This is a genomic window from Kitasatospora aureofaciens (assembly GCF_001188955.3).
Classification (GTDB): Bacteria; Actinomycetota; Actinomycetes; order Streptomycetales; family Streptomycetaceae; genus Kitasatospora; species Kitasatospora aureofaciens.
Window position 1 is genome coordinate 461374 of sequence record NZ_JPRF03000021.1, and the last position, 55912, is coordinate 517285.

At 70.7% G+C, this 55912-nt stretch carries 56 protein-coding genes, 7 pseudogenes and 1 riboswitch (1 of these 64 cut by a window edge); of the genes and pseudogenes, 36 read left to right on the top strand and 27 right to left on the bottom strand.

Annotation, left to right across the window (positions count from 1 at the left end; all coding sequences use genetic code 11):
* Together HS99_RS14700 and HS99_RS14705 are read right to left on the bottom strand one after the other, a co-directional pair.
* On the bottom strand, positions 1-1240 hold the 5' portion of the coding sequence (locus HS99_RS14700) for a M48 family metallopeptidase (RefSeq protein WP_046385428.1). The gene continues 110 nt to the left of window position 1, outside the view; 1240 of the gene's 1350 nt are visible here — the first part of the coding sequence; the start codon lies at positions 1238-1240; its stop codon lies off the left edge, out of view.
* Positions 1241-2820: 1580 nt separating this feature from the next.
* On the bottom strand, positions 2821-3345 hold the full coding sequence (locus tag HS99_RS14705) for a hypothetical protein (protein WP_050366207.1): 525 nt from the start codon (positions 3343-3345) through the stop codon (positions 2821-2823).
* A 46-nt stretch (positions 3346-3391) separates the two neighbouring features.
* Between HS99_RS14705 and HS99_RS14710 the strand changes: the two genes are divergently transcribed.
* From HS99_RS14710 to HS99_RS14720, 3 genes and pseudogenes are all read left to right on the top strand, one after another.
* Positions 3392-3985 (top strand): hypothetical protein, encoded by a 594-nt coding sequence (locus HS99_RS14710; RefSeq protein ID WP_030555126.1) that lies wholly within the window; start codon positions 3392-3394, stop codon positions 3983-3985.
* A 49-nt stretch (positions 3986-4034) separates the two neighbouring features.
* A pseudogene (locus HS99_RS14715) lies at positions 4035-4356 on the top strand (hypothetical protein); the annotation flags it as partial.
* A gap of 413 nt (positions 4357-4769) precedes the next feature.
* Positions 4770-5189 carry a hypothetical protein gene (locus HS99_RS14720; protein WP_030555124.1) on the top strand — a complete coding sequence of 140 codons (420 nt, stop codon included), beginning with the start codon at positions 4770-4772 and terminating at the stop codon, positions 5187-5189.
* A gap of 111 nt (positions 5190-5300) precedes the next feature.
* Here the strand turns inward: HS99_RS14720 and HS99_RS14725 are convergent, their stop codons facing one another.
* Positions 5301-5918 (bottom strand): TetR/AcrR family transcriptional regulator, encoded by a 618-nt coding sequence (locus HS99_RS14725; protein WP_030555122.1) that lies wholly within the window; start codon positions 5916-5918, stop codon positions 5301-5303.
* A gap of 132 nt (positions 5919-6050) precedes the next feature.
* Here HS99_RS14725 and HS99_RS14730 point away from each other — a divergent pair, with 132 nt between their 5' ends.
* Together HS99_RS14730 and HS99_RS48400 are read left to right on the top strand one after the other, a co-directional pair.
* Positions 6051-6983 carry an alpha/beta hydrolase family protein gene (locus HS99_RS14730; protein WP_030555120.1) on the top strand — a complete coding sequence of 311 codons (933 nt, stop codon included), beginning with the start codon at positions 6051-6053 and terminating at the stop codon, positions 6981-6983.
* Between the two features lie 40 nt (positions 6984-7023).
* Positions 7024-7683, top strand: a complete 660-nt coding sequence (locus HS99_RS48400; RefSeq protein WP_030555118.1) for a hypothetical protein — start codon at positions 7024-7026, stop codon at positions 7681-7683.
* Between the two features lie 422 nt (positions 7684-8105).
* Here HS99_RS48400 and HS99_RS46625 read toward each other — a convergent pair.
* Together HS99_RS46625 and HS99_RS14740 are read right to left on the bottom strand one after the other, a co-directional pair.
* Positions 8106-8445, bottom strand: a pseudogene (locus HS99_RS46625) (transposase); the annotation flags it as partial.
* Between the two features lie 41 nt (positions 8446-8486).
* Entirely contained in the window at positions 8487-8906 is a 420-nt protein-coding gene (locus HS99_RS14740) for a hypothetical protein (RefSeq protein ID WP_030555116.1), read from the bottom strand.
* A gap of 298 nt (positions 8907-9204) precedes the next feature.
* On the opposite strand from HS99_RS14740, the gene HS99_RS46630 reads away from it, so the two are divergent.
* The 3 genes from HS99_RS46630 (at position 9205) to HS99_RS14750 (ending at position 11280) form a co-directional block, all read left to right on the top strand.
* Positions 9205-9588: an NUDIX hydrolase gene (locus HS99_RS46630; protein WP_050366280.1), complete on the top strand. Its 384-nt coding sequence runs from the start codon at positions 9205-9207 to the stop codon at positions 9586-9588.
* On the top strand, positions 9561-9716 hold the full coding sequence (locus tag HS99_RS44865) for a hypothetical protein (protein ID WP_157881747.1): 156 nt from the start codon (positions 9561-9563) through the stop codon (positions 9714-9716). Before HS99_RS46630 ends, HS99_RS44865 begins: the two co-directional genes overlap by 28 nt.
* 1030 nt (positions 9717-10746) lie before the next feature.
* The gene (locus HS99_RS14750) at positions 10747-11280 is read left to right on the top strand and encodes a hypothetical protein (RefSeq protein WP_046385388.1); all 534 of its coding nucleotides are present in this window, start codon (positions 10747-10749) and stop codon (positions 11278-11280) included.
* Between the two features lie 531 nt (positions 11281-11811).
* Here the strand turns inward: HS99_RS14750 and HS99_RS14755 are convergent.
* On the bottom strand, positions 11812-12603 hold the full coding sequence (locus HS99_RS14755) for a maleylpyruvate isomerase family mycothiol-dependent enzyme (protein ID WP_030555110.1): 792 nt from the start codon (positions 12601-12603) through the stop codon (positions 11812-11814).
* Between the two features lie 114 nt (positions 12604-12717).
* Between HS99_RS14755 and HS99_RS14760 the strand changes: the two are divergent.
* The 4 genes and pseudogenes from HS99_RS14760 to HS99_RS14775 all read left to right on the top strand — a co-directional run.
* Positions 12718-13158 (top strand): annotated as a pseudogene (locus HS99_RS14760) (alpha/beta fold hydrolase); the annotation flags it as partial.
* 216 nt (positions 13159-13374) lie between these two features.
* On the top strand, positions 13375-13566 hold the full coding sequence (locus HS99_RS44060; RefSeq protein ID WP_141763725.1) for a hypothetical protein: 192 nt from the start codon (positions 13375-13377) through the stop codon (positions 13564-13566).
* 402 nt (positions 13567-13968) lie between these two features.
* Positions 13969-14439 (top strand): VOC family protein, encoded by a 471-nt coding sequence (locus tag HS99_RS14770; protein WP_030555105.1) that lies wholly within the window; start codon positions 13969-13971, stop codon positions 14437-14439.
* A gap of 271 nt (positions 14440-14710) precedes the next feature.
* Positions 14711-15064: a hypothetical protein gene (locus HS99_RS14775; RefSeq protein ID WP_030555103.1), complete on the top strand. Its 354-nt coding sequence runs from the start codon at positions 14711-14713 to the stop codon at positions 15062-15064.
* 266 nt (positions 15065-15330) lie between these two features.
* Here the strand turns inward: HS99_RS14775 and HS99_RS44870 are convergent, their stop codons facing one another.
* A complete protein-coding gene (locus HS99_RS44870; RefSeq protein ID WP_157881746.1) occupies positions 15331-15501 on the bottom strand; it encodes a hypothetical protein in 171 nt (56 codons plus the stop codon).
* 258 nt (positions 15502-15759) lie between these two features.
* Here HS99_RS44870 and HS99_RS14780 point away from each other — a divergent pair, with 258 nt between their 5' ends.
* Positions 15760-16158, top strand: coding sequence for a hypothetical protein (locus tag HS99_RS14780; RefSeq protein ID WP_030555101.1), 399 nt, complete (start codon positions 15760-15762; stop codon positions 16156-16158).
* 103 nt (positions 16159-16261) lie between these two features.
* Here HS99_RS14780 and HS99_RS14785 read toward each other — a convergent pair whose 3' ends face one another.
* Complete coding sequence (locus HS99_RS14785; RefSeq protein ID WP_141763726.1) at positions 16262-16618, bottom strand: hypothetical protein; 357 nt, start codon at positions 16616-16618, stop codon at positions 16262-16264.
* Between the two features lie 350 nt (positions 16619-16968).
* Here HS99_RS14785 and HS99_RS44875 point away from each other — a divergent pair, with 350 nt between their 5' ends.
* The 3 genes from HS99_RS44875 (at position 16969) to HS99_RS14795 (ending at position 20363) form a co-directional block, all read left to right on the top strand.
* On the top strand, positions 16969-19044 hold the full coding sequence (locus tag HS99_RS44875; RefSeq protein ID WP_078939061.1) for a hypothetical protein: 2076 nt from the start codon (positions 16969-16971) through the stop codon (positions 19042-19044).
* A 200-nt stretch (positions 19045-19244) separates the two neighbouring features.
* Complete coding sequence (locus HS99_RS47790; protein WP_267885567.1) at positions 19245-19373, top strand: hypothetical protein; 129 nt, start codon at positions 19245-19247, stop codon at positions 19371-19373.
* A gap of 543 nt (positions 19374-19916) precedes the next feature.
* Positions 19917-20363 carry a hypothetical protein gene (locus tag HS99_RS14795; RefSeq protein WP_030555095.1) on the top strand — a complete coding sequence of 149 codons (447 nt, stop codon included), beginning with the start codon at positions 19917-19919 and terminating at the stop codon, positions 20361-20363.
* Positions 20364-20443: 80 nt separating this feature from the next.
* Here the strand turns inward: HS99_RS14795 and HS99_RS14800 are convergent, their stop codons facing one another.
* The gene (locus tag HS99_RS14800; protein ID WP_078938426.1) at positions 20444-21154 is read right to left on the bottom strand and encodes a DUF1062 domain-containing protein; all 711 of its coding nucleotides are present in this window, start codon (positions 21152-21154) and stop codon (positions 20444-20446) included.
* 174 nt (positions 21155-21328) lie between these two features.
* Between HS99_RS14800 and HS99_RS44065 the strand changes: the two genes are divergently transcribed.
* Positions 21329-21550 carry a hypothetical protein gene (locus HS99_RS44065; RefSeq protein ID WP_141763727.1) on the top strand — a complete coding sequence of 74 codons (222 nt, stop codon included), beginning with the start codon at positions 21329-21331 and terminating at the stop codon, positions 21548-21550.
* The gene (locus HS99_RS14805; RefSeq protein WP_030555091.1) at positions 21547-21990 is read left to right on the top strand and encodes an MFS transporter; all 444 of its coding nucleotides are present in this window, start codon (positions 21547-21549) and stop codon (positions 21988-21990) included. The genes HS99_RS44065 and HS99_RS14805 overlap by 4 nt, the downstream gene beginning before the upstream one ends.
* A 285-nt stretch (positions 21991-22275) precedes the next feature.
* Here the strand turns inward: HS99_RS14805 and HS99_RS48405 are convergent, their stop codons facing one another.
* A complete protein-coding gene (locus tag HS99_RS48405) occupies positions 22276-22731 on the bottom strand; it encodes an alpha/beta fold hydrolase (RefSeq protein WP_347337775.1) in 456 nt (151 codons plus the stop codon).
* Between the two features lie 265 nt (positions 22732-22996).
* Positions 22997-23731: an SDR family oxidoreductase gene (locus HS99_RS14815; RefSeq protein WP_030555087.1), complete on the bottom strand. Its 735-nt coding sequence runs from the start codon at positions 23729-23731 to the stop codon at positions 22997-22999.
* A 70-nt stretch (positions 23732-23801) separates the two neighbouring features.
* Between HS99_RS14815 and HS99_RS14820 the strand changes: the two genes are divergently transcribed.
* Together HS99_RS14820 and HS99_RS14825 are read left to right on the top strand one after the other, a co-directional pair.
* Positions 23802-24749, top strand: a complete 948-nt coding sequence (locus HS99_RS14820) for a LysR family transcriptional regulator (RefSeq protein WP_030555085.1) — start codon at positions 23802-23804, stop codon at positions 24747-24749.
* Positions 24750-24753: 4 nt separating this feature from the next.
* Positions 24754-25929 (top strand): alpha/beta hydrolase, encoded by a 1176-nt coding sequence (locus HS99_RS14825; RefSeq protein WP_063737853.1) that lies wholly within the window; start codon positions 24754-24756, stop codon positions 25927-25929.
* Here the strand turns inward: HS99_RS14825 and HS99_RS14830 are convergent.
* Together HS99_RS14830 and HS99_RS14835 are read right to left on the bottom strand one after the other, a co-directional pair.
* Entirely contained in the window at positions 25824-27242 is a 1419-nt protein-coding gene (locus tag HS99_RS14830) for an FAD-dependent monooxygenase (RefSeq protein WP_078938428.1), read from the bottom strand. The two genes, HS99_RS14825 and HS99_RS14830, sit on opposite strands and share 106 nt — an antisense overlap.
* Positions 27239-27874 (bottom strand): PadR family transcriptional regulator, encoded by a 636-nt coding sequence (locus tag HS99_RS14835; RefSeq protein WP_030555077.1) that lies wholly within the window; start codon positions 27872-27874, stop codon positions 27239-27241. Before HS99_RS14835 ends, HS99_RS14830 begins: the two co-directional genes overlap by 4 nt.
* 269 nt (positions 27875-28143) lie before the next feature.
* Between HS99_RS14835 and HS99_RS46635 the strand changes: the two genes are divergently transcribed.
* Positions 28144-28419, top strand: a complete 276-nt coding sequence (locus HS99_RS46635) for a helix-turn-helix domain-containing protein (RefSeq protein ID WP_232543234.1) — start codon at positions 28144-28146, stop codon at positions 28417-28419.
* A 438-nt stretch (positions 28420-28857) separates the two neighbouring features.
* Positions 28858-29424, top strand: a complete 567-nt coding sequence (locus HS99_RS14845; RefSeq protein ID WP_030555075.1) for a Uma2 family endonuclease — start codon at positions 28858-28860, stop codon at positions 29422-29424.
* A 1078-nt stretch (positions 29425-30502) separates the two neighbouring features.
* On the opposite strand, the gene HS99_RS14850 is transcribed toward HS99_RS14845, so the two are convergent.
* Together HS99_RS14850 and HS99_RS44880 are read right to left on the bottom strand one after the other, a co-directional pair.
* Entirely contained in the window at positions 30503-30871 is a 369-nt protein-coding gene (locus HS99_RS14850; protein WP_030555073.1) for a hypothetical protein, read from the bottom strand.
* 334 nt (positions 30872-31205) lie between these two features.
* Positions 31206-31373 carry a hypothetical protein gene (locus tag HS99_RS44880; RefSeq protein WP_157881751.1) on the bottom strand — a complete coding sequence of 56 codons (168 nt, stop codon included), beginning with the start codon at positions 31371-31373 and terminating at the stop codon, positions 31206-31208.
* 383 nt (positions 31374-31756) lie between these two features.
* Between HS99_RS44880 and HS99_RS14860 the strand changes: the two genes are divergently transcribed.
* Entirely contained in the window at positions 31757-32077 is a 321-nt protein-coding gene (locus HS99_RS14860) for a hypothetical protein (RefSeq protein ID WP_043481035.1), read from the top strand.
* A 1037-nt stretch (positions 32078-33114) separates the two neighbouring features.
* On the opposite strand, the gene HS99_RS14865 is transcribed toward HS99_RS14860, so the two are convergent.
* Positions 33115-35235, bottom strand: coding sequence for an FAD-dependent monooxygenase (locus HS99_RS14865; protein ID WP_050366189.1), 2121 nt, complete (start codon positions 35233-35235; stop codon positions 33115-33117).
* Positions 35236-35314: 79 nt separating this feature from the next.
* On the opposite strand from HS99_RS14865, the gene HS99_RS14870 reads away from it, so the two are divergent.
* Positions 35315-35857, top strand: coding sequence for a CGNR zinc finger domain-containing protein (locus HS99_RS14870; RefSeq protein ID WP_043481032.1), 543 nt, complete (start codon positions 35315-35317; stop codon positions 35855-35857).
* Between the two features lie 51 nt (positions 35858-35908).
* Here HS99_RS14870 and HS99_RS41180 read toward each other — a convergent pair.
* Both HS99_RS41180 and HS99_RS14875 read right to left on the bottom strand, forming a co-directional pair.
* A pseudogene (locus HS99_RS41180) lies at positions 35909-36157 on the bottom strand (glycoside hydrolase family 15 protein); the annotation flags it as partial.
* A 79-nt stretch (positions 36158-36236) separates the two neighbouring features.
* A complete protein-coding gene (locus HS99_RS14875; RefSeq protein ID WP_232543233.1) occupies positions 36237-36974 on the bottom strand; it encodes a helix-turn-helix transcriptional regulator in 738 nt (245 codons plus the stop codon).
* A gap of 3 nt (positions 36975-36977) precedes the next feature.
* On the opposite strand from HS99_RS14875, the gene HS99_RS14880 reads away from it, so the two are divergent.
* On the top strand, positions 36978-37364 hold the full coding sequence (locus tag HS99_RS14880) for a DoxX-related protein (protein WP_050366212.1): 387 nt from the start codon (positions 36978-36980) through the stop codon (positions 37362-37364).
* Between the two features lie 168 nt (positions 37365-37532).
* Here HS99_RS14880 and HS99_RS45860 read toward each other — a convergent pair.
* The 4 genes and pseudogenes from HS99_RS45860 to HS99_RS14900 form a co-directional block, all read right to left on the bottom strand.
* Positions 37533-37631, bottom strand: a pseudogene (locus HS99_RS45860) (transposase); the annotation flags it as partial.
* A gap of 377 nt (positions 37632-38008) precedes the next feature.
* The gene (locus HS99_RS14885; RefSeq protein WP_030558371.1) at positions 38009-38326 is read right to left on the bottom strand and encodes a YwqG family protein; all 318 of its coding nucleotides are present in this window, start codon (positions 38324-38326) and stop codon (positions 38009-38011) included.
* Between the two features lie 763 nt (positions 38327-39089).
* Complete coding sequence (locus HS99_RS14890) at positions 39090-40484, bottom strand: HEAT repeat domain-containing protein (RefSeq protein WP_338074292.1); 1395 nt, start codon at positions 40482-40484, stop codon at positions 39090-39092.
* A gap of 490 nt (positions 40485-40974) precedes the next feature.
* Entirely contained in the window at positions 40975-41367 is a 393-nt protein-coding gene (locus tag HS99_RS14900) for a peptidoglycan-binding domain-containing protein (RefSeq protein ID WP_030558375.1), read from the bottom strand.
* A 273-nt stretch (positions 41368-41640) separates the two neighbouring features.
* Here HS99_RS14900 and HS99_RS14905 point away from each other — a divergent pair, with 273 nt between their 5' ends.
* The 4 genes from HS99_RS14905 (at position 41641) to HS99_RS48415 (ending at position 45528) form a co-directional block, all read left to right on the top strand.
* Positions 41641-42498, top strand: coding sequence for a hypothetical protein (locus tag HS99_RS14905; RefSeq protein ID WP_063737854.1), 858 nt, complete (start codon positions 41641-41643; stop codon positions 42496-42498).
* Positions 42499-42550: 52 nt separating this feature from the next.
* Positions 42551-43633: a peptidoglycan-binding protein gene (locus tag HS99_RS14910; RefSeq protein ID WP_030556529.1), complete on the top strand. Its 1083-nt coding sequence runs from the start codon at positions 42551-42553 to the stop codon at positions 43631-43633.
* 658 nt (positions 43634-44291) lie between these two features.
* Entirely contained in the window at positions 44292-44981 is a 690-nt protein-coding gene (locus tag HS99_RS48410) for a hypothetical protein (RefSeq protein ID WP_141763728.1), read from the top strand.
* Positions 44982-45015: 34 nt separating this feature from the next.
* Positions 45016-45528 carry a hypothetical protein gene (locus HS99_RS48415; RefSeq protein ID WP_050366217.1) on the top strand — a complete coding sequence of 171 codons (513 nt, stop codon included), beginning with the start codon at positions 45016-45018 and terminating at the stop codon, positions 45526-45528.
* A gap of 33 nt (positions 45529-45561) precedes the next feature.
* Here the strand turns inward: HS99_RS48415 and HS99_RS14930 are convergent, their stop codons facing one another.
* Both HS99_RS14930 and HS99_RS46650 read right to left on the bottom strand, forming a co-directional pair.
* Positions 45562-46104 carry a CbrC family protein gene (locus HS99_RS14930; protein WP_030556523.1) on the bottom strand — a complete coding sequence of 181 codons (543 nt, stop codon included), beginning with the start codon at positions 46102-46104 and terminating at the stop codon, positions 45562-45564.
* Between the two features lie 15 nt (positions 46105-46119).
* Positions 46120-46553 (bottom strand): annotated as a pseudogene (locus tag HS99_RS46650) (NF041680 family putative transposase); the annotation flags it as partial.
* Positions 46554-46640: 87 nt separating this feature from the next.
* Between HS99_RS46650 and HS99_RS41210 the strand changes: the two are divergent.
* Positions 46641-48095 (top strand): RICIN domain-containing protein, encoded by a 1455-nt coding sequence (locus HS99_RS41210; protein WP_158876581.1) that lies wholly within the window; start codon positions 46641-46643, stop codon positions 48093-48095.
* A 591-nt stretch (positions 48096-48686) separates the two neighbouring features.
* Positions 48687-48855: riboswitch (cyclic di-AMP (ydaO/yuaA leader) on the top strand.
* A 2-nt stretch (positions 48856-48857) separates the two neighbouring features.
* A complete protein-coding gene (locus HS99_RS14945; RefSeq protein ID WP_050366215.1) occupies positions 48858-49784 on the top strand; it encodes a CAP domain-containing protein in 927 nt (308 codons plus the stop codon).
* 221 nt (positions 49785-50005) lie between these two features.
* Here the strand turns inward: HS99_RS14945 and HS99_RS47795 are convergent, their stop codons facing one another.
* The 3 genes and pseudogenes from HS99_RS47795 to HS99_RS14955 all read right to left on the bottom strand — a co-directional run bounded on the left by HS99_RS47795 (position 50006) and on the right by HS99_RS14955 (position 52945).
* Positions 50006-50140, bottom strand: a complete 135-nt coding sequence (locus tag HS99_RS47795) for a hypothetical protein (RefSeq protein ID WP_267885578.1) — start codon at positions 50138-50140, stop codon at positions 50006-50008.
* 468 nt (positions 50141-50608) lie between these two features.
* Positions 50609-51742, bottom strand: a pseudogene (locus HS99_RS14950) (IS701 family transposase); the annotation flags it as partial.
* 696 nt (positions 51743-52438) lie between these two features.
* On the bottom strand, positions 52439-52945 hold the full coding sequence (locus HS99_RS14955; protein WP_030556514.1) for an ArsI/CadI family heavy metal resistance metalloenzyme: 507 nt from the start codon (positions 52943-52945) through the stop codon (positions 52439-52441).
* An 89-nt stretch (positions 52946-53034) separates the two neighbouring features.
* On the opposite strand from HS99_RS14955, the gene HS99_RS14960 reads away from it, so the two are divergent.
* The 5 genes from HS99_RS14960 (at position 53035) to HS99_RS14980 (ending at position 55455) form a co-directional block, all read left to right on the top strand.
* Positions 53035-53427 carry an ArsR/SmtB family transcription factor gene (locus HS99_RS14960; RefSeq protein ID WP_030556512.1) on the top strand — a complete coding sequence of 131 codons (393 nt, stop codon included), beginning with the start codon at positions 53035-53037 and terminating at the stop codon, positions 53425-53427.
* Positions 53424-54176 (top strand): aquaporin, encoded by a 753-nt coding sequence (locus HS99_RS14965; RefSeq protein ID WP_030556510.1) that lies wholly within the window; start codon positions 53424-53426, stop codon positions 54174-54176. The genes HS99_RS14960 and HS99_RS14965 overlap by 4 nt, the downstream gene beginning before the upstream one ends.
* Before the next feature lie 37 nt (positions 54177-54213).
* A complete protein-coding gene (locus HS99_RS14970; protein ID WP_030556508.1) occupies positions 54214-54636 on the top strand; it encodes an arsenate reductase ArsC in 423 nt (140 codons plus the stop codon).
* Between the two features lie 20 nt (positions 54637-54656).
* On the top strand, positions 54657-55127 hold the full coding sequence (locus tag HS99_RS14975; protein WP_030556505.1) for a GNAT family N-acetyltransferase: 471 nt from the start codon (positions 54657-54659) through the stop codon (positions 55125-55127).
* Positions 55128-55272: 145 nt separating this feature from the next.
* Positions 55273-55455: a hypothetical protein gene (locus HS99_RS14980; RefSeq protein WP_030556503.1), complete on the top strand. Its 183-nt coding sequence runs from the start codon at positions 55273-55275 to the stop codon at positions 55453-55455.
* Positions 55456-55912 lie beyond the last annotated feature (457 nt).

A 55912-nucleotide genomic window follows, 5' to 3' on the forward strand; every position in this document is an offset into this window, starting at 1 on the left:
CGCGGGCGGCCAGGGCGATCCGCAGGTGGGTCGGCGGGTGGGAGCCGTCCACGGCGGACCGGTCACGGGCACTGAGCCGCAGCAGGCGCTCCCGCTCGACGGCGGGGACGGAGGCGAGGTGCTCGCGCACCCGCTCCCAGAGCAGGTCCGGCGCGGGTGGCGCGGGCGCGTCCTCGGTCCGGCGGCTCCGGGACCGGCCGATCCGGGGCCGTCCCCGTTCCTCGGCCCGGACTCGGTGGATCGCGGTGTCCACCGAGCCGGGCAGCAGCAGCGCCGCGAGCATGCCCCGGGCCGCCTCGCCGCCCGCTACCCGGCCGGCGAGCACGTCCGAGTGGTACTCGGCCTGCTGGCCGGCCCGGGAAGTGAGCCGGTCGAACAGCACCAGCCCCTGGTAGAGCACCCAGGCGACGCCCCGCAGCACCAGCCGGCCGAACACCGCGCCGAGCCGCACCAGCATCGAGACCTCGTCCCGGCCTGCGACCGGCCCGTCGTGGCCCGGGCGGGCCATGTCGTACCAGGCCCAGAGCGCCGAGACGGCGCTGTACAGCCAGAACGAGCGCCGGCGGTCGCCGTTGACCCGGTGGCCGAACTCGTGGCCGAGCAGGGCTGTCCGCTCCCGGTCGTCCAGTACCTCCCACAGCGGCAGGCCGATCCGCAGCACTGACCGGCGGCGCAGCCCGACCAGCCCGTACGAGGCGTTGAACTCGTCGGTGACCTGGATGACGTCCACCGGGCGGGCGCCGACCTCGGCGGCCACCCGGTCGGCCAGACCGTACAGGGCCGGCGCCCCGGCCCGGTCGAGCACGCCCACGTCCTTCGGCAGCCGGCCGAGCCGGGGCCGCAGGGTCACCGCGATCACCAGCACCACCGCGCCGACGCAGCGCTGCACGACGGTCCCGGTGATCAGCAGCCAGAGCGCCAGGGCGAAGGTGCCGACGGTGACGAGGTGGATCACCCCGGCCGCGGCGGAGGCCAGCAGCCAGTCCCGGCGGGCGGTGGGGGAGTGGCCCCCGGCGGCCTGCTCCTCGTAGAGCCGGTCGGTGCGGGCGGCCGCGGCCCGCTCGCGCCGAGTGGGCCCGGGGGCGGCGTCTTCGTCGGGAACGAGGTTCCAGTCGCAGGCCGGGCACCAGACGAGGAAGCGCGGGTCGTCGGTCAGGGGGACGGCACAGCGCGGGCACGGCGAACCGTGGACGGGCCTGTCGGCGGACGCCGCGGCGGGCGGCTCGGGGTAGGTCGACACGGTTGATCATGATGGCGGGCCGGAGCGCCGATGGGCAGAGGGGTTATTCGTATCGTGACCATGCCCGTTCCCCTTCGGGCTGCCCCTGGCCAGGACGGCGGTGAGCATCTCGGCGACGGCCGGGCTCTCCCCGACGGCCAGGTACGGTCCGCGGTGACCGTGTCGGTGGACTGCCGTCGGCTTGCGGGGTGTTCGACGGCTCGCCCGTCTTCCTCTGTCGGACCGCCTCGGCGGTCCAGGCGTGCAGGGTGTGGCGGGTCGGTTGTTCAGTGGTGGGTGTTGGTCGGCTGGGGGTTCATGGGTTGGTTGAGACGGACCGGTTCGTGGTGGGATCGGGTTCGGGGGTGGGCCTGGTTCTGGTGGTGTTGTCGACCGGGTGCCTTGGGTCGTTTGACCTGCGTGTTTTGGTGGTCGGTTGAGAGTTGCGGGATGGCGTGAGAAGTAGTGGGTTTTCCGCGGTCTGGATGAGAGCCCTGTATGCGCCGGGATGGCCGGTGTGAACCGCGCCGGGTTTGACCGAGACTTCCATAGCTCGGCGAAGGCTGGCGAGCCGGTGCGCTGCAACAGTATCGGCAGGTTGGGATATTCGGCTGTGCGGAATAGCGTCCGTGAACTCACCGCGGGGCAGCCGGGCGCCGCTGGGGCCGTGTCTTGTTCTGGCATGAATAGACTCCTCTCATCAGCGCTTACGTTCGGGTGGTGTGGCCGAGAGCAGGGGGACGTGGTGTCGACGGTCGACGTGCAGAGAGTCTGGAAGCCGTCTGTAACGGAACTATGGGCGGGACGACGCCCTCTGTGGTGGACGGTTGGCCCGACGGGGGAGCTGGCTGTTCTGCTCGTCCATCGGCAGTACCTACGCCGAAGCCGCTACGTAAAGGGGTGGGTGGGATGGGGCCCGCAGGTCCCATTCGATGGGGTGCTCGTGATTCGCCAGGCTGATGGGTCACTTCAACGTCGACCGATCAAGGACGTGCCGGTCAGGCCAAGCCACATCGCTCTTCTCCCGAAATCCCGACTCCTCATAGCAAGCGGTCGAGCGGGCAAGGAGGAGTCGGGAGCGTGGAGCCCGAACGCCGTGGTGTTTTCTCTGGAAAGTGGTGACCAAGAGACCAACTTCTGCATCGGCGACGACATCCCTGCTCTGGTGACCGATCGCGGGGGATCGATCTGGACGGCTTACGGAGACGAAGGCATCTACGGAGGGCATCCGGAGTCTGCAGCCGGTCTTGCCGGTTGGAGTGCCGAAGGTCAGGCAACCTGGGCCCCGGGAGGCCGCCTTCCTGACGTGCCTTTGGAGGGATGCACCGCTGCCACCGAGGGGGACCGGGTCTGGCTGATCTGGTATTCCGGCAGTCGGCGGGGAGGCACGTTCTTGACGCGGATCACCCCGTCGACCGGTGAGGTGACCAGTTGGCGCAGCCCCGTAGGTGACCCGGACGGGTTCGCCGTGCGCGGCCGTCGAGCAGTCCTGACCAAGCGCGTTCACAACCAGCGGTCAACCGAAGTGGTGCGAGCTGAGCTGGATGGTGAAACCTGGAGTGTGACCGAGCGGCGCAGGATTCGAGTGCCCGGACGGGTGGTCATGCGCTGCGGTCAGGGTCGTGACGGTCTCCTGTGGCTTCGCGCTGGCGACACTTGGCTTCGCATCGAAGCGTGAGAGCAGCCCTGCCGTTGGTGCAGAGAAGATCGGCCAAGTACATCCCGTTGAGCCCAGCCGTCCGCAGCTCGGCGAAGACCGGCGAGCCGGTGTGCTGCAACAGCCGGCGCGCCGGCCACCGCCGGTCCAGCACGGCATAGGTGGCCGCCGACCACGCGAACCCGGCGGCCACCCCGGTCACCGACAGATGAAACGGGACGAAGAGCCACACCAGGCCGAGAACCGCGGCCATGACCATGTGGTACTGGCCGACGTGGGCCAGACACGCGGCCCAGCCCCGGCGCGGATTCGCCCCGGCAGCCACGTCCTCCGACTTCGGCGTACTCTTGTTCGCCGCCTGGTGGTCGCTCTGCCCAAAGACGCGATCCGCGACATTGTGACCGACTGCCAGCACGGCCCAGATCGGTCCGAACGCCGCCAGCGTCGCCGGCTGCTCGATCGTCGTCATCGGGCACCCCCAGCCGCGGCCAGGCACCGTGGTCCAGAATCAGGGCATGGACGTCCCCAAGCTGCTGGAAGCAGCCTCCCTGCTGGTCCCCGAAGAGATCGCCACCGAAAACGACATCACGATCAACGACGTCTGGGACTACCTCACCCACGATGAGTGGGAAGTGGCCCTTGGGCTTCTGGAGGAACTCGGCGACGTCCACCCGCTCCCGCTCAGCTTCTGGGAGACCCTCGCCACGGCCGCCGAGCACATGCAGCTGAAGAACAGCGCGGCATGGTGCCACTGGCGCTGCTACGAAACTCGCAACGGGATCATCCGAGCTGACCTCACCCTCCGACCGGCCAGCGAGAGCCGACGGCAGATCCCCTTCTCCGGAGCTGGCGTTCTCCGGCCGATGTGGAACATCGGAAACCGAACCCCGACCGGCGAACCGACCCTCAACATCGCGGCCCTCTGGGTCGAATCCACACCCTTCCTGGGGCCCGGCGAGCGAGCCTCGGTCCGACTCGCGCCCCTCGACCCCTCGCAGTGGCGTCACCTTCAGTCCGGCCAAACGATCGCCATGCACGAGGACCGGACCGTCGCCGGAACGGCTGTCGTCCTGGAAGTCCACGCGCCTACGGCCACGCCCACCACATAAAACCTGCTGGCCGCCGCTCCCATTGGTGCAGAGAAGGTGGAGGCCGCAGATGCCGTCGGTCGTGGGGTTGCTGGAACAGCGAGAACTCGCTGTTCGCCGTCGTGTGGACGAGTTGCTGGAGGAGGCCGACGGTATCCAGGCTGAGCTGGCCGTGGCCGAGCGGGACTGGAAGGAGTGGGTCATCGCCCGCTACCGGGTCGGCGAGGTGCTGGCCCCGACCGACGGTGGTGTTGCAGACCTCGGCTCCTCGGAGGACCTGCGGGATCCGGGTGAACCGGGGATGCGGCCCGAGGCCCCGGGCGCGGCGAAGCCGAAGTCGGTGGTTGCCGATGTGGCGCTTCGGGCTGGCCTGGTCGGCATTTTCGGTGGACGGGGCTTCTCCCGGGAACGTGGCCAAGCAATCGCTCGGCACGGGTGAGCACCCGCTCCTCGATCACGATCGCCTTGCCGGGCTGGGCTCGGCTCGCGTGTTGGATCGGTGTCTCTGGAGTCAGCAGTTCTGCTGGCGGCTCACCGATGGGGCCGCCGTCCTTCCCGGTGGGCGCGCCGAGGCGACGCTCCCGCAGCTCGTGATACGTGAAGCGGGCATGGCCGCCCGCCGTCGAGCCTTGCCCACTGTGTTCTCCTGTCCCCTCGCGATATCCGCCCTATGGCGTCGTGAGGGCAGCAGGATGTTTCAAAAAAATCTTCAACGGGCCGGATCAGGCCTCCCGGGCGGGGTACTCAGGCTGAACTCGTGATGTCGGGCCACTGAGCTGCTCAGGCCCTCCCCGCGCTGTGCTCCATGGACGACGAGACCATCTGCGGCCCGACCGTCTACGCCTGGACCCAGGGCCAGGGGATCGAGCACGGCTACCTCGCCGACTACCGGGTCCTGGTCCCGGTGGTCACGGACGAGGATCTGCGCGACCTGCTCAACCTGTCCGCCGTCGCCGACCTGCGCACCCAGCGCTCGAACGAGGACCTGCTGCGCCTCGCGTTGCAGGTCGCGGTGCTGCGGGCGGTCGCGGACCTGGACCTGCGCCGCGTGATCACGTTCCACTCGCGGGTGGCCGGGGCGCGGGAGTTCGCCGCGGACCTGCTGGCGGCGGCCGCGCTGCTGAAGGACGCGGACCGGTCGGAGCGGATCTGGGCGAAGGCGATGGCCGGCACCGACCGCCTCAGGGACCGCCGCGTCTCCGACGAAGGCGAGATCCCTTGGTGACGGCTCGTCTCCGACGAGGGTGAGGTCCCTTGGGTTGGCAGGCGGATGGCCGCGGTCGGCAGGGAGACGTGCGCCTTCTCATTGCCCGCACCGGGCCGCCCGCGGTCGGCGTCAGGGCTGTTCCGGCTCCTCGCCGGTCGATGCCGGGGCGGTCCGGGCAAGGCCGGCGAGCAGCAGGTCGATCATGCGGCGGGCCTGGTAGTCGGGGAAGTTCTCCACTCCGATGCACAGGTTGCCGATGGCGAGCATGAAGTCGTAGGCCCGTACGTCGGAGCGCGTGTATCCAGCGGCGGTGGACGCCTTCAACAGCTGGTCGAGCACGGGCATCAGGCGCTCGACGAACTCGTTGTGCAGGCTCTCGAATCCCGCTTGGTCCGAGTGCAGCGCCTCGGCGAGGCCGTGCTTGGTGACCAGGAAGTCGACGAATTGGTGGACCCACTGCCGCAGGACCTCGTACGGCGTGCCGGCAGTCGGCGCCGCGTCGACGGCGGCGGCGAGCGCGTCGACCTGATGCCGGAAGACCGCCACCACCAGGTCCGCCCGGGTGGGGAAATGGCGGTAGATCGTGCCCATGCCGAGGCCCGACTCCGCGGCGATCTCCCGCACGGGGGCGTCGATCCCCATGCGGACGAAAACGGCCGCGGCCGCGTCCAGGAGCTTCTGCTCGTTGCGGCGTACGTCGGCTCGCTTACGTCCTGCAGATGCTGACGGCGTGTCGGCCGTGGACATCGTGCGCACCTCCTGCTTGAAAAGCGGAGCGACGCTCCGTATCGTGATCCGGAGCGGCGCTCCGGATTCTCATTTTGCCAGACACCGCGCAGCAGGGGCCCACTGGGCTCGTCCGAGAAAGGCATTCGTTTCGTGAGCGACAACACGTCCGCCGACGGCGGCAACGACTTCACCGCCCCGGTCATCTCCGTCAACCCGATCTCGCTGGCCGCTCCGGACCGCGGTCAGGATCTGGAGGTCCGGATCACGGCGCCGACCACCGGCGGCAACCTGCCCGTCGTCGTCTTCTCCCATGGCATGAGCCTGACCATGGACGCCTACGTACCGCTGGTCGGCTACTGGGCCGCCCGCGGGTTCATGGTCGTCCAGCCCACCCATCTCGACTCCCTCGGCCTCGCCCCCGACGACCCGCGCTCCCCGCTCATCTGGCGCATCCGTACCGCCGACCTCACGGCCGTCCTCGACCAGCTCGACACGATCGAAGCCGCTGTGCCCGGGTTGGCCGGCCGCGTCGACCACGACCGCATCGCGGTCGCCGGACACTCCTGGGGCGCACAGACCGCCAGCACCCTCGCGGGTGCACGGGTCGTAGGCGCCGACGGCCTTCCCGGTGAGAGCATGGCCGACCCCCGTGTCAGTGCCGCCGTGCTGCTGTGCCTGCCCGGCACCGGCGGCGCCGACCTGAGCCCGCTCGCCACCCAGTACTTCCCGTTCATGAACCCTGATTTCGCCGAGCTGAAGACGCCCAGCCTCATGGTCGCCGGCGACCGCGACCAGTCCCCGCTGACGGTACGCGGTCCGGACTGGTTCACCGACGGCTACCGGCTCAGCCCGGGCGCCACCGATCTGCTGACCTTGTTCGGGGCGGAACACGGACTCGGCGGCATCCAGGGAGCCAACGACACGCGCACCACCGACGAAAGCCCCGAGCGTGTCGCGCTCGTGCAGCAGGCCACTCTGGCGTACTTGCGTACCGCGCTGGGCCTCGACCAGAGCGCATGGCCCACCGCCCGTCGGGCGCTGGCCGCGGCTGATGCCCCGCTGGGAAGCATCGACTCGAAGTGACCATCCTCCTCGTGCCGACCGGCACGCCCAGTTCTGGATCATGACCGCCCCTGCGCAGGTCGCCTACGACGACATCCTGCGGGTCTGGCGTGAAGCGGACGGCATCGAACAGATCGAGCACGCCTGGCTGTTCGTCCACCTCATGCCGCTCGGCGGCTGGATCGCCGTCGAGCACCAGGGTCCCGGCAAGCCCGGCCGGGTCGTCGTGGGCACCCTGGCCGACCGCAGACCTTCGCCACCGCCGACCTCACCCTGGACGTGTTCCACCAGTCCAGCCGGCACCTGGCCGACGCCGTCCCACCCCGCACCCCTGGCCACCGCCGCCCGCACGCCCGCGGTACCGATGCCCAACCTCACCCTGGGCCAGACCACCGGCCGGACCGCACCCACCGACCGAGGCCTGGGCGACGCACACCGCGACTACGCCCTCGGCGACGGCCTGGTCCACCTCACCTGGCCCACCGCCCCGCACATCCAGGCCCTCGAACGCCGCGGCCGCCTCCTCGGCTGGACCGAGGTCGACGACGACAACAACTCCTGGATCACCCTCATCAACGGCCACCCCATCGCCGACGCCGCCGACAACCTCCCCCTACTCTCCACCAACCCCACCGACGCCCTCACCCTCCTGCGCCTGGCCGTCGAGCGAGGCCTCAGCGGCATCGCGCCCGGCTGGGTGCTCCCCCGCAGCGCAGGGTGATCCCGGCCTGGGCGAGGCTGGCCGTAATGCGCCCTAGCGAGACGGTGCGGGCCGTCTGTCCATGGGGCGTCGGGCGATCGCGGCCGCTGACAACGACGTCTGGAGGGGCTTCGGCCATCCCATCCGGTATGCGCACAGTGAACCCGCTCCTGGGGCGACGCGGGCGTGCGCCCAGCGTCACCGCCGCGACGTCGCCGACTGCGCCCGGGAGGCCGCCCACCGGGCCGTGCACCGGTGCGGATTTCGGGGCCCTTGCTCTCCACCGCACACGCGGTGGAGAGCAAGGGCCATTCCCACCCCGCGGGACCCGGCCGACTGCTACACGGTGGTGCGCCCTCCCGGCGGGAGCCAGGCGACCGAGTACATCGCGGTCGCTGAGAGCCGGTGGCGCCAGCGGCTGGCCGGGCGCAGCCTCGGCGTCAGGCGCTGGCCGCGTGCTGGTGGGCGCGGCACGATGTGGAGTCCACGCTCGTAGGCTCCAGTCGAGACAACCCTTGGCGTCTGCCTTGACCTGCAGGGAGGTCAGGATCCGGTCCCAGGCACTGTCGGCACACCAGGGGCGATGCCGGTCGTACACCGTCGTCCACGGCCCGAAACGGGGGCAGATCCCGCCATGGCACGCCGGTGCGCGCCCGGTAGGGGATCCCGTTGATCACCCGTCGCTGGCCGGCCCACCCGGCCGCCCTGCCGCCCGTTCTCCGGCAGGTGCGGCTTCAGCCGCTCCGATTCGTCCCTGCTCAGTTCTCCCGCCCTGTGACCCAGTACGACGAGCTGCGACGGTCACAAGGTCCGCCGTACAGAACCTAGCCGTTCGGGGGCTTCGGGGTCCTCGGGTCGAAGGGCGCGGTGCCGAGGGGCGGGGCCGTCGGTGGGTTCGGGGCGCTCCGAGGGCCCGGTGGTGTCCTCCGGTGCACGGAGCGGCTCCACAGGAGCAGCTTGCGGACCGTCTCGGCGACACCGGCGGCCAGGGCCGCCGCACCCATGATGATCACCAGGATCACCAGGACGTTCCGGTGCTCGCGTGCATCGGGGCACTCCACTGGCTCCGGCGTGCTGGTGATGGTCATGCCGTTCTCGTCCCTGGTCATGGTCGTGTGGATCCTGCTGTGGGACCAGAGCGACCCGCAGTCCCCGCCCTTCGCCTCGACCGGCATGCCGCCCCAGAGCAGGCCCCCCAGGAGCAGGACCGCCCCCATCACCGTCAACCGCAATGCACCCGCCATCGTTCGTCCCCCCGACGCGTCCCCGTAGCGCTCTGCTATGGGGATACCGCACGGGCCGGGCGCTGTCAGCACCACGGGAGAGAGCTCCGGCGAAACTCGTCCATCTGCAGGTCCGGACGTCGACGCGCCCGCTCAGTGCCCCTCGGGCCCTGCTTACCGTCGGCCCACTGCATGTTCAACGGTCGTCGCAGGCACCGGGGGAAAGTCCGACGAGCAGGGCGGAGACGTACCTGACCTCGGGCGGTCTGGTCGTCCGGACGACCTGGCACGAGCCCGCTTGCCCGACCTGGGCCCTGCGGTGACCGCTGGCACGGTGGCCGGGCCGGTCCGGGTGCGGGTGCGCGCGGTGCTCGTCCACGACGGCCGGGTGTGTCTGATCCGTCGCCAGCGGGAAGCCGGCCACCAGCACTTGCTGCCCGGCGGTCTGGTCGAGGACGGCGAAGACCCGATTGGCGCGCTGCGCCGGGAACTGCGCGAGGAGCTCGGCCTCGACCTGGCGGTGCTGCCCGCGCCGCCGGTGCTGCGCTTCGACCAGGAGACCGAGCGGCCGGGCGAGACCACGCCGTTCCGGCGCCGGCGCCTGGTCTTCACCGCCCACCTGCCCGCCCACCTGGTGCAGGCCGTCGCCGGCGGGCGGGCAGGTCAGTCGAGGTCTTGGACGCGGCGGTCGACGCGGCCATAGGTGCCGGCCTGCTGGCGCTGAACGACGCCGGCACGGCGTGCGACCCGAGCCTGATGGCCGAGCAGTGCCTGCAAGCCGTCCCGTACCTGGTGCTCGCGGTGGCCCTGGCGTCCGCCGACCTCGACTGAGCAACTGACCACCTGCCGGTGCGCGCCACGGGGTGAAAGCCGGAGGCCTGCGGCTCCGTCCACCCGCATGCTCGCTCGTGCCGGCCGCGGGGGCAGCCGGGCCGTGCTGGACGAGGTCTTTGATACGGGCTACGCCAGCCGGGACGGCCCGACCCGTGTCCTGCCCTGCCTGTGTCTCCTGCGCCAGCGCCACTCGCGCGGCGCTCGTCCCCTGCCGTGTGCTTTGAGGCGGGGTGCCAATACGGGGTGATGATCACCTGGTACCACTCGTGGTCGAGGATGCAGCCGGCCTTGCCACCGACCGCCGCGTCACAGCGCAGGTCGGGCCCGTAGAAGTCCCCCTCGGTGTTGAGGGGGTAGGCGCCCAGGGTCTCGCCGGACACGTGGTAAGCGGGGTGGATCTGCTCGATGCCGTCCTTGGCGACATGGGAGTCGTAGTCGACGGTCGAGCTCCCGCCCGCGTCCCTGTCCAGGATCACGGGCGCGCCGCCCCAGGCGGGCCCGCTCGTCGTGCAACCGCCGCTGCACATGGACCTGAAGGACGGCGTCCCGCCCTCGACGTTGGGCGTCATCTCGGCGGCCAGGGCGGTCCTACGTCGAAAGGGTCTCGCCCGTCGTGCGCCACCCGTGTCGAGCATGTTGTCGAACCCGGCTGGTGCGACTAGCCCGGCTTGTGACACCTACCTTCAGGGCATCCAGCTCGTCGCACTCTGCGATGTACAACACAGCGCCAGCCTCGACCAGAGCATGGAAGTTCCGGCCTTGGCGGGCGCCAGCATCCGCCGTCTTGGTATACACGCCGCGATAGTGCCGGACGCCACCGACAGCGTTGCGGCTCCCGATACCGTCCGGCAGCGAGCAGGTCTGTCCCGCATACCGAGCATGGGGTGGGGATTTGTTTCGCGAATCCTCATCAACCCCGCCAACACCCTCACCCTGCTGCGCCAGGCCTCGCCCGAAACCTCGGCACGCAGGAGGACGGGCGCGGGAGGTGCGTGCACTCGCATGGCCGGGCGGCGAGGCCGGGTGCGTGAGCATCATGAGCGAGGACCCGGTGAGCCCTGATCAGGTGTACGCGGCCTTGGTGGCGTTGAGGAGGGAACCGATTCTCGACCCGGAGCTGTGGCCGGACGGCCCTCAGCAGGATGACTTGCGCAGGCTGCTGGGTGTCCTGCTGGCCGTGGTGGAGCTGGAGATCACCGCTGCCACCCGGCTGGGAAGCGACCAGGACACGGATGTCGCCGAAGTGCTGCCCGGGTGGACCGACCAGGTGGGAGCGACTCCTGGTCTGTTCGCCAACGTGCTGGCCAACCGTCTGCAGCGCACTGTCCAGCTCATGGGACTGGACGAGGTCGAAGAAGGAGGGGAAACGTCGCCGGGCCGTATGGCGTCGTCCATGGCCGTGGTCGCCGCGGCGGACACTCTGGACGCCGATCTGAACTTCCAGTCCGGTGACATCGACGGTGTCCGGCAAGCGCTGGGCCGGGCGGAGGCGTCCGTCATCGAGATCCAGCAGAGCATGCACGACCTGCGGGTGGCCATCGGCGACGCGCAAGAGGAATGAACCCGCTCCCGGACAAACCGGTAGGACAGGGTCCCTTGACCGGCCGGCCTGGCAGAACGCATCCCCCCACGCCCGCCCTGCGGACCCGGCCCGTACTGGTCGGAAGACACCCCCTGGACCCGCCGGGAGCAACCCTGGCGGCAGCGCGGCGGGGGCACGCACAGACTGGTACAGGCCGGTCCGCGTCCGAACCCCCGAGCGGGCAGCGGACCGGCGCCCCTCATCCACGCGCCGCTTCCCAAACCACCGACAGCCCTGTCCGCCCGCTGTTGGAGCGCTGCCGGATGGCATGTCCGGCCTCGGGACTGGTAGGCCCGCGTGTTGAGGTGTCGCGTATTCAAGGCTGAGGCCAGCCGCTCATTACGTAGAGTCAGCATCCTCTGTCGCCACCGCACCGGTGCGGCCACCACTTGGGCGCTGTCCAGATAACAACCTCCTCGGCCGGTACGCGTTCTGCCGACCGCAGGAGGCCGGACGCCGGCCACTGCATGAGTCGACGACGCGACCGGGCGCCGCGTCGTCGACTACGCCTTAAGCGTTCGGGTCCCAGGCGAAGAGCCGCTCGAAGATGACCCGGTCGCCGTCGATCTTCACCGAGTCCAGCGGGGTGCGTCCGTAGAACCACAGGACCAGCTCACCGGCCGTGCCCCGGGCGGAGGCGTCGGCCGGGGCCTGGGCCTCGCCCTCGCCGGCCGCCGGAAGGCGGACGGCGCGGGCGCCGTCCGCCTCGACCGTGAAGCGCCAGGAGCGGCCCTCGGTGGCGTGGTAGTCGACGACGGCCGGCTCGTGCGGCCAGACGCCCGACCACGCGCAGCAGGTGAACAGGAAGTCCTCGACGCCGTCCAGCGCCACCTGCGCCGGCAGCGGCTGCGCGGCGCCCACGGTGAGCTGGGCGTCATAGGCGTGCACCGCGATCTCCTGAAGCTGGTGCCGGGCGACGGCACCGCTGGTCCGCGGCGACTGCGAGGCGCCCCACCACGTCCAGCACTCGGCGTCCGGGCCGACCTCCCGCAGGGTGTCCAGCAGCTCCTGCGTCGACGCGGCCAGCCAGGCCACCAACGCCTCGCGCTCCCGGGGCGCCTGCGCCTCGGCGCGCGCCGCCACGGCCTCGGCCGGCGGGGCGTCGGCCGGACCGGCCTCGACGACGGCGGCCCAGAACGGGCGGCCCGAGCCCAGGTGCCGCGCCAGGTCGAACAGCGTCCACTCAGGACAGGTCGGCACCTGCACGTCCAGGCTGGGCGCGGCGGCGATCGCGGCCCGGAAGGCCGTCGCCCGCTCGTCGATCAGTCGCAGCAGGTCAGGGAGTTCAAGATTCTTCTGCACTACGGCTGTCTATCACCGCACTCCGGCGGCCGAAAGCGAATTTCCCGGCCGCCACCCGCATCCGCCGCCTGCCGGCCTCTGAGGCTGGTGAGCTTGTCGTCGAAGGTGGCCAGATGGAAGACGTGGCATTTCGCGTTCCACCTGGTGCCCGAACTTCCTGAGACGCTGCTCGCAGGCCGTGAGCGGGAGTACGTGAGCTGGTTCCTCAAGGTCAAGGCCCTTGATCCCGGCACGTTCGACAACGCCGAGCTCGATTACTACGCGGCGGCCGTCGCCGCCGACGGCGGCCTGCGCGCGAGTCTCGCCTACTACCGGGACGCCGCCGAGTCGGCGCGCAAGAACCACCAGGCGCTCGAGCGGCGGCGCCTGACGGTGCCCGTCCTCGGGATCTCCAGCAGTCACGGCTCCGTTCCGGACATGGCGCCCTCCATCAGGCCGTGGACCGAGAACACCACCGGAGTCGTCGTGCCGGACGCCGGTCACTTCATCCCCGATGAACAGCCCGAAGCCGTCGCTGCCGCTCTGACCGACTTCATCACCGCCGACGATCGGTGAGGGCATCCTGGGCACCGCAAAGCGCCGATGCTGATCGCAGGGGACGGACGTCGCTGACCGTCCTGCTCCGGTGGTCAGCTGTCGGTGGGCCGGCGTCGGAGGCGCGCCAGCCTCGGCAGGACGGCAAGCAGTAGCAGGCTGTGTACCTTCTACCGCATTGTCAGCGCCTCGCTGCGTAAGCCCCGCGTCCTCTACGGGCTCCCGTACGGCGGGGTCGTGTGGCTCAGCGGATACGTGGTACTTCCGATCGCGGGACTCCACAAACCCATCTGGACCTACGATGCCAAGACGCTGGGTGATGATCTGACCGCCCACCTCGCCTACGGCGTCGTGCACGAGCAGCGCTTTCTGGTTGCTGAGCAGGGCTTCCGTGTTCTCGCGGCAACTGCAGTCCGCGATCCGCGGTGACGGCGTGCCGATCGTCACCGCCGAAATGACTTACCGATACGGCCCGGACCGGACCGGACCTCGGTGCCCGAATACCGCTCGCCCGGTATGACCTTGCCGCCGGACCGACCTTCCTCGTCCGCGAGGGACCGGCCGCCCGCAGCCACGACGGGTGTGCGAGGTCCGCCAGCCGTTACCCGCCTTCTGAAGGCGGGTCACAACGCGATCCTGGCCGAGCGGCCCCGGTCAGTGCCGGCGTTCGGTGACTTGCGGCGACAGCCCGCGAATCAGTCAGGAGGGTGATGCCGTGAATTATTGGCTTCTTCGAGGGAATGCTGGAGCACCGCTGAATCCCGCTCATGGCGCCGCCGCCCGCAGGCCTCGTCGTCAACGGGCCATGAGACCGACGTACGGAGGTACCAGATGGCCGAGCTCCCCCCACCGCCAGAAGGAATTGTGCTGGCCCACTTCATCGTCTCGGACGATGTAGAGCGCTCTCGACGCTTCTACACCGAAGTACTCGGCGGCCGGGTGGCCTACTCCGGCCCCGGAGGGCTGACCTATGTCGCCCTGGCCAACAGCTGGATCATCATCAATGTCGGCGGAGGGCCGACCGACGACAAGCCGACGGTCACCCTGGACACGCCACGCGATCCCGACCGGGTCAGCAGTTTCCTCAATATCCGGGTCAAGGACGTCCATGCCTTGTACGCGGAGTGGAGCGCCCGGGGCGCCCGGTTTCTGACACCGCCTAAACAGCACGAGTACGAGATCCGCTGCTACATCCGCGATCCCGACGGCCACCTGATCGAAGTAGGGCAGACTACCGACCCCGAGGGAGACTGGTCGCCCGCTCACTGGCCGCCAAGTACGCGCGCTGGCGATTCGGAGTGAATGCCAGGGTCCCGGCCACACTCGGCGAGTCCCGCCTGTCCGGGAATCGCGGGAGATGGAAGCCCGATCCGGGCCGAGAAACGAATCGGAATTTCAGAGAGCAGGCTGTCGCAAGGTAATGGCATACATGCAGAGGGTCATATCTATAACCCGGCACGCCATGACCGTGACCGGCTGACCCGTCGCACCTCACCGTCCCGGCCAGCTCGGGTCAAGGCCGCCACCCGCCCCGACCCGAACCCCACCGTGTCCGACGGCTGGCACTGGCCTTGTGCAGCAGCTGGGTCGCGCCCGCCGCCCGGACCCGGCCCGCCCGATCCTGGACGTCGGCGGCCTGGACGTTGGCGGCCTGGACGGATCGGGCCTGCTCGTCGGCGGCGCGGTCGTCGTCGACGCCGACGACCGCGCGCTCCTGCTCTCCATGATGCATTGGGGCGTGGACGGCTGTATCGCGTGGTCGTACGACCCGGGGGTGTGGAGCACGACCGTCTACCTGCACAACCGCTGTCACACCACCCGCCTGGCGAAGATCGCGTGGAAGTGGTCCGGACTGAAAGTCTCGGAGATCAAGCCGGCAGGGGACGCCAAGGCCCACCCGGTGAGTTCCGCCCCGCAAGGCCGGTGAGCCTCGCCCCGTCGAACTCCCCACTGCAGGTCAGGGACACGATGCGATCCGTGGAGCAGTCGCATTCGCAGTCGCACCCGTGTCCGGCCGCCGGCCGCTGGCCGCCTACTGCGACCGGCGCCCCGCGAACGCCGGCTGCCGGTGAGTTCCGCCTCGCTGAAAGCTGTTTGCCCTCTTATGTCTGTGGGGGTTGTGTTACTGGGGTCGTGTTTGCCCAGGTGGAGAGGCCATTCTGTGGGGCCTGTGTTCCGGGGACGGGCACCGGGTCAGGTCTGCCGGAAGCGGATCAGCGGTGGATGCTCCACAGTGTCCGGATTGGCCCGCGGGTCGTAGGCGGCCAGGTCGGCTGCCCGCACTCGCTCGGCGATCCGCAGCAACTCCTGGCGGTCTGCCTCGGCGGCCCGAGCCCGGCCCGAGGTCAGGTTCTCCCTCCCCACCGGCCCGGCAGGAACCCCGCCCGCGACCGCCCACGCCGCCCGGCGCGCTCCCTTCCCTTCCCCGGACCCACCCGCCCGCCCGCCCCGCCCGCCGTACCGGAGTGTCCGGTCAACGACGGGTCAACGTCGTGGTGGGCAGACACGTCCCACGGCAAGGATGGACGCCGAACCGCCCGCCACCGCGCGGCAGTTGGCGCCACCGGCGGCACGGTCGGCTCGCAACGGATCGTTCGTCCCGTCCGAATCGAAGGGGAAGACATGCAGTTCAAGCTGGGGCGCCGAGTCGCCTCCCTCGCCGCGGTGACCGCACTGACCGTCACGGGGTTGGGGCTCGCGTCGGGAAGCGCGTCCGCCGCAACCGGATCCGACTCCAACTCCGCGCACGGCGTGGAGATCACGGGCTGGCACACACTGGACGACAACCCGTGGGTGTCCGCCCGGCTGTGCAACTACCAGAGCTCGGCGAACAGCTTCTACTTCTGGATCAAGGACACGGCGGGCGACAACGTCACCAGCCCCGGGCACATCACCCCCGTCCTCGCGCCCGGCCAGTGCGACTACATCTCCGGCGAGGACTACGGCAGCACCCCGATCCAGGTCTACGCGAGGTCCGGAAGCTCCTGGACCTTCGGCACCGACCCGATCTACCTCGGCTGACAGCCGCCCCGCACCGCACCCGCTGACCGCCAGGCCTGGGTGTGCTGCCACCGCCGGGTGGCAGCACACCGTCAGAACCGCTCGGTCGCTCGCGCGTCGCCGGTCAGCGCGTACCGGCGGCACGCGAGTAGTTCCTCGGCGCTGCTGCGCCGATCTCCTCGGCCAGGACGTGCAGAACCTCCTCGGCGTCCCGCTCGGCAACGTCCTCGATCGCCTCGGCAGCCGCCGCCAGGTCCAGCAGCCGGTACGCCGTCGACCGGGAGACCTCGAGTTCCCCGGCCGCGTACGCACCCCACGACGGATAGCCCAAGGCGACCCACACCCGGCGGCGGTACGCGGCGCGCACCCGCTCGGTCAACACCAGGACGGCGCTGCGCACCTGTTCCACCGACTCGCGCAGCGCGCCGGTCAGCCGCCGCGCCTCGGCATCGCTGACCGGGACGGCCGGCTCCTGTGCCACGCGGCCCGGGGTGGCTCGCAGGCGCCTGGCATTGCCGCAGTCGACGGCGAACTCGATCTCGCCTGGCAACCCGCCGCACGTCAGGGCGCCCTAGCTTGACGCCTTAGCACCCTGAGATGTCTTCCTGCGCCCTTGTTCTCCTGGTGGTGGGGGTGGTGCGCTGCTGTCGGGTCGGGTGGCCTGCGGCGCCCCGGGGCCGGAACCGCTCCCGCGGTGAGGGACGCGGGGTGTCGTTGTCGGTGGTGGCTGGCACTGTGGTCCGTGTGATCAACGATCTTGAAAGTGTCGACTGGTCGTCGATGAGCCATGCGTACGGGCCAGCCCACGAGGTGCCGGTTTGGCTGCGGGCGATGGCATCGGCCGACGCCGGGACCCGTGAGAAGGCGTTCGGCGACTACTACGGCGCGGCCCACCACCAAGGGGACGTGTACCCGTGCACCGTGGCGAGCCTGCCGTTCCTGTTCGCCCTGGCCGACGACCCGGCAACCCCTGACCGCGGCGCGGTCGTCCACCTGCTGCTCAGCATCGGGCGCGAGGCCGTCGACTGCGGCGACGACATCATCGTCGCGCCGGACGGCAGCGAGTCGACGGCCGCCGCGGACAGCGTGGCTATGCTGCGCGAGCGCTCCGGCGCCTTCCTCGCCTACGCGCAGGACCCAGACCCGTGGGTGCGCCGGCCGGGCATCGAGGGCCTGGGCCTGTTCGTCGAGGACGCCGACCAGGCGCTCGGGGCGCTGCGCGAGCGGCTGCCTGCCGAGGACGGGACCGTGGAACGGCTGCTCGTCGTCCACACGGCGGCGACCCTGGCACTGCGGCTCCCCGCGGCGCGTACCACCGCGACGGCCTGGCTCGCCGCCCTGGCCGACGACCCGACGGCGGAACCCGACATCCGGCTCGCCGCCCTCGTTCACCACGCCCGCTGCGGGCAGGACCGCGACGACGCCGTGCCGACCGCGATCGCCCTGCTGCGCCGGCTCGCGACCGCACCGGAGCGCAGGAGCGATGAGGACGGATGCCGGTCGGGAACCGGCTCCGGAGCCTGCGCGTGCCGGAACGGGCGTGAGGGCGAGGGCGAGACCGACACGCGGGCCGACGGCGAGACCGACACCGAGGCAGAAGCGGTCGCCCAGGACGGCGTTCCGCCACAGGTCACCGCCGCGTTCGAGGACCTCGACCGGCACGGCCGGCTGCACGCCCCCACCACGACCCTGCTGCGCACCTTCCACACCGTCCTGGACACCCGGGTGCCCGAGCGCACGGCGCTGCTCACCGAACAACTCAGCAGCCCGGACCCGGCCATCCGCTACGATGCGATCCGCATGGCCCAGGACCTCATCACGTCCTGGCGGGGCGAGCATACCGGCCTCGTCCTGCTCCTCGCCGACTGCTTGGCGCCCCAGGACCCGTACACCGCCGCCGCGGCAGCCGAGAGCCTGCGGGTCCTGGGGCCCGCAGGCGAAGCCGCCCGCGAGGCGCTCGCCGCCCTCGTCGCCGCCAACCGCACCACCTACGGGCCGAACGCCTGGGCCGCTACGAAGACGCTTCCGCGACGCGCGCACCAGGAGGCCGTCATGGCCCTGGCCGCCCTCGGTGATCCCCGCGCCGTGCCCTGCCTGCTGACAGCACTGGACGGCGGCACCGACGCCTGGCGCGCGGTGCAGGTCGCCGGCCGGCTGCGCCCGGGAGCCGGTGAGCTGGTGCCGCGACTGTCCCGGCACCTGGCGGACGCCGACATGTCGAATCCGTGGGCCGACATGGGCACAGGCGCCCTGATGTCCGCCTTGGCCGAACTGGGTGACGCGGCCGCCGTTCCCGCGCTCACCGACGCCGTCACCGCCGCCATCCGCCATGACCAACTGCGCCTCGGGGCCTCCGCGCTGAAGGCACTCGCCGCCTTCGGCACCGAGGCCGCGTCCGCCCTGGACGCGGTCCGCCCGCTGGCCGACGCCGCGGACGTGAACCTGCGCGCGGCCGCCACGGCCGCGCTCTGGGCGCTCGAACGCGACCCGGCCGACGTCGTGCCCCGGTTGTGCGACCTGCTCGATACCCACGCGCGCCACGACGCGGCCGACGTCCTTGGTCTGATCGGCCCGTCCGCCGCTGCCGCGCTGCCGCGCCTGCGCACGATGCTGACCGCCGGGTACGAGTGGACCCGCGTCCACGCCGCGACCGCCCTGTGGGACATCGTCGGCGAGGTCGAGGCCGACGTCGTGGTCCGGACGTTGCTGGCCGCCTGGGAGAAGAACGACGCGACGTCCAACCACGTGCTGGCTTGCCTGGATCGGATGGGCTCGGCCGCCGCACCCGCCCTGCCCCGCATCCGGGCGGAACTGGCGCAGGCCCGCCGCAGTGGGCGCTTCGGGCGCGTCGCCAACGACGAGGAACTGCAGCGCACCTGCCGAACCATCCTGGCCCGTCTGTCCTGACTGAACCGAAGTCACTTGTCCTGAACCGTGAGGACAACGATCTCCCGGCGGAGCAGGCACTTCGTGCCGGCTGGTCGGCGCGCGTCCGGGGCCCCGCCGTTGCGGAGAGCGAGCGGCTCGTCTACCAGGTCATCGACCTGAACCCCGGCAACGCCCAGGCCGGCGGCAACGCGACCGCACCGATCAGCGAGCTGATCCGGGTGAACAAGCCGACCACGATCCGGCTGCAGGGCACCCGATCCGACGCGGTCGGAACAGCGCTCGTCGCCCAGATCCACGACGACAACGCCGGCCACACGTCGCTGCGCTTCGACCGGGTCGGCCCCTGAGTTTCGAACGGGCCGTTGGGGGCGGTCCGGTGTGGCCTCGTCGAGACGTGGTGGCGGATGGTGCGGTGGGCGATTGCCAGCCCGCCCGGCCCGAGTTCGCCCGGGAGTTGGGCATCCCGCTCACCACCTTCGCCGAGTGGGCGGATGAGCAGTTGACACCCGTGTCCGGCCAGTGAGCTGAGTCAGAGATCCGGCGGGCGTTGCTTCGGTAGGAGTTGTCCTGGGCCGAAGATCCCGCCGGTGTCGGTCGACCAAGCCCGCTAACGCCTGCTGGACGCGCTGGAGAGCCCGGACACCCGCGAGGCGTACGACGAGCGCCAGAAGGCCCGGGAGACGAAGGCCCGCCAGGTCCACCGCGAGCGATGCGGACCTTGGCCTGCGCCGGCTGCGGGAACGTGCCGAAGCAGGCGAGCAGCTGGGGGTAGGGCCCGGAGGGAGAGCAGGGTGGCCCCGCCGCCCGGGCAGCGGCTGCGGGCCCTGCCACGAGAAGCACCAGGAGCAGCCGGTGGCGGTCCTGCCCTGGCCGGGCGGGGGCGCGGTGGCGTGGCCGGGGCATACGGCGGGGGCGGTGACGGCAGAGCCGGGGGTACGGCGGGCTTCCAGCCGCGGGCTCTGGCCTCGTGCCGCAAGTGTCGAGCGCTGGCCGAAGGGGCGCCGTCCCGGCCGTGCGGGCAGGAACGCCTGCACGACCTGCTCCTCCAGGAAGCCGACGACGGGCCGCTGCGCACGGACCTGCTGGCCGCGCTGCGCCGGGGCGCGCGGATCGCGATCTGGATCACCGGTCCGGCAAAGGACCTCACCCGCTTCCACTCACGGATCGACCGGATGACGGAGGAGGCCGGCCCGGCCGCCGAGGCGCTCGCGGCGGCCAAAAACTCCATCACACTGGCCCGCGTCGAGGACACGGACCGGCAGTACCTCGTGGTCCTGCCGCCCGACGGCCGCGCCCGCTTCGCGCGTGGGGCGGTGGCCGGCTCTCCTGCGGCTTAAGGCCGTTCCTGCCGGCGACGCGACCGCATAGCCCCGGGAGAGGCTGTCCCCAAGCGGGACAGCCTCTCCATCAGCAAGATCTACATCAGACTTCTACGCGTGCGCCGTGGCCCGGTGTGGGAGCTCCGGGCCGGGTGCGGGCGGAGCCCGATCCGAGTCAGGCCGGGGTGTTCGGGACCGGGCGCATCGAGGGACTTCGCGTGCTTGGCCGCATCGACGAAACCGGGTCCGTGGACGGTGAGTTCGAAGTCCTGGTGCGCCTTGGCGTCCGGAGCGAACGGCAGGCGGATCCGCTCGTCCGCGACCAGACGGCGCACCTCGGCCCGGCTCAGGGCGAGGCCGAGCTGGAGCAGCCGCTCCACCCGGACCGGCGCGGGCAGCTCGAAGCGCACCTGCACCGAGAGCGGGTTCGGGTCGTCGAGCGCGTACAGCGGCGTGCGGGTCTCCAGCTCCCACGTCCCGGTCCAGTCGAGCCGGTACCGGTTCTTCGCCGCGAGTGACGCGCTCATCACCAACTCCCGTACCGCTGACGGGTCGTTGTTCTCGTACGCCACCAGTCGGGCCGGCTCCAGCGTCGAGACGTGGACGCGTTCGTGGACGGGCACCTTTGAGGTCCGGTCGCACGTCGCGCAGCTCAGCAGCAGCCAGACGTCGAGCAGCTTGCCGTTCGCGTTGGCGCGGATCTTGCCCGAGGCGCGGTGCCGCATGCCGGGACAGTCCGGGCAGGACCGGACGACGGTGGGCAGGGCGGACTGACGCACGGCCCACAGGGCCTTGCGGTCGGTATTCATGTGTGTTGGACGCTTTCAGGACTCAGCAGGGAGGGCATGCCGAACTCACGCGGCGGCTCCCGCTCTCTGACGGATGCTCACGAGGGGCGCGACCCATCACCCCGGGGCCGGGTCTTCAGGCTCCGAGGTCGATCGCGCGACAGGTACGTACTACGTGGCAGTCATCAAAAGTCCATGCGGGCGATCATGATCGAGACGGTGGCCCGCGGCAACCGAATTTCCCCGTCCTCTTCGCCGGTGGTCGGCATGGCGATCTTCCTCACCCAGTACCTGCAACTGGTGCGCGGCATGATCCCGCTGACGGCCGCGCTGTGGAGCGTGCTGCCGAGCGTGGCGGTCGGCGGGGTGGCTCCGCCGGCCTCCCGCTGGGTCGGCGGGTCGGCAGGGCGCTGGTGATCGCGGGCGGCTTCGCGGTGATGGTGGCCGGGTTCGCGCTGCTGACGGTGGTCGGCGCGCACTCCCAGCTCTCGGTGGTGCTGGTCGCCGCCAGCCTCTACGCCAGCGGCGGGGTCGGGCTGATGTCGCAGGTCAGCGAGGTGGTGATGGCCGCCGCGCCGACCGAGCGGGCCGGCACCCCCTCGGCCCTGCTGGAGTCCGGCACCGAGCTGGGCGGGGCGCTCGGGATGGCGGTGCTGGGCAGCGTGGGCACCGCGCTCTACCGCTCGCGGATCGGCGGGCAGCTGCCGGCCGACCTGCCCGCCACGGCCCGCGGCGCGGTGCGCGACCCGCCCGGCGGCACCGAGGGCGTGCTTGCCCAGCTGCCGGAGGCCGTGCGCGGTCCGGTGCTGGCGGCGGTCCGGGAGGCCTTCTGCGGCGGGATGCGGGCGCGTCCATGACAACGGCGGTGTTGAGACCGGCCGCAGACAGAGCGTGAGGGCCGAAGACCAAGACTCACTTGTTCAAGATCATCCCACTGGCCCTTTGGGCTCATCTTTGCTGGACCCCTGCGGGAGCTGCGCGAGGCCGGCCGCACCGCGATCCCGGCCCAGAGCGAAGGCAGCTCACGGTGATCCCCGGCCCGTGCCGCCCTTGACCCGGTGCAGCCCCGGGATCACGGTCGCACCTCCTCGCGGTCGGCGGCGGTGAGATGGGCGCGCTGGGCGACCAGCCGCTCGCGCAGTTCAGAGCTTGCTCAGCGCCGCCTTGATGAGGCCCGCCGTGCGGCGCGGCTGGGCGATGAAGGCCACATGGGAGCCGTCGACCTCCTCGGTGGTCGCGCCCATCCGCTCGGCCATGAAGCGCTGTGCCTGAGGGGAGAGGGCGTTGTCGTGCCGGGCGATCTGGTACCAGGACGGGACGGTCTTCCAACCGGCCCCGGTGGCCTCCTCAGCGAACGCCGCCGCCGCGATCGGCCGTTGGGCGAGGCTCATGGCCAGGGCCAGCTCGGCGGGAAGGTCGGCGCAGAACTGGTCGGCTGGAGGGTTTCGGACATGGGTTGGACTCCTTAGTACGGTGCCGTAGATCGCTACTGGTGTGACTGGGGTGGCTGAGGAGCCGGCGCGGGAGGTGATGGTCGCCCGCGGGTCTTCCTGTCGCGCCGGGTGAGGCCCGCGCCCAGCCGCCTGACGGCTTACCAGGGCGCTGGGTTCTCGTCGTCGGTGAAGGTGCCGGTCGGTCCGTTGGCGCCGATGGCGGCTCGGTCAATGGAACCGTGGTTGGCGCTGAGATTGATCACGGTGTGGGCTTGGCCGCTGTTTCATAGGCGGTCGCGCGTGAAACACCCGGCCGCACGGCGGCCCACCTGCGGCGGCCCGTGGGGAGGCCGCGCACGAGGCCAGTGATCGTCACTGTGGAGGTTGAAAACACCCGGCAGGCTTCGGGCGGAGTCGGCGCGGCATGGTCTCACCAGGGAATCGGCCCGTCCTCGGTCAGGAAGGCACCCGTCGGGCCGTCCTCGCCCACGGTCGCCAGGTCGACCGCGACGGCCGCGCCCTCCTCCGCCGTGCGTATCCCGCTGTGGCGGTTGAGGTCGGTCGCGCAGTAACCGGGACTCACCGCGTTGACCAGGATCCCTTCACCGCGCAGTTCGTTGGCGTAGAGCACGGTGATCGCGTTCAGCGCGCTCTTCGAGCTGCAGTAAGGGAGGAGGATCGAGGTGTAGGCGGACCACGGGCTGCCCGGGTCGGCCATGTGGGCGAGGGAGCCGAGTTCGCTGGACATGTTGACGATGCGTGCGGCGGCGGAACGGCGGAGCAAGGGAAGCATTGCGTGGGTCACCGCAATGACACCGAACACATTGGTCTCGTAGACCTGCCGGACGGTGGCAGCGGAGACTTCACTCGGTGCTTGCGGTCCGGCGGCGATCCCGGCGTTGTTGACGAGGATGTCGAGGCGGCCGAACGTGGCGTCAATGTGCTGGGCGGCGGTTCGGACCGAGATCTCGTCGGTGACGTCCAACAGAACGAACCGTACGTCGGCGCCCTCGCCCCGAAGCTCCTCGGCCGCAGCCTCGCCACGCTCGGCGCTGCGGGCGCCGATCAGCACGGTAGTGCCGAGGGCTGCGAGCCTGCGCGCCGTTTCCATGCCGATGCCCTTGTTAGCGCCGGTGATCAGAGCAGTCTTCTGCGAAGTCGTCATGGCCCCAGCCTCCCCTCACCCACGGGCGTCAGGGAAAGACCAGAAGACTCTGGATCTATAGTCCACGGATATGAGTGAGCTAGAGGTGCGGGAGCTGAAGTACTTCATCGCGGTCGCCGAGGAACTGAACTTCAGCCGGGCCGCGCAACGCCTGGGGATGGCGCAGCCCCCACTGTCGAAGGCGATCGCTCAGATGGAGTCCCGGGTCGGCGTACGCCTGCTGGAGCGCACCACCCGGCAGGTGAGGCTGACCACGGCCGGTCAGGTGCTGCTCGACCAGGCCCGGATCGCGGTCGACGCGGTGCACGCGGCGGCCCGGCGTGCACGCCGGGCCGGTCAGCCGGCACCCAAGCTCGTCGTGGCGGTCAAGCCGGAAGGCGATGCCGGGCTGCTGCGGGAGGTCCTCGCCGCCTACCGGGGAACGGGTTCGCATCTGCCGCCGCCCGAAGTCGTCGTCGCCGGCAGCGGAGAGCCGATCGCCATGCTGCGGGACGGCCGTGCCGATGTGGCACTGCTGCGCAGCCCGTTCGACGGTCAAGGGCTGGATTCCCAGACGCTCGTGGTCGAGCCGCGACTGGCCGTTCTCCCCGCCGGGCATCCCCTGGCCGGACGTCGGCGACTGCGGCTGGCCGACCTCGAGGGCGAACCGATCCCGCGCTGGAAAGGAGCCGCCCCCTCCAACACCGCCTACTACACAGGATGCGACGGAGCGGAAGCGGGCGATGGCCACATCGGCTCGGCGCAGGCCGACACTCCTGAAGGGCCGCTCGTGGACAGCGTCGAGCAACTCCTGGAGGTGGTCGCGCTGGGCCAGGCGGTGGCATTCCTGTCACTCTCCACCACCAAGCGGCACCAGCGCCCGGACATCGCACACCGGCCGGTTACCGGCCTCAGCCCCAGCGCGGTCATGGTCGCCTGGCCGGAGACCTCGCGATCCGCAGCCGTCGCTGCCTTCGTCCAAGCCGCCCACGACGTCGCCGCCCACCACCCCGACCACATGACCGCACTGGCCTACTGACACCATGCCCGACCCGATCGGCCAGGCCCGGCAGCTGCCGCAGTACTTCGGCGTCCTGCCCGAGTACCGCGGCCTCAGGCCCGGCCGCCGGCTGTGGCGCGCGGCCATGCACTGGGAGCACGCCAACGGCGCCGACTACCAACTGCTGCAGACCACTGCCAGCGGCGCCTCCGACCAGCTGTGCCAGGACCTGGTCGACCAGGACCGCCCTGATCCGTGGGTGCCAAGCGCCGGACCACGGCAGCTGATGGTGTCGATGTACTACCCCGCATGGTCCGGCACCGGCCGGCCCGCGCCCTTCATGACCACCCAGGAGGCGACGGACTTCCTGGCATCGGAGGGCCTCGGCGGCGCGTTCCCGGCCCAGACGCTCGTCGACACCCGCACCTACGCGTACGCCGGCGCCCGCCCGGAACACGGCAAGTACCCGATGGTGGTGCTCTCACCCGGTCTCGAACTGCCGCGCCAGACACTCACCGGCCTCGCCGTGGACCTGGCCAGCCGCGGCTACGTCGTCGCACTCGTCAACCACACCTACGAGGACTCCGGAACTACCTTCCCCGACGGGCGGACGCTCGGCTGCACCACCTGCGGGGACACAGGTCCGGCGCCCGACCAGATGGAGCGGAGCCGGGCCGAGGACGTCTCCTTCGTGCTGGACCAGCTGACCGGCCACCATCCTGCCTGGCAGAAAGCGCAGTTGATCGACCGCAAGCGGATCGGCATGGCCGGGCACTCGCTCGGCGGTGCCGCCGTCGTCCCGACCATGACGGCCGACCAGCGGGTGCGGGCCGGCGCCGACCTGGACGGCAGGCTCTTCGTCCCGGTGCCGTCCGGCGGGCTCGGTGGCCGCCCGGTGCTTCTGCTCGGCAACCCGGAGAACCATGCGGTGGGCGGCGACGAGTCGAGCTGGGCCGCGAACTGGCCCAGTCTCGACGGTCGGAAGCGCTGGCTGACCATCACCGGCTCCAACCACGTCAGCTTCACCGACGTCCCCGTACTCGCCGACGAGGCGGGCATCACCGGTGTGGACGGCTCGATCCCGGCGGTGCGCGCCGAGCGGCTTACCCGCGACTACGTCGCGGCCTTCTTCGACGAGCACCTGAAGGGCATCCCGCAGCCGCTGCTCGACGGTCCCTCGCCGGTCGACCCGGAGGTGGTCTTCCAACAGCAACCCTGAACGCGGACGCTGCCCCGGATGCGCTGGCGAGGAGAGCCCCCGGGCACAGGACTGAGCCCCGCGCCGGTCCGGCAGGTGCTCTCACAAGCCCCCGGCGGCGTACGGCCGTCGCCTGTGGTCAGGGCGAGGTCGGGCGCCAGGCGGCCCAGCCAGGGGTGGTCGGAGCCGGGGCGCATCTCGTAGCGGGTGTCCAGTCCGGTGATGGTCTCGGTGAGAGCGCGGTTGCCCGCAGGGTGGCGGGCGAGCCGGGTGAGGAGGTCGGTGATCGGAGCGAGCCGGTCGTCGGCGTCGCCGAGCAGCACCTGGGCTCGTGTGTTGGTCAGCACGTGCGCACCGGCGGTGTGGCGTTCGGCGTGGTAGCTGGCGAGCAGGTGTGTCGGGGCGGTGCCGCGCACGGTGGCGGCGAGTTTCCAGCCGAGGTTGAACGCGTCGTCCAGGGCGACGTTGACGCCGATCGCCCCGGCCGGCGGGTGGATGTGTGCGGCGTCTCCGGCCAGGATGACCCTGCCTCGGACGTACTCGGACGCCTGCCGGGCTGCGTTGCCGAACCGAGTCAGCCAGCGTGCGGCACGCAACTCGACGTGGCGGCCGAGCGCCTCGTCCACGGCGGTTTGGAGCAGGTCCAGGGTGACCGGGGTGTCTTTGTCCGCAGGCGGTTGCCGGTCGGAGGTGATGATCCTTACGTAGCCGGGGCGGGGGATGGCGACCACGGTCCCGCCGGGGCCGGGGGTCGCGCCGAACGGCAATGCCTCGGGGTCGGCGAGCTCGACGTCGCCGAGCAGGGAGAAGCGGGTCGCCGCGGTACCGGGGAAGTCGATGCCGGCCTGTTTGCGGACGGTGCTGCGGCCGCCGTCGCAGCCGACCACGTACGCGGCCCGGACGCGGTACTCGCGGCCGCCGGTGGTGACGGTGGCGGTGACGGATTCGGAATCCTGTTCCAGGGCGCGCAGTTCGTGTCCGCGCCGGATGTCGGCTCCCAGGTCGAGGGCGTGCGCCTCGAGTATCTCCTCGACCCGGGTCTGCGGGATGCCCAGCGAGTACGGGTGGTCGGTGTGCGTGCCGGCGAGGGTGAGTGTCACCGGCAGGCCGGAGAACGCGGCGTGCGGCACTTGCCAGCCCTCGCCGACGAGCCTCTCGGCGAGGCCGCGCCGCGCCAGCAGGTCCAGGGCGCGGGCGTTGAGGTTGAAGCCCCGGCAGTAGTCCGGCCGCTGCGCGTGGCGTTCGACGACGACCGTGTCGACGCCGGCGAGTCGGAGTTCGCTCGCGAGTAACAGTCCGGCCGGGCCGGCTCCGACGATCAGCACCTCGGTCATCGGGTAGTTCCTTCCGGGGACGTGGGGGCGGACCAGGTCCATCCCTGTTCGGTCTGCTCGACCTTGGGCCAGAAGAGGCTGCCGTCGCGGATCTCGGCGATGGTCCGCCGCGTCCAGGCCAATTCGGCCTCCCAGGCGTGCAGCGCGCACTCGGTTTCGATCATGAACAAGCGGGGGACCTTGCCTGAGCCGACCGTGTCGGCCAGCACCGTGTTCGTCTCCTCGATCCGTTGGGCCAGATGCCCCGCCCGTTCGACCAGTGCCTCCGCCGCCCTGTCCGGACCGAGAGCGCCGAGGTAGGACACCGCGGCCCTGAACTTCGGGTATTCCGCGACGGGCATGCGCAGGAGCTCGTCGATCCAGCGCACGAATTCGCCTTGGCCCAGCTCGGTTGTCGCGTACACGGTTCGTTCCGGCCGCCTGCCATCGCGCGCCGTCTCCACCGGCTCGATCCAGCCATGCCGAACCAACGCCTCGACCGTGTCGTACAGGGACCCGGAGTTGACCTTGAAGCTGCTGTCCTTGTGCCGCTCCCGCAGGGTGGCCGCCATCTCGTACGGGTGCATCGGCTGTTCTCGGAGCAGGCCCAGCACGGCCAGCGCCAGTGTGTTGGAGATCTTCCGCTGCGCCATCCACATCACCGACCCCTAATAGTAGGAACCGACTATACGGTACCGGCTACTGGAGGCAAGCACCTGTGGATTCACGAGCAGATCGACGGCGAACGGAGATCTCCCACAAACGCCGCGCTGGCTGACCATCTGACCGCCCACGGCCTGGTCCTGGAGATGCTGGCCGGCCCTGCGTGGCATCTACGACCCGTCCGGCCCCGGCCGGATTCTCTTCGGGTTCTTCGCCGCGACGGCCGAGACGGAGCGCGAGAGCATCCGCGAAGCCACCCTTGAAGGGCTCATGCCGCGCCCGCAAGGGCAAGCACGGCGGCCGGCCGCCGGTCATCACCGACGACATGCTGCACACCGTGCTGCGGCGCCGGGCGGCCGGCGAGTCCGTCGAGCAGATTCGCCCCGACCTGATCATCCCCACTGGCAAGCGCAAGGGCCAGAACCCCGGCCTGGCCAGCATCTACCGGGCGCTGGCCGAGCACGAGAAGCGCCAGGCGTACCCCGAAGCCGTCGCCCAGGCCGAAGCCGAGCTCGCGGCTCTCCGAACCGGCTGACGGCGGATCGGCCTACAAGATCATCTCAATGTGGGTTTTGCAGGCACCTTGGCCGGACCCCAGGAAGAGGCCATGCCCGCGATCGACGAGCTCCGGCTGACCCCCGTCTGCGCTGGGAGGGCAGGTGCTCCCGGTAGGCCAGCGCGCAGTACACCGGCTGGCCCCCGCACGAGCGGGGGTCAGCCGCGCTGAGCGGACCAGCCCGCCGATCCTGAGACGTAGTTCGGGCTCCTTAGCGGGTTTTCTCCAATCGCTCCGCCGATGTGGCGGTGACCCAGGTGGCACCTAGTAACGTTACTAAGTGCCCTGGACCCCGCTCATACCGCCGCGTGCCAGGGCCGGCTCAGCACTCCGGCCGTGACAGCCGGACCACAGCCGACCCATACCAACTGTCACTGGTCCGTTCCGAGGACTGAGATCCGGACAGGAGAGCAGCAGGTGAGCACGGCGCATGCCAGCCCGGGTGACTACAGCCAAGTGCCCAATCCAGAGCAGGCACTGAAGTACGCGATTCAGCATATTGCGGGTGACCGCGTCGAGATCGTCGAGGGAGTCATTACCCCCGTGTCACCGTCCTGGGCCCACGAGACCGCCGTAGATCTGATCCGCGAACAGATCGGGCCCCGTATGCGCGAACTCGGCCTGCGCGCTGGCTCCGGAAACCTCGACCTACCCGGCACAGAGAACTTTTACGTGCCCGACCTTGCTGTCGTACCCGCCGAGCTCGCGAAGACCGAAGGAGCCCTCCTACCCGACCAGACCGTACTCGTCGTCGAGGTGACCTCGCCGTCGAACGGCGACACCGACCGAACCTCCAAGCGCCGGCGCTACTCACAGTTCGGCGCTCCCGTGTACCTCCTGGTCGACCGACAGGAACGCACCTGCACCCTCTTCTCCCAGCCGGGTCAGCTCGGCTACACCCGGGTCGAAGGCCCCCACCCCTTCGGTACGCCACTGCAGCTGCCGTCACCGTTCAACCTCGAACTCGATACAGCAGGTTTCTGAGCACCCGCGAGGGCAGGCTCGAGGAGCCTGCATTTAGGGCAGAACACCAAAGGCTTAGCCTCCGCATGGGGGCAGCGGGCAGGGTTGAGCATGAGTTCGGCGGCGACGTCGGTCACCTCCCGCTCCCGTGGGTCGATGTCTCAGCCGGGGGGGGTGGCGCAACCCGGGAGGCGAGAGAGATCCCCGCGAGCGCAGGGCCGACAGCTCCAGGGTCGACCAGGACGCCGGCCCCGCGTGCGCGGGGGCCGACGTCCTGGGCCTGATGAGGTGCGGGAAGATCTGGGAGCAACCCCCGCGAGCGCGGGGGCCGGCGACCGCCTGTAGGGCCTTCCGCAGCTCGAACCGGAACCACCCTCGCGTGCGCGGGGATAGCTCGACGATGTGGGGCCAGGTAGCCGACCGCAAGACGTCGGCCCCGCGCTCGCGGGGGTGCTCCCCGTTCCAGACGGCCGGGCAGGACGTCGCGTTGTCGGCCCCGCGCTCGCGGGGGCTGACTGCGTGCGCCGCCCGCTCGGATCCTGACAATTCCCAGCACGGAGAGCAACCGAGACGTCACACTGGCAGGATGGCTGATGAGAATATCCAGAGGTCTGGCCGAACCGGGCGGCGTGTAAAGCCAGTTCCCAGAGTGCTGGCGATGTTGGGCACCATAGTGTCCGAATCGCGAAGTTCGCGGAAGCGTTTGCCGAACGGTCACTGTGACCGTTCGGCAAACGGAACTGCGGGGGCGTGTGGAGCGGGCGGGACGTTCCCCACCGGGAACCCGACCCGGAGTCCGGGCGGGGAAGGTCGGTGGACCGGACCACCCTGATCATTCCTCACGGTGGTGGCCACTAACAGGGCCCAGAACCCACCCCACCTGCAACCAAGCTACCGGCTCTGCTTGCGCGCGTCTGAGCACTGGCTGCGCCAGGCCGCCGTGGGCGACGAGACCTCGGCCAGGACCAACACCCCGAGCCCGCCCCGTTCTGCGCCCCCGAGTCGGCACTGCGCCAGGCGCTGGCCGACCGGTCCATCGAGCGGTGTGGCGAGTACTGCCCACCAACTACCTGGCCGAGCACCGCGCGCTGTTGGCGGCTCAGTTGGCCGGGCCGCACACCTCTGCACTGAACGGCCCCCACAAACACGCCTCCAGGGTTATACCCGGGCCGTCGTACTCCCACGGCGACTGGCTGGGGCTGGTGGTCGGGCCGTACACCCACCCGCCGGTGTTCACGTTCTTGATGCCGAACTCACAGCCATTGGGGGCGGCGGTCGGATCGATCGCCATGTGGTCGTGGCCACTCTGGAGTTCGACCTTCTCCAACGCGGTGCAGCCGCCGCTGCGGATATACCAGGAGCCCTCGGCGGCCTGCGCCGAGGTCGCGCTCCCCACTCCGATCACGCCCATCGCCACCACGGCGAGCGCGGCGGCCGAGGCACGCTTCCTGGTCCTGGTGAATCGCATGGAGTCCTCCGGTTCGTCGGTCCCGCCCCGAGCCGGCGCCGGGGCGCACCCGAAGCTCAGCAGCCGACAGCACGGGACGCAACTGATCGAGCAGAATCTGGACACCCCCGGACGCCGCTGGACGGCACCGGCCCCCGCGTGACCACTCCGAGACCAAATCCGCTGGTCTGGGCCGGGTCGGTGACAGCTCTTGCATCTTCGACGCGAGGCCTGTCGGGCTCACGTCTCGGGGCTGTCTTGGGGGAAGCCGGAGCGCTGCAGCGTCTCCATCAGGTGGGCCGCGTGTTCCGGGATGCTGCTGTCGGGGGGTTCAGAAACAGGTAATGAGGCCGGATCAGAGCACGGCGACCGGGCGCAGCGGGGCCTGCTCGGCGCCGGGTCGGCCGGGCAGCCGGTTCTCGTGGGGCTCGATCGTACGGATGCGGCCGTCGGTGTCGGGCAGCCACACCTCGACGCAGGTGCCGGCGGCGGCGCGGCCGCGCCCGCTCGCCTCGACTTTCACCTGACGATCGACAAGAGGCCGTACCCGTCGCCGAGGCCGAACCACTGTCCGGCTGTGACGGCCAGCCGCAGCTGCGAGCCACGCGTCCATGAGGTTCGCGATGCCCCGGGCGGCCGCGGACATGGGTCCCCGGGAAGACGAGCGGCGCCTGCGGCACCAGGTCGGCGTTCTTACCGCGTCGGCGGAGGAGCTGGAGCCGGGCTATCCGTGCCCGCGCTGCGGGAACGTCACGGTGCACTTCCGAGGCGATCCGCCCGGGCGGGACTGGTGCACGCTCTGTGACTGGGACCCGCCGCCTGAGGAGGACTGACCGGTGATCTTCCCGGGACAGGAGCAGTGCGAGCTGGGGAGCGGGCCGTTTCGGGGTAGGCATGGAGTGAGTGGTGCACCGCACCGACCCGAAGCTCGACGGCCGGCGGCTGGTGGTGGCGTGCGGCCGCGAGCACGGGCGGCAGTTGGTCGACCAGTACCGGGGCAGGCCGGTCGTGGAGCCCGAGCAGTGGGCGGCCAAGATCATGCGGGCACTCGACCAGCACTCGGAGGGGCTGAGCGAGACCGAGCTGGCGGAGGCGACCGGGCTGACGCCGGCCGAGATCGAGATCGGTGTGCGCTGGCAGGCGATGGCCGCCGTGGACTGGCACGCGCGGTTCGGCGCAGTCGGTCTCCAGGAACCGGCGGGTGCGGGCGTCCTTCTCCGCCCGTAGCGCCTCGGCGATCTGCGGATGCTGTTCGTCGAGGCGGCTCGTCTCTGCCGACCGGGCATCTCAGAAGAGCGGCCAGTCGGCACCAGGCGGAGGCGTAGGACGTAGCCGCTTGCGCTTCTCGCCGCGTACGTCAACAGGCCAGCGGCCGTCGATGACGATGGCTGCCTCCCTGCATTCTGGGCACGCGTCGTCCCAATCGGGGCCCCACGGGTAGGGAGAGGGAACCACGCCCTCCTGCTGCATACCGCACAAGGTTGCACCGAAGTGGCCGTATGCATGGGAGACGCCAGCGGGCGGTTCTGCGGCATCGGTGCGCTCCCACCGCATGTGCACGGGTTCGTACCACGACCGGCCGACCAAGCCCGGATGAGCACCCAGCTCGGTCCATGCGTAGCACCAGGGGCAGACCCACGCCTCCCTCACCCGCGAGTCCGCTCTTGGCACTTGTCGCATCTCATGCCCGCACACGTCACACGTCACGGGCCGATCCTTCCACCCGCCACTGACCACGCCGCCCCTGCATAGCTGCAGCGGAACCAACCCACCGAAGGATCAAGGACCGCATTTCGTTAGGAGTTCCAAATCAGACAGGCGAAGGCCGTACACCGGAAATCCCGACGGTGAGGTCAGAGAACTGCGGCCAGCGGACCCGCTGGGATCCCCAGGCGCCACCCCTTGTCTGCCCCCATCGGGACCAACCCCGGCAGCAGCCCGGCTGCCACCCGGCCACACTGGAAGGGACCGGTCCGCGCCCGGAGCGCCCGGACCCCCGAGCGGGCAGCGGACCGGTTCCCCTTTCTGCTCGCCGAGCCGTGCCCCGGGACACGTCGCTGGCGGGAAGTCACGGGTGCGGCGTGTCGGAGGGGTGGTCGGTGCTGTTCGTACGGAAGCTGCTGAAGGTCCTGCCCGACCGTGGAACGCTCCCGCGCCCCCGCGCGGGGGAGACGGGGCGCGTGATCGCCTGGTCGCTCGTCGCGCCCCTCGCCCTCTAAGCCACTTTCGCGTTCCCGGTCATGATCGCAAGTGAAACGCGCAGGTTAGAAGGGCTGGCGCATGATGGTGAGCACGGTCGCGAGGCCTTCCAGGAGGCCGTATCCCTGTCGGATCAGTACCTCTCCGATGACGGTGGGGTCGTCCTCCTGGCCGTAGTCGGTGCGCAGGATGCGCCACCGCTTGCTGACTGGGTCGTTGTCGGCGTCCGGGTCGTGGCCCAGGGCCTGAAGGAGTTCCTCCCACCGTTGTACGACGTCGCCGTCGCTCTGGCCGGGCCCGGGTCGCATCAGCTCCTCGACTTGGGCCCGTCGCACATGCGGGACCTGGGGGCCGCAGCCGTCGGCGAGGAGGTAGAAGGCGGTGGCGAGTCCGGCCGCGCCGTCGGCGATCTTGCCGCGGAAGGGGTCGCCTTCCATGCCGAAGCGGTCGTCGCCGACGACGGGGGCGAGCAGGTCGCGCGTTCGCGTCCACGCGGCCTGCCAGCCCTGTGGCCCTGCGTGGCCCTGCCACAGCCACGAGCGCTCCTCCAGGATGGTTCCGTCGGCGCGCTCGTACTGCCCCGGCGGTTGCCGCGGTCGTCGGGGCTGTTGCGAGGAGAGGATGCGGTGTAGGGCGTCGAGCAGTTCCGTGTCGTCGGCGGGCGGGTTCGGCGCCTGCCAGGCGATATGGGTGTCCGGACGGACGAGGACGGCTGCGGTCGCGGGGAGGTTGAACGCGGTGGTCCAGGCCCCGTCGTCCCACGCGCTCGCGGTGGCGGGGTCCGCCAGCGACCGCAGGGCGACGGGCAGGCCGGCTGCTCTGGCGGTGTCCACCTGCCGTTGCCAGGCGGTGTCGCCGGTGTGGGTGAGCAGGGTGAAGCCGCGGTCGGTGAGATCCAGCGTGGACGCGATGGGGGCCGCGTCCGGGAGCCGAAGATGGGGGAGGCGGGCACCCGGCCCACCGCCGGGGTGCTCGCGCTCCGGGTCCAGCGGCGGGCGTGGGGGTTCACCGGTGTCGGCGATGACGGCGGTGGAGCGATATGCGGCGGTGAGCAGCAGCTCGTCGTCGATCCGGTAACCGGTGCGGGCGCGGGAGTTGGCGAGGGACAGGTCGATGACCTGGCGGGCGACGGGGCGGCGTTCACTCTCGTAGGTGTCCAGCAGCGCCTGGCCGGCTGTGCCGGCGGTGACGGCGGCGAGCTTCCAGGCGAGGTTGTCCGCGTCGCCGATGCCGGTGTTCATGCCGTGCCCGCCGGTCGGGGGGATCACATGGGCCGCGTCGCCCGCTATCAGCACCCGTGACCTGCGGTAGGTTTCGGCGAGTTGGGCGTCCATCCGCCAGGTCATGGTGTCCTGGACGGTTACCTCCAGGTTCGGCAGGCCGGCCGCCTCCCGGACGAGCTGGGCCAACTGCAGCTGGTCGCTCATGAGGTCGGCGATGTCGTCGCGCTGCGGGTCGAACGGGTGCTGGTAGATCCAGTGCCGGTCGTTGTCCACGGCCAGGAAGCCGCCTCGGCCCGGCTCGGTGAGGAAGTACGAGGCGCTGGCGCGCTCGGCCACCACGTCACCGAGCGGCGCCTCGAAGCGGATGCTGAGGAAGTGGCCCAGGCCCGTCGGTCCTTCCATCGCGATCCCGGCACCGGAGCGCACGCCGCTGGATGCGCCGTCGCAGCCGACCAGCCAGTCGGCACGGACCGCGTGCCGCTGGCCGGTGTTCGTCTCTTCCACCACCGCGTGCACGCCGTCGCCGTCCTGGGAGAAGGAGAGCAGTCGGGTCGCGAATCGCACGCCGTCCGGGGCGAGTTGACGGGCTCGTCGCAGCAGCAGCGCCTCCAGGGCGTTCTGGGGACAGATCAGTCCCGGTGACGGGGTGCGCTCGGCGCCCTGCGCCGGGCCGTCCGGCAGCCCGGTGCGGACGAAGTCCGGGTCGACGAGGCTGCGGCCCCGGTAGAAGAAGATCTGCGAGGCCGGGAGCCCGGCCCGCCGGATGTCCGCCTCCAAACCGCACCGCCGGAAGATCTCCATCGAACGCGCCGACACGCCCCGGGCCTTGGGATGGTGCGAGGTGCCCGGATGTGCCTCGACGAGCAGATGCCGCACGCCGTGCTCGGACAACAGGACCGACAACGTCAGGCCGACCGGACCTGCGCCGACGATCAGAACCGACGTCGATGCCGGAAATCGCATACCACCCCTCCGTAACGTCAAAGACTGAAGATTGACGTTACCATGGGGAAGTGGAACCCGATCAAGAAAAGGCACCCCCATGACCCAGGACCTCAACGGCCGCAACCCCCGCGGCCTCTACTTCCTCACCGAACTCGCCAACACCGTCCGCGACCACCCCGAAGCCACCACCGCCGACCTCCAAGCCGTCCTGGAACGCCACGGCGGCCCAGCGCTCCAACTCACCGACACCGACGCCCAGGAACTACGCCAGGCCACCACCCACCTCATCGCCATCCTCACCACCCGCGACCCCGACAACGCAGCGCAGGCCATCAACACCCTCCTCGACCGCTACCCAGCCCGCCCCCGCCTCGTCAAACTCCCCGGTCGTCCCTGGTCCATGCACACCCAGACACCCCCCACCGCCGACCTCACCCACTGGCTCCTCTCCACCTGCGCCCTCGCCCTCGGCATCTGGCTCAGCGAACGCCAAACCTGCGCCTGGGGCCAATGCGCCGCCCCCGGCTGCAACCGCTTCTACATCGACACCGGCCGCCGCACCCCACAACGTTTCTGTACCCCCCGCTGCGCCACCCGGGTCCGTGTCGCCGCCCACCGGGCCCACCAAGCCACCACGTGACCGTCCACACGTTCCATAGGCAGGGTGGCGCGCTCTCGGGCGCGCGAGTAGGACGTAGTTCTTCCGGCCGCCCCGGGTCTCCCAGACGCCCTCGTCGGGCTGGTCCCAGTGGTCGCAGAGCCAGCCCACGACGGCGCCGACCTCATCCCAGCGGTCGCTGCTGATCGGCTGACCCCACTTGTCGTAGAGGTAGACCGAGCCGATCAGGGCTCCGTAGATGTCGAGTTGGAGCTGTTTGGTCGCGGCGTTGCCCACCCGCACGGGAGCGGATCCCAGATGGCCTTCGAGGTGGGACAGGTCGGTCTCCTCCGGACGCGGCCGGCCGCCCCGCCGACCTGCGCGAAACGCAGGACTGGCTCGTGCGACGAGGCCGGGAGCCCTAGCGGGGAAACACGGATGAAGGCGTGCGGCCCGTCAGGCGTCGGGCGGTGCGGGTCAAGTGAGCCTGGTCGGCGAAGCCGGCGGAGGCCGCTGCGGCTGCCACGGTCTCGCGGGGCAGGTCGGCGACTGCCACGCGCAGCCGCGCCCACTGCCGCAGCCGTGTGAGCGGGATGCCCACCGCGTCACGGGCCAGAGCGCGCAGCCGTGATGGCGAGATTCCCACGCCGGCGGCAACGGCCTCGATGCCGGCATCGTGGTCGGGCCTCGTGTATTCCCCCACGGCATGGGCGAGCCGGGGGTCGAGGGAGGCCGCCTCCCCGTGGAGACGGGTGAGTTCGGCGCACGCGGCGGCGAGGTCGGCATGAGCGCTGGCCTCGCTGGTGGGGCCGAGGGCGTCCAGCACACGCTGGGTCTCGGCGACGTCGAGGCGGCACGGTCCGGAGGCGGAACGGAGTTTCCAGGGGTCGAGGAAGAGGGCGACATAGGCCGAGGAGGTGGCGCAGGTGTGCACCAGTTGCGGGGGCACGATCATGCCGGTCGACGCCATGACCCCGTCGGCATGCCTGACCTCGATCGGGCCCGCGAGGGACAGCACGACCTTCCATGCGGGATGGCGATGACGGGTGACCTGGAACGGGCCCGACTCGGCGAACATCGTGGCCGTGGGATCGGTGAGGAAGTCGACTCGCCGATCGTTTCGTTCAAGCGCCCAGCTGCGTGTCGGGGCCACGGTCATGTCATGAACGATATCGCGGCCATCACGTTTGGCATTTTCATGATTGTCTCGGGTGCGGCGCACTTCCTGTTCCCCGCGTACATGCGTCGTCTGATCCCGTCGTGGATGACAGGCCTGCTTCCTCCCTTGCTGGGTCGGGTCGAGTTCCTCGTCGTGGCCAGCGGGGTGGCGGACATCGTCGTCGGGGGTCTGATCCTCGTGCCACAGGCACGGGCCGTGGGCGGGTGGGCCGCCGCCGGTCTGGTCATGACATACCTGGTCTGCCATGTGGACGCCTTGACCAGGTCGTTCAACGACCACCCACGACGGCTCGGCGGTCCGACGGTCCGGCTGGCGGTCAACCTCGGCTATATCGCGTGGGCGATCGCAATCGGGTGGACCGCGGCGTGACAAGCTCTCGCCCATGGTTTGCGCGGCGCCGGCGCTAACCGGGGAGGGCGCGGCGCACCAGCGACGATCCAGAAGTCTGGTTCGGTTCCCCGGCCTCCCGGGGCCGGGTCGCACTGCCCGGGGCCGGACAGTGCGTCAGGGCGCCGGGAACCCTTCTGCGCGCCCTGTTCGGTGATCCCGCCAAGGACGCCCGGCACCATCCCGCTGCGGCAGCAACGGCTCGATCCGAGCCCACGCAGCATCCGTTATCTCTCCTCGACCCGCCACAAGATCAATTATGAGACACGACCTACAACGCCGGACGAGCCCACCGCGGCCTGGATCTACGAGCACCAGACGACGATCCCAACGTCATCCTCCTGCCCATGGCCGCAGTCCGACGCCACCAAGTACTCGGCGGACTCCTCAACGAGTACCACCCCACCCCGATCAGGCCGCCCCATGGCCTGCGGGAAACACCCAGCTCAGCGGCCTGATCGGACTTTTGACACCCTTCAGGACTACGGGGAGTTCCTCAACCAGGTCGCCAAGCCGCTGGCCGCAAGCCGTACCGGCAGGTCTCATCGGTTCGAGACTTTCTGGAGCGAACTGCATGACATCAGCTGTGCGACGGCGGCTTTGCGGCCGTGCGGTCCGGCGTCCGCTCAGCAGCACTGGCCGGTCGCCTCGGCCTTGCTGAAGTCCCCCGCCGCGAACGCCCTGGCGGGAATGGTGAAGTACAGCGTGCCGGTGTCGAGCACGGCGTGCAGGGACAGCGGGACATCTGCCAGCACCGGCCAGGGGGTGCCGGGTTCGAGCAGCGCGGACCCGCCGAGCTGTGACCGGCCTGTGGCAGGCGTCTTCTCCGAGGCCGCGGCCAGCCGGAAGCCTCGCCGGGCCATCGCTGCGAACTGCGGCCCGGCTTCCGGGCCGAGCCGCTCTCCACACAGCCGGCGCATGACAGCCGGGTCGTCGAACTCCATGAGGCGATCCTCTCAACCTATGCGCACCCCACAGCGCGGCCCCTTGCGGCGCAGCACCATGGTCCGGGTGGGGAAGCCGCGGGTCCGGAGCCAGTGAGCCGGGGTTGTGTGGGACGGTTCCGCTGGGGTGATCATTTCAGTAGCGGCGACACCGCGCCCGCGATCGTGGTCAGCAGGCCCTCCCTGGGGACGGTCCGCTGCCCGGCCGGGTGCGAGACTCGCATCTGCCGGTGAGGCCGGCCACCTCATGCCGGCCGCTCCGCCCACGCGGAGCGGCCGTCCTGCTGGACCTGCAAGGGCCCGCGGCCCCGAGGGTTCGGAGCGGGAACTGCGCACCGAGACGGCGCCGGAGGCTGCCGAGTACCCGGACTGCGCCGCGGACTGTGCGGGAGGAGGACGTCGGGCCGCTGTGGCTGCCGCTGCCGATCGGGCCGGGTGTGTGGGAGCTCCGGCCCGACCCGAGCCGGGGCTCCCGCGGCGGCCCGCCACCTCGCTTCGACGCGCGAGCCATCCCCGGCCCATGCCGACCAGGAACAGCGACCCAAGCGACCGGACAGCCAGGACGACGGCCGGGCGGCCGGCGGAACCAGCCCGCACGGGGGGCGCGTCCGGCCAGGTCGTCACGGTGCCTGGCTGGGCCGGGGTGTTCGGCGTACGCCAGGGCGGCGGGCAGCGCGGTCTCGCGCATGTGCGGCGTCGGGATCGTCGAGGAGCGGCGCGACGGGCGGGTACGGGGCCGGCTTGGGGGGACGCACGGTGTCCATCACCGTGTTCGTGGGGAGGCCGATCCCGCAGATCTGCGGGTCATCCGTGTCAGTGCCGAGGTGACTCGCTTTCGGATCTGGTCGTCGAGGTCGTGCTCCACCGCTCTCAGGTCGGTCTCCGTCAGCCACCGTCGCCTGATCCCGATGGCGACCGCGGTGACGCGCGGAAGGGAGTCCGGATCGGCGAGGGCGGCGCGCGTCGTGGCCGGGGCGCTGGGGGCGTCGAGGGGCGAGAGGTGGCTGATCACCGCGGCCCGCACGGAGGCGGCGCTGTCGTCGCGCAGTGGTAGCACGTCCTCCTCTGTCAGTACTTGGGAGTCCTCCAGCGCCTTGAGAGCTGCCTTCTTCACCTCAGGGTCCTCGTCCCGCAGGAGCCAGCGGGCCTTGGCCTGCCAGAATGTGCCTCGTCTGGCCAGGGTGCGGACGGCGGCTTCGCGGACGGCCGGCGCCGGATCGGCCAGGGCCTGGTAAAGGACCCGCAGGTCCTCGTCCGTGGGCGCGACGTTCAGAGTCGTGATCGCGCTCGCCCTGACCACCGGCTCCGGGTCGCTCGCTACGGCCGCGCGCAGGACGGCTCTGGTGGTGGGGGCGAGGTACGGGCGGCGACGGAGGGTCCTGGCAGCGGCGATGCGCAGCTCAGGGTCCGGTGATGTCGTGAGGGTGTCCGCCAGCGTCGGCTCGGTGCCCGGGATGGACAACGAGAAGCCGCCGGTGTCCAGTCCGTCCGCGGTCTCGTCGAGCCAGCGCTCGTACCAGGCGAGGAAGTCGGTGTCGGGGCTGAAGAACAGCTCCCGCTCGGGGTCGAGGTCGATGTTGACGACCCGGCCGCGGGCCGGGCCGGTGACCACGAGCGCGGTGAGGTAGCTGCACCCCTGGCTGGTGATGGCCATGGTGCCGCTGAACGGCGGTCTCGGGCGTCCCAGTCGCTGCCACCAGTCCTGCCCGACGCGGACGGCGGGCTCGACGGGGAACGGTCGGGCCAGGTGTCCGGTCGCGGTCGACCCGTCGACGTTCCAGTCCGTCAGCGGCAGCAGCCCGTAGTGGGGGCCGGCGCCGTCGTGGCCCACTTCGGTCAGGAATCGCCGATAGGCCGCAGGCAGCCTGACGCCGTGCTGTGCTTCGAAAGCCGAGACCTGACGTTCGGTCAACGGCGGGCCGAGATAGAAACCGTGACGCTCCTCGCCGAAGGATCGTCCACGAGCGGGAAGGCGGGGAACTCGCGCCAGTTTGGCGGTGATTCTGCGGAGACGTTCATCCACGTCGCGTTGCTTTTTTCTCAGGGGCACCCGCCCAGCGGGGGTGCGCAGACACCCACCATGCCAGCCCGAACGGCCGCTCAGCCAGCCCCGCCCATCACCGCCCTCCTGCAACGCCGTCCTTCGGCCGACCGGCACCTGCGGCTGGGAGAGATGCCGACCTGACCCTGCGGTACTTCTTCGATCCGCTCGACTTCAGCGGCACGCGAGAGATGATCATTCCCTCTAGCAGCCGATGGCGCAGCCCAGGCGCATGAGCTGCACTGGTCGAACCGCCGGGTCCTGGTCGCCAGGCTGACCCGCCGCCACGTCACAGACCGGCACGCGGAGGCCGCGGAGCAGGGCGTCCTCGAGGACGGCGTCGAACTCGATCGGCCGTGCGGGCGGGTCGCCAGGCAGGCCGAGAGCGCGGAAGAGCTCGTGGCGGATGTCACGGGGCGCGCCCCGGCCGGCAGTTGTCGGTCGGGCAACGGTGGTGTGCCTGTCTTCGACGCCGAGGGCAACGGGTTCTGCGTCGAGTGCAGCTATGCCCGGGGGGTTTCGTCTGATGCGCCGCGGGGGTGGTCTCGCGTCGTGTGCACGACGCGAGACCACCCTTGACCGGCTACTCGGTCTCGGGGGGCGGTGATCAGCCGGGGAGCTGGCTGTTGCAGTTGCTCATCCAGGCGCTCATGGTGCTTTGCGTGGAGTAGTCGCCGGAGTGGTGGGCGGCCAGGTAGACGTTGTAGATGTCGGCCTTGATGTCGCCACCGGTCTGCGGGCCGACCTGGCCGTCCTGCTGGATGCCCTTCGAGCCCTGGTAGGCGACCACCGCGTTGTAGGTGTTCTGGCCGAACTGGCCGTCGACCGAGAGGCCGGCGCTGTCGAGGTAGTTCATGGCCTGCTGGACGCACCTTACCGGCTGACCGGTGGAGCCCCACTGGATCGTGGAGGCGGCGTTGGCCGTGCCGACGGCGAGGCCGAGGGCTGCGGTAGCGCCGATGGTGAGGGTGGCCGCACGAAGGGCCCACTTCTTCTGCATGTCGAGTCTCCTCAATCGCTCAAGTCACTCTGGTCACGGGAGCGTTGTCGGGTCGCTCCCGTCGTATTCGTGTGGCCCCGCCCCCATTGGGCGCGGGGCGAGGCCACAGGTGCTGTCAGTTCTCGGCTCTGCAGCGGGTCGCCTGGAGCCGTTGCGGGGCCGTTGGGGTCTCTCGCTGCCGATGACGATGCGTCACCTCGCCTCCTGGGCCAAGGGATTCGTCTCTCGACGAATCCCTTGCCGCGGCTGTCTGGCGGGGTCCAGGATCAGCAGGTGTTGAGGATCCGTTTCACCGACCGGGATCTGGCGCTCACCCGGGTCGCGCCGGCCGCCGACATGTCCGCGGAACTGTCCTTGAGTCTCCACCTGCTGGCGACCCGCCGGCCGGAGAGCAGGCTCGGGAAGTGGCGCGAGCAACTCGGGCGGCGCTGGAAGCCGCGTTCGGCCATGCTGTTCGACCTGTTCGCGGCGACCGACCTTCCGGAATTCCTGATCGCGCGGCCAGAGGGCCGGGACACGGCCGAGGCCACGGCGGACGGGATGGACCGGGACGGTCGCGGCTATCTGCGAGGGCTGGGCCGCCTGCGCCGGCTGACACCGTTCGCCAGGGATCTGGCGAACGGTGACCACCGGTCGCGTGTGCTGCTCGGCGACCTCACGGCGGAGTACCAGTCGGCGGCAATCACGCCGTACTGGGAGCAGATCGACGCTGTGGTGGCCGCGGAGCACCAGTACCGGACGAGGCAGCTGGCCACCGGGGGCCTGAACGCGGTACTGGCCACACTGCACCCGGCCGCCCGGTGGAAGCCACCTGTCCTGAGCCTGCCGATGTCGTCGCCCTGCGTGACCGAGCTTCCCCTGGCGGGTCGCGGCCTGGTGCTTCACCGCCGTCTTCGCGTCCGGCCGCCTGGTGATCGCCGGCTTCGAGCGTACGGAAGACCCGCCCGTGCTCATCTACCCCCTGCCAGCCAGCACGCCAGCATCCTGGCCGACGCCGGCCTCACCACCAAACAGCGACAAGGCGGCACAGTGCTGCACCACATCACACTGCTGGGCGAAGTCCTCCTGCAAGGCGGAGTGGAACATGCCGCGCAGAGCGCAACGCGGACGCTGCAGGCGGAGACGAACTGACGGAGATCCTCGCGCCCTAACCCGACAACATCATGAATCTGGAGAGCCTTCTGTGAGTACCCTCCTGTCCACCCGATGCCGGGTGTCGCTGGGCCTGGCCCTGGCGTCCGTACTGACGGGCGTCGGCGCGTACACCGCCGCGGCCGCACCCGCCGCGGCCGCACCCGCCCCGATACCCCTCACCTCCTCGGCCTGCCCGGCCGACCTGCAGCAGGGTGAGGCCGACGGCTGCGTCACCCAGCTCCAGCTGGAGCTCAACCTGACCGGCGCCCAGCTCACCGTGGACGGGCAGTTCGGATCGGCCACCGGCACGGCCGTGCGCACTTTCCAGGCCTCCCACTCGCTGACCGCGGACGGCATCGTCGGCCCGGCCACCAAGTCGGCGCTCGACGCGGCGGCGGCCGCCGCCTCCGCCACCGTGGACCTGCGCACCCAGTGCGGCGATCTGCAGACCGGCGCCGGCGGCGCGTGCGTCAGCACCCTGCAGACGATGCTCAACACCTTCCACGCGGGCCGCCTCACCGTGGACGGGCAGTTCGGCCCGGCCACCGACACGGCCGTGCGCAACTTCCAGGCCGCCCACACCCTGACCATCGACGGCATCGCCGGCACGGCCGTCAAGAACGCCCTCTACACCAGCACCCCCGCCCCGCTGCCCAGCGGCGCCGTCGACCCCATCAAGGTCCTGAACGCGGCGAAGTCCTACCTGGGCGTCAAGTACGTGTGGGGCGGCGGCCACTCCCTGCGCGGCGAGGGCCCCGGCCCCTCCCTGGGCACCTGCGACCAATACACCGGCCCCCAGCCCTGCGCGGCCAATACGACCGTCGGCCTGGACTGTTCGGGCCTGGTGCGCGCGGCCTTCTGGTTCGGCGCCGGCATCGACCTCGCCCATGGGGGCGGCACGACCGAGCAGACCCTGGACAGCCACCTCACCCCGATCACCGAGTCCCAGCGACGCCCCGGCGACGTCGAGTACTTCGGCGCGGACGCTCACAACACCGTGCACGTCGTCCTCTACGCCGGCACCGACCCCACCACCGGCGCCGACATGATGTACGAGGCGAAGGAAACAAACACCAACGTCCACTACGTCACCCTGCGCACCGGCGGCTACTGGTACCACGTCTCGGCCTGACCACCCGGGTGCCGCGCGGGTGACGGCTGCCGTCACCCGCGCAGCGCCCGACACCACCAGCCCAGGGCAGCTTTCCGCTCCAGCACGCCGCCACCGTCGGCGTCATGGCGCGGTGGTTCGGTTTCACCGGCGCCCGCGCCCTGCGTTCGTTCTTCGAATTGCGCGGCAGCGGTACTGAGGGGGACATCATGCGACCTGAGTTCGTCACGGTCATGGGCACCGGATACGTGGCGCGCAGCGTCGCCGACCGCCTGGCCGACGCCGGCTTGACGCCCAGCAACCCGCCGACCGGCGGTGCCCACGTGCTCGTGACCGGGTTCGCCGTCGCGGAGCCCAGCCCGCACATCTTCGAGGAGACCCGCCGCGTCCTCGCCGCGATGACGCCCGGTAGCTGGTGGATCGACATGACCCACCCCCCGCTGCGGACCGACGACCTGTGGGTTCCGCCGGAGGATCTCGCCCGGGTCACACGGGTGCGCGTGCCGGTCACCGACGTGCGCGGCGTGCTGGTGGCCAGTCCGCCTGTCGACCTGGACCTTCGCAGCCGCCAGGTGTGCGGCGCCATCCTGAGGGTCGCCGACCTCGTCCTGCCCACGCAGACCCCCGAGTTCCCGGCAGCGAGGCACAATGACTTGGTCTGGTTGGGGAGGAGGGGCCCGTGGGGAAAGGGGACGGCCGGCGGGACCGGCGCCCGGGGCGCGGTCCGGCGGGTGGGGTGTTGCTGCGGGGCCTGGTTGCCGTGCTGGGGCTGGCGATCGTGGTGTTCGGCTTCGTCCGCTACCACGATGCCTACGACGAGGGCGGGGCCTACCTCGACGCACCTGTCTGCGATGCCCGGGCGGACGGGGAGGCACAGGTGGACTGCCTGCGGTCCGAGAGCGGCCGGGTGACGAAGAAGTGGGTCGACACCAACATCGACACGGCCTCGTACCGCCTCACCGTCCTGCGGGAGAACACGCCGGCCCGCACCTACAAGGTGGATAGGTCGTTCTACGAGGCGGTGGACGTCGGCTCGACCGTGGAACTGCGTTCCTGGCGAGGGCGGGTAGCCGAAATCATCCAGCAGAAGCACCGGAGTGACCCGCCGTCCACCCCGTGGGCCGCGGCGTTCCGGATCAGCCTGCTGGTCACGGCGGGCACGGCGCTGCTGGCCGGCGGCCTGGCCGGGGTGTTCCTGGAGCGGTGGAGGATCCAGGCGGTGATCCTGGTCCCGCTGTTCCTCCTCACCTGGGGCCTCGGTGCGCGGCTACTGCTCTGGCACTGGCCGCAGGCCCTGACCATGGGCCTGCCCGCGCTGGCCTGGCTGATCGCCGCCGGCCTGGCGACAGCCGCGGCGAAGGCGAACTGAGTGCGAGCCGCCCGGCCGTAGCGACGGCGGCCTGATGCTGCTCGAACTGCAGCACCAGGCCAGCGTCCTGGCCGGCCAGGTCCAGGTCGAGCTCCTCGATGTTGACGTCCACGATCTCCTCGGAGCGGGCGCACGTCTCGCAGAGCGTCCGCCACAGCGCCTTCTCCCGGAGGTGGACGTCGTGGCGGCCGATCAGCCGAAGGTGAGGAGGCGCGGGTTGGCGGCGCTGGCGGTGGTGCGGGATCTGCGTGAGCATCGGGATCCGGTTTCGGCGGAGGAACTGGAGCAGTTCGAGACCGACGCGCTGGCCGGCTTCGTGCTGGCTCGGACGTCGGCCGGGTTGGCGGACAGCACGATCCGTGGCGACGTCGGCCACGTGGAAGAGATCCGCACGTGGTTCGGTCGGTCGCTGTGGGACATGGAGCCAGCCGACGCGGACGCGTACTCCGGGCGGGTGCTGCGGGGCTCGCCCAGCGGTACCCGTCTGGCCCGCTCCCAGGCGCTGAGCACGTACTTCCTGTTCCTGGAGTTGCGACACAACGTCTGAGCTTGTTCTTTAACCTCTCGCCCGGAGCCGGGCCTACGTGGCATCCGCGTACGCGAGGTGGGTGCCGCAGGCTCGGCACTGGAAGAGGTAGGCGGTTGGCTGGCCGTCCCTGGTCAACGCGTTGAGGTATTGCTCGGCCTGTGGCTTGGGCCAGGAGGTGAGTTCTTGTCGAAGGGATGCCGATGCATCTGGGTAGGCGGCAAGCTCGGCGGCTCCGGCGGGGCCGAGGAAGGCCGCGCCGTCTGCGCAGTGGATCAGCCATCGCTCCTGCTGCCAGCCGCTGAATCCTGGCGTGCGTTGCGTGATCGCGAAAAGCCGATCCATCGGGACGTCGTCGACGACATCGGTGAACTGGGCCTCGAAGCGGTCAGCCGCGCTCCCGTCCGCGATGCACCACGGGCAGAGTCGATCGCGGAGATTCTCGGCCGCGTAGACGGGGCCGGCGTAGATGTAGCCGCGGGCCCGACCACAGCAACTGCACTCCGTGTCGGACTGGACGATGGCGCCGGTGGCCACGGGGTCGGGGTGATACGGAAACACGGGAAGCGGCTCTCTCACGGGCAGCGACCGTATCACCGCAGTCCCTGCCGCTCAGGCGGGTCTGTCAGTCCTCCGGGGCTTGGTACCCCTCTTGTGATGAGCCGGGCGGGCGTACGCCTCGCCGGTCGCGAGGACTTTGCCGACGTCGTGACGGGGTGCCGGAGTGCGGTTCGGGGAGCCTGGTGGTCGGCCGGGGCCGGGCCGGGTCGGGTCGGTTTCCGTGCACGCGCCGGCGATGGGGTCTTCGTGTGGAGGTTCCTGAACCCGCGTCGGACACGGGCGGGGGTGAGCTTGTTCGGTTCGGCCGGTCTTTCCCACGGGCGGCGGAGGTCGGTGGCGAGGGGGCGGGCGAGCCGGAGCTGGGTGTGGGCGGCGATCACCAGCCAGGTCCACCGGTCAGCCGCCTCGGAGCTGCGGAGTCTGGGCTTGGTCCAGCCGAGCGTCTGCTTGAAGAGGCGGAAGGTGTGCTCCAGGTCGAATCTTCGCCCGCACGTCTGGGGAAGTGAGAGGCCGGGGGGATCCCAAGTGCCGCTCACATCACACCAGATACGTATGGCTCCATGGGGGGAACCATGAACATCCGCTCCAGCATCGCTGTGCTCGCCCTCGGCCTCGGCGCCGGCCTGCTGGCCGCCGCGCCGGCCTCGGCGTCGTCGTTCCCGCCGCTGTCGTCCAACTCCACGGTGGAGATCCAGGCCGACTTCAGCGGCAAGTGCCTGGAGGTCGCGGACGCGCGCACCGACGACGGCGCGCCCATCGTCGAGGCGACCTGCACCGGCGCCAGCAACCAGCAGTGGAGCATCACCAACGGCTACGTCTTCAACGTCCACAGCGGCAAGTGCCTGGACCTGCCGGGCTGGAACCGCAACGCGGGCACGGCGATCGACCAGTGGACCTGTAACCAGGGCGACAACCAGCGCTGGGGCCACCTCGACCTCACCGGCGGCGGCATGTCCATCGTCAACACTCGTCATGCCGTGGGAAGAACCCTCGGGCGGCCACGAGGTCAAAGCTCCGTAGGCCCGGGCGCAGCCGCTGAACCATATGCCCCTTTGTGGCGTCTTCTGCCCCGTACCCATCCCGATCAAGGAGATCCCACTGTGAAGGTCCACCCCGTTACCGCTCTGTTCCCGATGCTCGGCCCCGACGAACTCCTCGACCTCGCCCAGGACATCGAGAGCAACGGCTTGACCGAGCCCGTCATCCTGGACGCCGACGGCGTCCTCCTGGACGGCCGCGGACGACTCGCCGCCTGCGAACTGGCCGACGTCGAACCCCGCTTCACCACCTATCAGGGCGACGATCCGGTCTGCCTGATCGTGTCCGCCAACCGCCACCACCCGAACACCACCGCGAGTCAGCACGCCATGATCGCCGCGATGGCACGCTCACTGTCCCCGGGCTCACTCCCGTCCGACACGGCCCGGTGCGGCATCAACGTCACCCGGCTGTCCATCGCCACCACCGTGCTCGAACACGCCCCCGACCTCGCCGAACAGGTCCGCATCGGCACCCTCGCCCTGAACGCCGCCTACACCGCCGTCCGCAGACGCAAGGCTGACGCCAAGGCCCTCCTCGCCCAGCACGCACGACTGCGCCAGCACGCCCCCGACCTCGCCGAGCAGGTCATCGCCGGCCACCTCGCCGTCACCGACGCCACCGCGGCCCTCGACTCCCGACAGGAGGAGGAACACCTCCGCCGGCGCGTCGAGGAGATCGACGCCATCCGCCTCGCCGACGGCGACACCACGCCGGCCTTCGCCCGGACCGCCGAAGCGGGCGATGTCGACTGGCGCCACGCCCATCAGATGGCCGAGCAGTACCTCGCCCAGCGCCACGACGCCATCCGCCACGTCCAGCACAGCCTGGCCGGCATCGCGGAACTCTGGAGCGCCGTCCAGGATCTCGCCCACCACTCTCGGAGCCCCTACGCCCGGGAAATCCTCAAGGGCCTCACCGGCCCGGCGCGCACCCTCGCCCACCGCCTCATCGCTCTCGAAACCGCTTGCGCGACAGGCACGGCCTGATCTGCACCCCGCTGCCGTTACGGCTGAGACAGGGGCCGGAAGTCTTCTGCGGCGGCGGAGAAATGACCCGCCGCCGCTGCCTGTGCATACTCCAACGCGCTCCGACGGACCCCGGGTGCCGCATCTGGCCGGCGGCTCCGCGCCCATCCAGGGCCTGGCCGCTGACCGGCTCAAGCGCTGCTCCACCCGGCTCCGGGCGCTCGCCCACCGACCTGGACGGACCAGGGCCCGAGTTGCCGTGCAAGAGGCGGAGACCGAAGGAACGCCGCGCAGCCGTCCATGCGGGCCGTGTCAACGCGAACCCGGGTAGGACCGTGGCCCAGCGGCGACCTCGCCCGACTGCGCCCCAGCCCTTCCCGGGACGGCGGCCGTCGCGACCGGCATCGACGGTCAGGAGAATTGTCCGATTAAGACACTTATGCGACGTTATATCAGCTGATATGGCATTCCGTCAGTTCTTCGTCAGATGTCCATGTGATCTGCATGATACGAACTTGTGTATTCGGGGTCGGTCTGCCTAGCGTTCAGGCTGTTCGCACCTGCGGACCCTGCCGCCGGGACGCCGAGTCCTGTCCACCGGTCGGCCGGACGTCGAGCAGTGCACCGGGCAGGAGCGGGGGAACCAGGTAGTTCGCCGCGCCCTGCTCGGCCCGTTCACGGACGAGATGGGTGTGGCTAGGGGTGAAGCCGCTACGTGCGGCCGGGCTACCTCACGGCCCGAACCCGACAGCTCACCTCGCAGGCGTCGCAGAGGGACGCCCCATGCTGATTTCAGGTACCGGCCGGCATCGCCGTGCGCGCCGGAGACACACCCCGCGTCTGGCCGCCACCGCCGGGATCGCCGGCGCCGGCCTCATGCTGCCGCTGCTGAGCGCGAGCGGAGCCTCCGCCGCGCCCGGCTCCCACACGCACGCGAGCCACGCCGGCTGGCAGGAGCACCATCAGCACCGGCACCAGAGCGACTCCGATAGTCAGCACCGCCACCAGGCCGGCCCACCCTCCGCTCCGGCCTCGCCCGACGCCTCGCACGCCTCGCACGCCTCGCACGCCTCGCCGTCGCCGTCCGCCCCGGCCTCCCACGCCCCGGAATCCGCGGCCGCGCGCCCCGGCGGCGAGTCCCAGGGCTCCCATCCAGCGTGGCCCTCTGCTTCGACCCCGGCCCCGGCGTCCCACACGTCCGCGCCGTCCTCCCCGTCCGCCCAGGTCACGCACGCCCCCGCTCCCGCGGCCGCACCCGCCACCCCGGCCGCGCAGACCGGTTCGAACTCGGACGCCGTGCAGCAGGTCCTCAATCTGATCAACCGGGCGCGGGCCGCGCAGGGTCTGCCCGCCTACACCATCACGTCGGGGCTGACCGACAGCGCCGAGGCCCACAACCAGACGATGGCCGGCGGCTGCGGCATGTCCCACCAGTGCCCTGGCGAGGCCGAGTTGGGGGCACGGGAGACGGCTGCGGGCGTCCAGTGGAACGCCGCCGGGGAGAACATAGGCTACGGCAGCGGGGTCTCCACCTCGGCCCAGGACATCGCCGCCCTGGCGGTCAGCCTGACCCAGGGCATGCTGAACGAGACGCCGCCGGACGACGGCCACCGCAAGAACATCCTCAGCAGCGTATTCACCCACATCGGCATCGCCGTCCACCGGGATGCCAGTGGAACCGTCTGGCTCACCCAGGACTTCTCCAACTGACCCGTCCGTCAAGGACGTAGGCCGAGGCCGGACCGACCCCGTCCGGGCGGGTCGGCCGCCTCCGTCCCGCGGGCACCCGGCCCGTGAGACGGAGGCGGCCGGAGGATCAGGACCGGATGTCGAGCGCGCCCACCGGGTGGCCGGACCAGATCGCCCGGGCGGCCACAGCCGGAAGGAGTCCCCCGTTCGGACGCCGTCCTGGCTGTCGTGTGGGTCATGACTCACCGCGTGCGGTACACCGTCGAGGCGAAGACGGCGATCGACGCGCTGCCCGCTGAGCGTCGTGCTCTCTTGGCCTCCCGGCCCAGCAGGCGGTGCGCGGTGATCAGCGCCACCGCGGCGCTGCGGGCAGGCATCGCCTCCTCTTTAGCTTGGGATCTACTGACTTCAGCTCGTCAGGGTGAGGTAGGGCTGTCGGGGGTCAGCCCGGTGCCGACTGTGAAGCCGTCGAGGATGTTGGGCCGGTACTGAAGGCGCTTGAGCCGGTGGCGCACCGGCCACTGCCGCTCCGTCCGCAGGCCTGAACCGGGATCTCGTCGTCCGCCCGTGCCCGCCCGCCGCCCTGGCCGTGCCGTCGGCGACGCCGGCGTCGAGGTCGGCGGCGTAGCGCACCAGCGCGTCGTACAGCCGGGGCGGTGGTCTGAAAACTCCGCCACACCACCCGTCGGGGAAGCGATCCCACCCGCAGCCGTCGGCGCCAATCGGACCAGTTCTAGGCGTGAACGCGGGGCGAGGACCGTGGCGGGTGTAGGCCGTGGGGCGGCCAGCCGCCAGGAGCCGCCGGATCTCTGCCACGGTGAGGTCCACCAAGATGGGGGAACCGTTTCTGCAGCCCCCTTTGATGCCGCAGCCATCGCGGCCAGGAAGGCATGGGCGAGCATGGCCAGGGTGATGTGCCGCATCCAGCCGGTGTAGCGGCGGACCTCGTACTGGTCCAGGCCACACTCGTTCTTCGCGGCCTGGAAGCACTCCTCGATCGTCCAGCGAATCCCGGCAATCCGCACCAACTGCTCTACTGTCGTGTCGAGTTGTGAGTAGGCAAGGTAGTAGGCGATCTCGTCGGGCCTGCCCAGGCTGCGGCGGGCCAGTGCCCACCGCTGGCGGACCTGGGTCTCGCCCTGGTAGTCGTACTCCGCCACAGCAGGCAGTCGGATGGCCGCCCAGTCGTAGACATGCGGCCCCTTGGCGCCGTGGCCGCACGAGATCCGTTCCCAGGCCTCGGCCGGGGCCTGGGAGAACAGCCAGTCGATGCGTGGACAGCCTACGCTGAACTGGGACTTGGGCACCGCAAGGACGTAGCCGACGCCGGACTGCTCCAGCAGCCGGCGGAAGCGCCCCTCCTGTCCGTAGGCCGAGTCGGCGGTGACCCAGGCGATGGGCAGTGGGGAGGCCAGTGCGCGTAGCACCATGGCCTTGGCCAGCTCACCCTTGGTGTGGAACTCCCGCTCGTCGGGGACCTTCGCCGCGCGGCAGCGGTCCCGATCCTCAGTCCAGGACTTGGGCAGGTAGAGCTCGCGGTCGACCAGGGCCCGTCCGCGGCTGGTGGCGTAGGCGGCGAACACCCCGATCTGACAGTTCTCGGTTCGGCCGGCGGTCCCGGAGTACTGGCGCTGCACGCCCGCGGAGGTGGTGCCCTTCTTGACGAAGCCGGTGTCGTCAATGATCAGGACTCCGTCGCTCCTCCCGAGGCGTTCGGCGACGTAGTGCTGGAGCTCGTCACGGATCTCGTCCGCGTTCCAGCGGGCACCGGCGAGCAGGTGCTGCAGCCCGTCGGGGGTGGCGTGACCGGCGTACTCGGCCAGCTGCCAGCCATTTTTGCGGCCGACCGGGCCGAGCAAGCCTCGGACGTAGCCGCGCATCCGGCGGCGTGGCTCCACGCGCCTGAAGCGGTGGCCGACACGGAGGAAGAGGTCTTCGAGTTCGTTGTCCCAGGTCTCGGCCGCAGGCTCGTTGATCACGACGAGAGACTGCCCCGCCGCTGTCACTGCCAACGTCGGCTGCACACGATCGAGGGGCGGTCCCATGAAGACCGCCCCTGACGGAAATCATCCCGCTACACTCGCCGCGCGCAGCCTCTGACCAGGCAAAACGTCGAAGTCCTGCTGGAGTACTAGGCGCCGTTGTCTTACTGGTGTGATGGACCCAGTCGGCGGCCACGCCACCCATGAAGAGATCACCGACCAGCACAGCGACGGCCTGTCTCGGGCCGCGCGGTGACAATAGGCGTGTCCGGGTGCCAACTGGCGTGTCCCGGCACAGCAGGCCGTAGTCGGCCCGGCGGAGGTTGCATCTGAGGTTGCTGCTTGAAGTTGCTACTCGGGGTTGCGTCAGGCGGTGCCGCCGGAGGCGGGTTTGCGCAGTTCAGCGCCCGTTGTCCATAGGCTGGCGGGCGCCGACTACTTCTCCCCGGGCACCTTCGGCAGTGCCGGGTGAAGTCCGAGCACCGGAGCGCCGAAGGAGAACAGGAGCAGGAGAGCCGGCGCGCAGAGCAGGAGCGGAGACAAGATCCCGGCCACCTGATGCTGCGCGCCGACGGCGTGACGGGTTGTCCGCTGCGCGGTGGCCCGGCGGCCCCGCTGCGCGGCGCCACCGGCCGGGAGGAGGGGCGAGGAGGAGACCCGGCCGGCGCCGACGTTGGCGTTCGATCTGATCGGTCAGCTGCCGCAGGCGCAGCCCGCCGCAGCCTTCGCCTCGGCCGGGCTCTGGGTCGGGTCGACGGCCTGCTCGTCGGGGGTGCAGCAGGCGGTGGTGCCGCAGCAGGCCTCCGGCGCGGCGTCGGACTTGCCGAGGGTGTCGGCGTCGGCCTTGACGACGTAGACCTCCCAGGGCTCCTTGCCGGGGCCGGTCACCCAGGTCTTGTCCTGGAGGGCGTAGCAACAGGAGGTGTCGTTCTCCTCGAAGGTGGCCAGGCCGGCGTCCTTGAGCAGCCTGGTGGCGGCGGTGACCTGCTCGGTGGTCTCGACCTCGATGCCAAGGTGGTCCAGGCGGGTGTCCTCGCCGGCTTCGCCCTCGATGAGGACGAGCTTGAGCGGGGGCTCGGTGATGGCGAAGTTGGCGTAGCCGGGGCGGCGCTGGGCGGGCTCGGCGTCGAAGAGCTTGGAGTAGAAGGCGATGGAGCCTTCGAGGTCGGCGACACGAAGGGCGAGCTGAACACGGGACATGGCGGTCTCCCCGATCCGAGACCTTTGATTCGACATCTGTCGATACAGCGAGCTTGTCTCTCCGAATAGATGGCTGTCAACATAGACACATGTCGAATCTGGAACTGTCGGTGCTCGGCCAGGACGACGCGGTGGCGTGCTGCTCGCCGATGGTCCGCGAGCCCTTGGGCGAGGAAGCCGCCGCCGACCTGGCGAAGATGTTCAAGGCTCTGTCGGACCCGGTGCGGCTGCGGCTGCTGTCGTTGATCGCCTCGCACGAGGGCGGTGAGGCGTGCGTCTGCGACCTGACCGACCCGTTCGACGTGTCCCAGCCGACCATCTCGCACCACCTGAAGGTGTTGCGCGAGGCCGGTCTGGTCGGCTCCGAGCGACGCGGCACCTGGGTCTACTACTGGGTCCTGCCCGCCGCGCTGGCCAAGCTGTCCGCTTTGCTCCAGACCCCGGCCGGCACCGTCCCCGCGACGGGCGGAGGTGGGAGATGACCGAGATGGCTCCGCTCGGGCGCCGGACCGCGGTCGAGTTCTTCGGGACCGGCGCGCTGGTCGCCGTCGTGGTCGGCTCCGGCATCCAGGCCACCAAGCTGTCCCAGGATGTCGGCGTGCAACTGCTCGCCAACTCCCTGGCCACCGTGTTCGGCCTGGGCGTGCTGATCGTCCTGCTCGGCCCGGTCTCCGGCGCGCACTTCAACCCGGTGGTCACCCTGGCCGCCTGGTGGACCGGTCGCCACGACGGTGACGGGCCGAGCTCGCGCGAGGTCGCGGCCTACGTCCCCGCGCAGATCCTCGGTGCGATCGGCGGGGCGGTGCTGACGGATGCGATGTTCGCCGAACCGCTGGTGCGCTGGTCGACCCACGCCCGTTGGGCACCGCACCTGTGGCTGGGAGAGGTCGTCGCCACCGCCGGGCTCATCCTTCTGATCTTTGGTCTGGCCCGCGCCGGCCGGGCGCACTTCGCCCCGGTCGCGGTCGCCTCCTACATCGGCGCCGCCTACTGGTTCACCTCCAGCACTTCGTTCGCCAACCCTGCGGTGACGATCGGCCGGGCGTTCACCGACACCTTCGCCGGCATCGCGCCCGCCTCGGTGCTGCCGTTCATCGCCGCCCAGCTCGTCGGCCTGGTCGTCGGCGTCGCCCTGCTCGCCGCGCTGTTCGGCCCCCCCGCCGCGGCCGCCGCCGAGGACGTCGTCGTCCCGCACGGCGAGCACCACCCCACCGCCGTCTCCGGCCGCTGAGCCCCGCCCCGCCGTTCCCGCCTCGAAGGAAGACCCCGTGAGCACTCTCCCCGACGTCCCGTCCGTGCTGTTCGTTTGCGTCCACAACGCCGGCCGCTCCCAGATGGCCGCCGCCTTCCTCACCCGCCTCGGCCCAGGCCGGGTCGAGGTCCGCTCCGCTGGCTCCGCCCCGGCCGAGACCGTGAACCCGGCCGTGGTCGAGGCCCTGGCCGAGGTCGGCATCGACATCTCCGCCGAGGTCCCGAAGGTGCTGACCGTCGAGGCCGTCCAGGCGTCCGACGTGGTGATCACCATGGGCTGCGGCGACGCTTGCCCGTACTTCCCCGGCAAGCGGTACCTGGACTGGAAGCTGGAGGACCCGGCCGGCCAGGGTGTCGAGGCCGTGCGCCCGATCCGGGACCAGATTGAGCAGCGCATCCGCGGCCTGCTCGCCGAGCTCGGCATCGAGGCCGCCGCGTGACCACCGTGACGGTCACCGGGATGCTCCCGCAGCACGCCGAGCAGGTGCTGGCGATCTACCAGGCCGGAATCGACGGCGGCGACGCCACCTTCGAGACCACCGCACCGACCTGGGAGGCCTTCAACGCCTCCCGCCTGCCCGAGCACCGCCTGGTCGCCCTTGACGGCGACCGGGTGCTGGGCTGGGCCGCCGTGGTGCCGGTCTCCGACCGGTGCGCGTACGCCGGCGTGGTCGAGCACTCCGTCTACGTCCACCCCGACGCCCAAGGCCAAGGCGTCGGCCTGGCTCTGCTGACCGCGCTGCTGGACTCCACCGACGCCGCCGGCATCTGGACCGTCCAGTCCGGCATCTTCCCCGAGAACACCGCCAGCCTCGCCCTGCACACCAAGGCCGGCTTCCGTATCGTCGGCACCCGCGAACGGCTCGGCCGCCACTTGGGCCGCTGGCGCGACGTCGTCCTTGTGGAGCGCCGCAGCCCAACTGTGGCCTGAGCCGGTAAGCAGGCCACCCTGCGGTCCTGGCCCGCGCCTACAGCTCGGTCCACCCGCACGCCCGGCCGTTGCTGCTGAGCGGGCGGGTGCGGACGGTCCGCGCTGCAGCAGGTCCTCGATCCGGGCGGCGCCGGCCGGGACGGCGGTGAGCATCTCGGCGGTGGCCGGGTTCTCCTCGGCGGCCAGGCGCAGGTCCGTCACCGCCGAGCGCACCCCGGAGGCCACGGTGCCGACCATGACCACCAGCAGCCGCGGGAAGGACCGCCAGCGCCGCTCCCACGCCCGACCCGACCCGTCCTCGCCGGCCTGCTCCCAGACCTGGGCGTAGGCCGCCAGCTGCGCCGCGGTCTCCTCGGCGCCGACCCCGGGGCGGTGGCGTTCGACGAACGCCCGCAGCCGGTGCCGCTCCTCGCCGGTGCCGGCGGTGTACGCGAGCTCGGCGGCGGGCCGGTACACGCCACCGCCGGCGGACAGCTCAGGGTGGGGGAGGAGGTCGAGTGGGCCGCAGGCCTCGCCGCGGGTGCGGGCGTCGGTGGCGAAGGCGGCGTGGATCCGGCCGACGTCGAGCAGGTGCTCGCGTCCGTGCCGCACGGCGAGCTGTTTGGTCTCCGGCACGGCTGCAGGGCGGCGGGCCTCGGGGAAGGTGGCCGCCACCGCCGCGCCCTGGGCGGTGAGGTGCCAGGCCTTCGCCCGGCCAGCCCGGGGCAGGGTCACGAAGTCCGCCAGGCCGTCGGCGTGCAGGCGGGTCAGCCGCTTCTGGGTCTGCTTGTCAGCACCTGCGATGC

Bases quoted from the DNA above. Each gene is read 5' to 3' on its own strand.
- HS99_RS14705 (WP_050366207.1), bottom strand. From the start codon at position 3,345: ATGACGACGATCGAGCAGCCGGCGACGCTGGCGGCGTTCGGACCGATC.
- HS99_RS14710 (WP_030555126.1), top strand. From the start codon at position 3,392: ATGGACGTCCCCAAGCTGCTGGAAGCAGCCTCCCTGCTGGTCCCCGAA.
- HS99_RS14720 (WP_030555124.1), top strand. From the start codon at position 4,770: ATGGACGACGAGACCATCTGCGGCCCGACCGTCTACGCCTGGACCCAG.
- HS99_RS14725 (WP_030555122.1), bottom strand. From the start codon at position 5,918: ATGTCCACGGCCGACACGCCGTCAGCATCTGCAGGACGTAAGCGAGCC.
- HS99_RS48400 (WP_030555118.1), top strand. From the start codon at position 7,024: ATGACCGCCCCTGCGCAGGTCGCCTACGACGACATCCTGCGGGTCTGG.
- HS99_RS14740 (WP_030555116.1), bottom strand. From the start codon at position 8,906: ATGGCGGGTGCATTGCGGTTGACGGTGATGGGGGCGGTCCTGCTCCTG.
- HS99_RS14770 (WP_030555105.1), top strand. From the start codon at position 13,969: ATGGCCGAGCTCCCCCCACCGCCAGAAGGAATTGTGCTGGCCCACTTC.
- HS99_RS14780 (WP_030555101.1), top strand. From the start codon at position 15,760: ATGCAGTTCAAGCTGGGGCGCCGAGTCGCCTCCCTCGCCGCGGTGACC.
- HS99_RS44875 (WP_078939061.1), top strand. From the start codon at position 16,969: ATGGCATCGGCCGACGCCGGGACCCGTGAGAAGGCGTTCGGCGACTAC.
- HS99_RS14800 (WP_078938426.1), bottom strand. From the start codon at position 21,154: ATGAATACCGACCGCAAGGCCCTGTGGGCCGTGCGTCAGTCCGCCCTG.
- HS99_RS44065 (WP_141763727.1), top strand. From the start codon at position 21,329: ATGCGGGCGATCATGATCGAGACGGTGGCCCGCGGCAACCGAATTTCC.
- HS99_RS14815 (WP_030555087.1), bottom strand. From the start codon at position 23,731: ATGACGACTTCGCAGAAGACTGCTCTGATCACCGGCGCTAACAAGGGC.
- HS99_RS14820 (WP_030555085.1), top strand. From the start codon at position 23,802: ATGAGTGAGCTAGAGGTGCGGGAGCTGAAGTACTTCATCGCGGTCGCC.
- HS99_RS14825 (WP_063737853.1), top strand. From the start codon at position 24,754: ATGCCCGACCCGATCGGCCAGGCCCGGCAGCTGCCGCAGTACTTCGGC.
- HS99_RS14830 (WP_078938428.1), bottom strand. From the start codon at position 27,242: ATGACCGAGGTGCTGATCGTCGGAGCCGGCCCGGCCGGACTGTTACTC.
- HS99_RS14835 (WP_030555077.1), bottom strand. From the start codon at position 27,874: ATGGCGCAGCGGAAGATCTCCAACACACTGGCGCTGGCCGTGCTGGGC.
- HS99_RS14850 (WP_030555073.1), bottom strand. From the start codon at position 30,871: ATGCGATTCACCAGGACCAGGAAGCGTGCCTCGGCCGCCGCGCTCGCC.
- HS99_RS14865 (WP_050366189.1), bottom strand. From the start codon at position 35,235: ATGCGATTTCCGGCATCGACGTCGGTTCTGATCGTCGGCGCAGGTCCG.
- HS99_RS14870 (WP_043481032.1), top strand. From the start codon at position 35,315: ATGACCCAGGACCTCAACGGCCGCAACCCCCGCGGCCTCTACTTCCTC.
- HS99_RS14875 (WP_232543233.1), bottom strand. From the start codon at position 36,974: ATGACCGTGGCCCCGACACGCAGCTGGGCGCTTGAACGAAACGATCGG.
- HS99_RS14880 (WP_050366212.1), top strand. From the start codon at position 36,978: ATGAACGATATCGCGGCCATCACGTTTGGCATTTTCATGATTGTCTCG.
- HS99_RS14885 (WP_030558371.1), bottom strand. From the start codon at position 38,326: ATGGAGTTCGACGACCCGGCTGTCATGCGCCGGCTGTGTGGAGAGCGG.
- HS99_RS14900 (WP_030558375.1), bottom strand. From the start codon at position 41,367: ATGCAGAAGAAGTGGGCCCTTCGTGCGGCCACCCTCACCATCGGCGCT.
- HS99_RS48415 (WP_050366217.1), top strand. From the start codon at position 45,016: ATGCTGCTCGAACTGCAGCACCAGGCCAGCGTCCTGGCCGGCCAGGTC.
- HS99_RS41210 (WP_158876581.1), top strand. From the start codon at position 46,641: ATGAACATCCGCTCCAGCATCGCTGTGCTCGCCCTCGGCCTCGGCGCC.
- HS99_RS14945 (WP_050366215.1), top strand. From the start codon at position 48,858: ATGCTGATTTCAGGTACCGGCCGGCATCGCCGTGCGCGCCGGAGACAC.
- HS99_RS47795 (WP_267885578.1), bottom strand. From the start codon at position 50,140: ATGCCTGCCCGCAGCGCCGCGGTGGCGCTGATCACCGCGCACCGCCTG.
- HS99_RS14955 (WP_030556514.1), bottom strand. From the start codon at position 52,945: ATGTCCCGTGTTCAGCTCGCCCTTCGTGTCGCCGACCTCGAAGGCTCC.
- HS99_RS14960 (WP_030556512.1), top strand. From the start codon at position 53,035: ATGTCGAATCTGGAACTGTCGGTGCTCGGCCAGGACGACGCGGTGGCG.
- HS99_RS14965 (WP_030556510.1), top strand. From the start codon at position 53,424: ATGACCGAGATGGCTCCGCTCGGGCGCCGGACCGCGGTCGAGTTCTTC.
- HS99_RS14975 (WP_030556505.1), top strand. From the start codon at position 54,657: ATGCTCCCGCAGCACGCCGAGCAGGTGCTGGCGATCTACCAGGCCGGA.